General features: G+C 67.4%; 49 protein-coding genes and 1 tRNA gene (2 of these 50 running past the window's edge). 20 read left to right on the top strand and 30 right to left on the bottom strand.

The genetic code is table 11. The features are described from left to right. The 5 genes from FO470_RS08240 to FO470_RS08260 form a co-directional block, all read right to left on the bottom strand. Window positions 1-34: the 5' portion of a sugar phosphate isomerase/epimerase family protein gene (locus FO470_RS08240; RefSeq protein ID WP_144342464.1), read on the bottom strand. It extends 881 nt beyond the left edge of the window; only the first 34 of its 915 coding nucleotides appear in the window; its start codon is at window positions 32-34; the stop codon falls past the left edge of the window. Continuing rightward, window positions 31-840, bottom strand: a complete 810-nt coding sequence (locus tag FO470_RS08245) for a carbohydrate ABC transporter permease (protein ID WP_144342465.1) — start codon at window positions 838-840, stop codon at window positions 31-33. The genes FO470_RS08240 and FO470_RS08245 overlap by 4 nt, the downstream gene beginning before the upstream one ends. After that, a complete protein-coding gene (locus tag FO470_RS08250; RefSeq protein WP_246659517.1) occupies window positions 840-1,670 on the bottom strand; it encodes a carbohydrate ABC transporter permease in 831 nt (276 codons plus the stop codon). Before FO470_RS08250 ends, FO470_RS08245 begins: the two co-directional genes overlap by 1 nt. A gap of 152 nt (window positions 1,671-1,822) precedes the next feature. Continuing rightward, window positions 1,823-2,374, bottom strand: coding sequence for an SIS domain-containing protein (locus FO470_RS08255; RefSeq protein ID WP_144342467.1), 552 nt, complete (start codon window positions 2,372-2,374; stop codon window positions 1,823-1,825). A gap of 117 nt (window positions 2,375-2,491) precedes the next feature. Further along, entirely contained in the window at window positions 2,492-3,841 is a 1,350-nt protein-coding gene (locus FO470_RS08260; RefSeq protein ID WP_144342468.1) for an ABC transporter substrate-binding protein, read from the bottom strand. A gap of 298 nt (window positions 3,842-4,139) precedes the next feature. Here FO470_RS08260 and FO470_RS08265 point away from each other — a divergent pair, with 298 nt between their 5' ends. Beyond that, a complete protein-coding gene (locus tag FO470_RS08265) occupies window positions 4,140-4,940 on the top strand; it encodes an inositol monophosphatase family protein (protein ID WP_144342470.1) in 801 nt (266 codons plus the stop codon). A gap of 28 nt (window positions 4,941-4,968) precedes the next feature. Here FO470_RS08265 and FO470_RS08270 read toward each other — a convergent pair whose 3' ends face one another. The 4 genes from FO470_RS08270 to aptA form a co-directional block, all read right to left on the bottom strand. Further along, a complete protein-coding gene (locus tag FO470_RS08270) occupies window positions 4,969-5,571 on the bottom strand; it encodes a L,D-transpeptidase (RefSeq protein WP_144342471.1) in 603 nt (200 codons plus the stop codon). Between the two features lie 238 nt (window positions 5,572-5,809). Continuing rightward, window positions 5,810-6,616: a DeoR/GlpR family DNA-binding transcription regulator gene (locus FO470_RS08275; RefSeq protein WP_144342472.1), complete on the bottom strand. Its 807-nt coding sequence runs from the start codon at window positions 6,614-6,616 to the stop codon at window positions 5,810-5,812. 141 nt (window positions 6,617-6,757) lie between these two features. Next, the gene (locus tag FO470_RS08280; RefSeq protein ID WP_246659518.1) at window positions 6,758-10,165 is read right to left on the bottom strand and encodes an autotransporter domain-containing protein; all 3,408 of its coding nucleotides are present in this window, start codon (window positions 10,163-10,165) and stop codon (window positions 6,758-6,760) included. Window positions 10,166-10,779: 614 nt separating this feature from the next. Next, window positions 10,780-12,114, bottom strand: coding sequence for an omega-aminotransferase AptA (gene aptA, locus FO470_RS08285; protein ID WP_472771024.1), 1,335 nt, complete (start codon window positions 12,112-12,114; stop codon window positions 10,780-10,782). Between the two features lie 143 nt (window positions 12,115-12,257). On the opposite strand from aptA, the gene FO470_RS08290 reads away from it, so the two are divergent. After that, window positions 12,258-12,809 carry a cupin domain-containing protein gene (locus tag FO470_RS08290; RefSeq protein ID WP_144342473.1) on the top strand — a complete coding sequence of 184 codons (552 nt, stop codon included), beginning with the start codon at window positions 12,258-12,260 and terminating at the stop codon, window positions 12,807-12,809. Between the two features lie 48 nt (window positions 12,810-12,857). On the opposite strand, the gene FO470_RS08295 is transcribed toward FO470_RS08290, so the two are convergent. Next, on the bottom strand, window positions 12,858-13,745 hold the full coding sequence (locus FO470_RS08295) for a LysR family transcriptional regulator (protein ID WP_144342474.1): 888 nt from the start codon (window positions 13,743-13,745) through the stop codon (window positions 12,858-12,860). Between the two features lie 174 nt (window positions 13,746-13,919). On the opposite strand from FO470_RS08295, the gene FO470_RS08300 reads away from it, so the two are divergent. After that, window positions 13,920-14,342 carry a RidA family protein gene (locus tag FO470_RS08300; RefSeq protein ID WP_144342475.1) on the top strand — a complete coding sequence of 141 codons (423 nt, stop codon included), beginning with the start codon at window positions 13,920-13,922 and terminating at the stop codon, window positions 14,340-14,342. 412 nt (window positions 14,343-14,754) lie between these two features. Then, window positions 14,755-16,563: an ABC transporter ATP-binding protein gene (locus FO470_RS08305; RefSeq protein WP_144342476.1), complete on the top strand. Its 1,809-nt coding sequence runs from the start codon at window positions 14,755-14,757 to the stop codon at window positions 16,561-16,563. Window positions 16,564-16,680: 117 nt separating this feature from the next. Here FO470_RS08305 and FO470_RS08310 read toward each other — a convergent pair whose 3' ends face one another. From FO470_RS08310 to FO470_RS08320, 3 genes are all read right to left on the bottom strand, one after another. Next, entirely contained in the window at window positions 16,681-17,880 is a 1,200-nt protein-coding gene (locus tag FO470_RS08310; protein WP_210244918.1) for an MFS transporter, read from the bottom strand. An 82-nt stretch (window positions 17,881-17,962) separates the two neighbouring features. Beyond that, on the bottom strand, window positions 17,963-18,493 hold the full coding sequence (locus FO470_RS08315) for a DsbA family protein (protein WP_144342477.1): 531 nt from the start codon (window positions 18,491-18,493) through the stop codon (window positions 17,963-17,965). Beyond that, a complete protein-coding gene (locus FO470_RS08320; RefSeq protein WP_210244913.1) occupies window positions 18,490-19,002 on the bottom strand; it encodes a redoxin domain-containing protein in 513 nt (170 codons plus the stop codon). Before FO470_RS08320 ends, FO470_RS08315 begins: the two co-directional genes overlap by 4 nt. Window positions 19,003-19,510: 508 nt before the next feature. Here FO470_RS08320 and FO470_RS08325 point away from each other — a divergent pair. Genes FO470_RS08325 through FO470_RS08340 form a run of 4 tightly spaced genes read left to right on the top strand, consistent with a single transcriptional unit; the run spans window position 19,511 to window position 24,642 of the window. Further along, window positions 19,511-20,743: a c-type cytochrome gene (locus FO470_RS08325; RefSeq protein WP_246659519.1), complete on the top strand. Its 1,233-nt coding sequence runs from the start codon at window positions 19,511-19,513 to the stop codon at window positions 20,741-20,743. Then, on the top strand, window positions 20,740-21,237 hold the full coding sequence (locus FO470_RS08330; protein WP_144342480.1) for a (2Fe-2S)-binding protein: 498 nt from the start codon (window positions 20,740-20,742) through the stop codon (window positions 21,235-21,237). The genes FO470_RS08325 and FO470_RS08330 overlap by 4 nt, the downstream gene beginning before the upstream one ends. After that, complete coding sequence (locus FO470_RS08335; RefSeq protein WP_144342481.1) at window positions 21,234-23,489, top strand: xanthine dehydrogenase family protein molybdopterin-binding subunit; 2,256 nt, start codon at window positions 21,234-21,236, stop codon at window positions 23,487-23,489. The genes FO470_RS08330 and FO470_RS08335 overlap by 4 nt, the downstream gene beginning before the upstream one ends. Before the next feature lie 37 nt (window positions 23,490-23,526). Then, a complete protein-coding gene (locus FO470_RS08340) occupies window positions 23,527-24,642 on the top strand; it encodes an FAD binding domain-containing protein (protein WP_144342482.1) in 1,116 nt (371 codons plus the stop codon). A 245-nt stretch (window positions 24,643-24,887) separates the two neighbouring features. Here the strand turns inward: FO470_RS08340 and FO470_RS08345 are convergent, their stop codons facing one another. Then, window positions 24,888-30,545, bottom strand: coding sequence for an autotransporter outer membrane beta-barrel domain-containing protein (locus FO470_RS08345; protein ID WP_144342483.1), 5,658 nt, complete (start codon window positions 30,543-30,545; stop codon window positions 24,888-24,890). A gap of 668 nt (window positions 30,546-31,213) precedes the next feature. Between FO470_RS08345 and dusA the strand changes: the two genes are divergently transcribed. Both dusA and FO470_RS08355 read left to right on the top strand, forming a co-directional pair. Continuing rightward, window positions 31,214-32,242, top strand: a complete 1,029-nt coding sequence (gene dusA / locus FO470_RS08350) for a tRNA dihydrouridine(20/20a) synthase DusA (RefSeq protein WP_144342484.1) — start codon at window positions 31,214-31,216, stop codon at window positions 32,240-32,242. Continuing rightward, window positions 32,242-33,081, top strand: a complete 840-nt coding sequence (locus tag FO470_RS08355) for a sulfite exporter TauE/SafE family protein (RefSeq protein WP_144342485.1) — start codon at window positions 32,242-32,244, stop codon at window positions 33,079-33,081. Before dusA ends, FO470_RS08355 begins: the two co-directional genes overlap by 1 nt. Window positions 33,082-33,092: 11 nt before the next feature. Here FO470_RS08355 and FO470_RS08360 read toward each other — a convergent pair whose 3' ends face one another. The 4 genes from FO470_RS08360 to bluB are packed head-to-tail and all read right to left on the bottom strand — an operon-like array spanning window position 33,093 to window position 35,521. Then, window positions 33,093-33,821, bottom strand: a complete 729-nt coding sequence (locus tag FO470_RS08360) for a TIGR02281 family clan AA aspartic protease (RefSeq protein ID WP_144342486.1) — start codon at window positions 33,819-33,821, stop codon at window positions 33,093-33,095. Then, complete coding sequence (locus FO470_RS08365) at window positions 33,818-34,000, bottom strand: DUF1289 domain-containing protein (RefSeq protein ID WP_144342487.1); 183 nt, start codon at window positions 33,998-34,000, stop codon at window positions 33,818-33,820. The genes FO470_RS08360 and FO470_RS08365 overlap by 4 nt, the downstream gene beginning before the upstream one ends. Before the next feature lie 14 nt (window positions 34,001-34,014). Next, complete coding sequence (gene cobS / locus FO470_RS08370; RefSeq protein WP_144342488.1) at window positions 34,015-34,806, bottom strand: adenosylcobinamide-GDP ribazoletransferase; 792 nt, start codon at window positions 34,804-34,806, stop codon at window positions 34,015-34,017. A 13-nt stretch (window positions 34,807-34,819) separates the two neighbouring features. After that, window positions 34,820-35,521 carry a 5,6-dimethylbenzimidazole synthase gene (gene bluB, locus FO470_RS08375; protein ID WP_144342489.1) on the bottom strand — a complete coding sequence of 234 codons (702 nt, stop codon included), beginning with the start codon at window positions 35,519-35,521 and terminating at the stop codon, window positions 34,820-34,822. Window positions 35,522-35,599: 78 nt separating this feature from the next. Between bluB and cobT the strand changes: the two genes are divergently transcribed. The 3 genes from cobT to FO470_RS08390 are packed head-to-tail and all read left to right on the top strand — an operon-like array spanning window position 35,600 to window position 37,821. Further along, window positions 35,600-36,622 (top strand): nicotinate-nucleotide--dimethylbenzimidazole phosphoribosyltransferase, encoded by a 1,023-nt coding sequence (gene cobT / locus FO470_RS08380; protein WP_144342490.1) that lies wholly within the window; start codon window positions 35,600-35,602, stop codon window positions 36,620-36,622. After that, complete coding sequence (locus tag FO470_RS08385) at window positions 36,619-37,146, top strand: thermonuclease family protein (RefSeq protein WP_246659520.1); 528 nt, start codon at window positions 36,619-36,621, stop codon at window positions 37,144-37,146. The genes cobT and FO470_RS08385 overlap by 4 nt, the downstream gene beginning before the upstream one ends. Window positions 37,147-37,185: 39 nt before the next feature. Continuing rightward, window positions 37,186-37,821 (top strand): uracil-DNA glycosylase family protein, encoded by a 636-nt coding sequence (locus FO470_RS08390; protein WP_144342491.1) that lies wholly within the window; start codon window positions 37,186-37,188, stop codon window positions 37,819-37,821. Between the two features lie 11 nt (window positions 37,822-37,832). Here FO470_RS08390 and FO470_RS08395 read toward each other — a convergent pair whose 3' ends face one another. From FO470_RS08395 to FO470_RS08405, 3 genes are all read right to left on the bottom strand, one after another. Beyond that, window positions 37,833-38,582 carry an ABC transporter permease gene (locus FO470_RS08395; RefSeq protein WP_144342492.1) on the bottom strand — a complete coding sequence of 250 codons (750 nt, stop codon included), beginning with the start codon at window positions 38,580-38,582 and terminating at the stop codon, window positions 37,833-37,835. Beyond that, on the bottom strand, window positions 38,582-39,304 hold the full coding sequence (locus FO470_RS08400; RefSeq protein ID WP_144342493.1) for an ABC transporter permease: 723 nt from the start codon (window positions 39,302-39,304) through the stop codon (window positions 38,582-38,584). The genes FO470_RS08395 and FO470_RS08400 overlap by 1 nt, the downstream gene beginning before the upstream one ends. 79 nt (window positions 39,305-39,383) lie before the next feature. Then, window positions 39,384-40,160 (bottom strand): ABC transporter substrate-binding protein, encoded by a 777-nt coding sequence (locus tag FO470_RS08405; RefSeq protein ID WP_144342494.1) that lies wholly within the window; start codon window positions 40,158-40,160, stop codon window positions 39,384-39,386. A 241-nt stretch (window positions 40,161-40,401) separates the two neighbouring features. On the opposite strand from FO470_RS08405, the gene apbC reads away from it, so the two are divergent. Next, window positions 40,402-41,580, top strand: coding sequence for an iron-sulfur cluster carrier protein ApbC (gene apbC, locus FO470_RS08410; RefSeq protein ID WP_144342495.1), 1,179 nt, complete (start codon window positions 40,402-40,404; stop codon window positions 41,578-41,580). Window positions 41,581-41,587: 7 nt separating this feature from the next. Here apbC and FO470_RS08415 read toward each other — a convergent pair whose 3' ends face one another. Continuing rightward, on the bottom strand, window positions 41,588-42,415 hold the full coding sequence (locus FO470_RS08415; protein WP_144342496.1) for an isocitrate lyase/PEP mutase family protein: 828 nt from the start codon (window positions 42,413-42,415) through the stop codon (window positions 41,588-41,590). A 284-nt stretch (window positions 42,416-42,699) separates the two neighbouring features. On the opposite strand from FO470_RS08415, the gene FO470_RS08420 reads away from it, so the two are divergent. From FO470_RS08420 to FO470_RS08430, 3 genes are all read left to right on the top strand, one after another. Then, complete coding sequence (locus FO470_RS08420; protein WP_144342497.1) at window positions 42,700-43,791, top strand: TRAP transporter substrate-binding protein; 1,092 nt, start codon at window positions 42,700-42,702, stop codon at window positions 43,789-43,791. A 122-nt stretch (window positions 43,792-43,913) separates the two neighbouring features. After that, window positions 43,914-45,056, top strand: coding sequence for a TRAP transporter substrate-binding protein (locus FO470_RS08425; protein ID WP_210244914.1), 1,143 nt, complete (start codon window positions 43,914-43,916; stop codon window positions 45,054-45,056). 37 nt (window positions 45,057-45,093) lie between these two features. After that, window positions 45,094-46,206, top strand: a complete 1,113-nt coding sequence (locus FO470_RS08430) for a TRAP transporter substrate-binding protein (protein WP_144342498.1) — start codon at window positions 45,094-45,096, stop codon at window positions 46,204-46,206. Between the two features lie 22 nt (window positions 46,207-46,228). Here FO470_RS08430 and FO470_RS08435 read toward each other — a convergent pair whose 3' ends face one another. The 3 genes from FO470_RS08435 to moaA form a co-directional block, all read right to left on the bottom strand. Further along, window positions 46,229-47,140, bottom strand: coding sequence for a DMT family transporter (locus FO470_RS08435; RefSeq protein ID WP_144342499.1), 912 nt, complete (start codon window positions 47,138-47,140; stop codon window positions 46,229-46,231). Between the two features lie 114 nt (window positions 47,141-47,254). Continuing rightward, the gene (locus tag FO470_RS08440) at window positions 47,255-48,442 is read right to left on the bottom strand and encodes an MFS transporter (protein ID WP_144342500.1); all 1,188 of its coding nucleotides are present in this window, start codon (window positions 48,440-48,442) and stop codon (window positions 47,255-47,257) included. Between the two features lie 148 nt (window positions 48,443-48,590). Further along, on the bottom strand, window positions 48,591-49,634 hold the full coding sequence (gene moaA, locus FO470_RS08445; RefSeq protein WP_418655050.1) for a GTP 3',8-cyclase MoaA: 1,044 nt from the start codon (window positions 49,632-49,634) through the stop codon (window positions 48,591-48,593). Window positions 49,635-49,862: 228 nt separating this feature from the next. On the opposite strand from moaA, the gene FO470_RS08450 reads away from it, so the two are divergent. Further along, window positions 49,863-50,267 carry a gamma-butyrobetaine hydroxylase family protein gene (locus FO470_RS08450; protein ID WP_144342502.1) on the top strand — a complete coding sequence of 135 codons (405 nt, stop codon included), beginning with the start codon at window positions 49,863-49,865 and terminating at the stop codon, window positions 50,265-50,267. 54 nt (window positions 50,268-50,321) lie between these two features. Here FO470_RS08450 and FO470_RS08455 read toward each other — a convergent pair whose 3' ends face one another. The 5 genes from FO470_RS08455 to FO470_RS08475 form a co-directional block, all read right to left on the bottom strand. Continuing rightward, window positions 50,322-50,924: a L,D-transpeptidase gene (locus FO470_RS08455; RefSeq protein WP_418655046.1), complete on the bottom strand. Its 603-nt coding sequence runs from the start codon at window positions 50,922-50,924 to the stop codon at window positions 50,322-50,324. 217 nt (window positions 50,925-51,141) lie between these two features. Continuing rightward, complete coding sequence (locus tag FO470_RS08460) at window positions 51,142-53,082, bottom strand: acyltransferase family protein (protein WP_246659521.1); 1,941 nt, start codon at window positions 53,080-53,082, stop codon at window positions 51,142-51,144. A 54-nt stretch (window positions 53,083-53,136) separates the two neighbouring features. Further along, window positions 53,137-53,856, bottom strand: coding sequence for an SOS response-associated peptidase (locus tag FO470_RS08465; protein ID WP_144342504.1), 720 nt, complete (start codon window positions 53,854-53,856; stop codon window positions 53,137-53,139). A 133-nt stretch (window positions 53,857-53,989) separates the two neighbouring features. After that, a tRNA-Val gene (locus FO470_RS08470) sits at window positions 53,990-54,064 on the bottom strand. 87 nt (window positions 54,065-54,151) lie between these two features. After that, window positions 54,152-54,841, bottom strand: coding sequence for an HAD-IA family hydrolase (locus FO470_RS08475; protein ID WP_144342505.1), 690 nt, complete (start codon window positions 54,839-54,841; stop codon window positions 54,152-54,154). 186 nt (window positions 54,842-55,027) lie between these two features. Between FO470_RS08475 and FO470_RS08480 the strand changes: the two genes are divergently transcribed. Both FO470_RS08480 and rpiA read left to right on the top strand, forming a co-directional pair. Further along, complete coding sequence (locus tag FO470_RS08480) at window positions 55,028-55,570, top strand: hypothetical protein (RefSeq protein ID WP_144342506.1); 543 nt, start codon at window positions 55,028-55,030, stop codon at window positions 55,568-55,570. 149 nt (window positions 55,571-55,719) lie between these two features. Continuing rightward, window positions 55,720-56,015, top strand: the beginning of a protein-coding gene (gene rpiA, locus FO470_RS08485) for a ribose-5-phosphate isomerase RpiA (RefSeq protein WP_144342507.1). 406 nt of this gene lie beyond the right edge of the window; 296 of the gene's 702 nt are visible here — the first part of the coding sequence; its start codon is at window positions 55,720-55,722; its stop codon lies beyond the right edge, outside the window.

Genomic DNA, 56,015 nt, shown 5'->3' on the forward strand with positions numbered 1-56,015 from the left:
TGCCGAAGGGGATCGGCTCCCGCGCGCCCGTCACTTGGTCGCTCCCATGGTCAGGCCGCGCACCATGTGCCGCGAGACGATGAGGGCGAAGATGGTGACCGGCAGCACGATGACCGTACCGGTGGCCATGATCTTTCCCCAGGGCAGTTCGTAGCCCGACATGAAACTGGTGGCGACGACCGGCGCGGTCTGCACGTTGCGGCGCGTCAGCACGAGCGCATAGAGCAGCTCGTTCCACGAGAAGATGAAGGAGAAGATCGCCGAGACAGCGATGCCGGGCGCGCCGAGCGGCAGGTAGATCTTACGGAAGATGGTGAACTGGTCCGCGCCGTCGAGACGAGCGGCCTGTTCAAGATCCGCCGGAATCGACTTGAACTGGTCGGTGACGATCCACACCACGATCGGCAGCTGGAAGGTGAGATAGATGAGGATCAGCACCAGATGCGTGTCGAGCAGGTTGGCCTGCATCGCCAGCAGGTAGACCGGCAGCGCCAGTACGATGGGGCTGATCATGCGGTTCGAGATGAACCAGAACCACAGGTCCGACTTGCCGCGGAACTCGTAGCGGGCGAGCGCGAAGGCGGCCGGCGCGCCGAGCAGCACGGCGAGAATGGTGGAGCAGGTCGCCACGATCAGAGAGTTGATGATCGCCCCGCTGACCTTCGTGTCGGCGAAGATCTCGGTGTAGTTCTGCAGCGTCGGTGTGAAGAACCACACCGGCGGCGAGGCGAGGATGTCCGCCTGGGTCTTGAAGCTCGCCGCCACCATCCACAGGAAGGGGAACAGCGAGAAGACGACCACGGCTGTCAGGCCGACGGCGTGAAGGACCTTGCCGCGCATCAGTGGACCTCCCGGTAGAGCAGGCGGATGTACAGCCGGCTGATGATGATGGTGAGGATCAGCAGCAGGATCGCCTGCGCGGAGGCGGTGCCGAGATCGAAGATGCGGAAGCCCACGCGCTGGATGTAGATCGAGATGAGGTCCGTGGCCGAGCCGGGACCGCCGCGCGTCATCACGAACACCATGTCGAACAGCTTCAGCACGTCCGCCGAGCGCAGGATCATCACCGCGGTCAGGCCGGGTAGCAGATAGGGGAGCTGGACATGGCGCAGCAGCGCCAGCTTGGATGAGGTTTCCAGCCGCGCTGCCTCCTCGATCTCGCCGGGCACCATGGACAGGCCGGCGAGAAAGATCAGCGCGCAGAACGGCGTCCACTGCCACACATCCATGATAACGATGGCGGCGAAGGCGCCGTTTGGCGTGCTGAGCCAGTCGATCGGGCCGAAGCCGACAAAGCCGAGGAACTGGTTGGCGACGCCGAAGTCGCGGTTGAAGATCAGCCGGCCGATCAGGCCGACCACCGCATAGGTAGTGGCGAGCGGCACGACCAGCGTCACGCGGGCGAGCGACTTCAGCATGCCCATGCCGGGCTTGTGCAGCAGCAGGGCGACGACGAGGCCGAGCACGACCTGGATCGGCAGGACCGTGACATAGAACTTCGCGGTGAGCAGCAGCGAGGACCAGAAGGTGCTGTCCGTCAGCACGTTGACGTAGTTCTCGAAGCCGATGAAGGGAAAGCCGTCGCGCGGGCGGGTGATGTTGTAGCGCCGGAAGGAGGTCACCAGCGCGAAAAGGGTCGGATAGATGCCGATCAGGAGGAGCGTCAGCACGGCCGGCGCCAGAAACCACGCGGGCGTCCAGCGGCCGTAACCCCGATTGGGTTTCGCGGGGGCTGCTCGGGTTGTGGTGTCACTCATGGCGTCGTCCTCATGGCGGTGTCCGGGAATATGGCGCCCGCGCCGTGCGGCGGGGGCGGCCCGGTTCACTCCAGATTCGTATGGTTGGCGCGCATCTGCGCGGGCGACACGCCCAGCCGCTCGCGCAGGCTGAGAATGAGGATCTCGAACAGCACGTAGAGGGCACCCTCGTAGAGCGAGCCCATGGGCAGCACCGAGGTGGTCGCGCCCCGATCACTCGCCATCGTCTGCGCCGGCACGGTGAGCACTCGGTCGGCCAACGCGGCGGCGGCGCCGTTGGGTTCTGCGGTGACGAGCAGCGTGCGGGCGCCGTCACGGCGTGCCACGCCCATCAGGGCGGAAACGGTCGAGAAGTCGCCTGGCCCGGCGGAGACGATGAGCAGGTCTCCCTTGCCGACCGGCGGGGTCGTCATGTCGCCGACCATCGCGGCCTTCCGACCGAGGTGGAAGAGGCGCATGGCGAGGCCCTTGATCTGCAGGCCCTCGCGGCCGACGCCATAGAGCGCGATGCGGTCGGCATCGGCGATTTCGGCGACGGCGGCGTCGAATTCCTCGTCGCGCACCTTGTCGAGGCAGGCCCGGATCTCATCCAGCGCCCGGCCATGGAGAGTGGTCATGTCGTCGGATCCCGGCACGGTTCAGGACGAAAGGGGGCGGATGCCGGATCGCGGGTTCCGGCATCCGCCCGGAGAGGCCGGCGGCGGGGGAGAGAGCCCGACGCCACCGGCTTCAACTCACTGGAGAAGCTTCTTCTTCCCGTCGTAGTAGCCTTCCTTGCCGAGGATCTCCTCCATGCGGGTGCCGATCTCCTTGGCGCCGGCCTCGACGGAGACCTCGCCCAGCTCGATCTTGGAACCCCACTCGGCGACGATCTCGGAGATCGCGGGCCAGGCCGGGAAGCGCGGGCGATACTCCGGCACGCCAGCCTGCCACGAGGCGACCATCGGCTCGACGAACTTGTACTTCGCCTTCACTTCCGGGTCGTTGTAGACCGACATGCGGCCGGAGACGCCGCCGGCGTCGACATAGGCCTTGGCGATCTCCTCGGAGGTGGCCCACTGGATGAAGAGCCAGGTGGCCTTCTGCTGCTCGGGCGAAGCCTGGGAGGCCACGGCGAGCGAGAAGCCGCCCAGCGCCGGCAGACGGCCGGCCGGACCCGCCGGCTCGGGCGCCACGGCGAGGCAGTCGCCGAGCTTGGACGTCGCCGGGTCGGCGAGGGTGCTGTAGAAGGCCGACCACTCGGTGATCATCGCCACCTGACCCTGCGCCAGCGCGTTCACCGCCTCGGCATGATCGAAGGACACGACGCCCGGCGGCATGTACTTGAGCAGGTCCTGGCGGAAGGTCAGGCCGGCCTGGCTTTCCTTGCTGTTGAGGTTCGACTTGAAGTCCTTGTTCAGCAGCGAGCCGCCGAACGGCCACAGGAATCGCATGAAGCTGTCGGCCGACTGGGTTTCGCCGCGGCGCGACTGCAGGGCGTAGGCGTACTGGTTCTTCGAGGCGTCGGTCAGCTTGGGACCGTAGACGTCCTTGAACTCCGCCCAGGTCGCCGGCGGCTTGTCGAAGCCGGCCTCCTTGAGCTTGCAGGAGTTGTAGAACAGCAGGCCGGAATAGTTGTCGAAGGGCAGGCCGTAGACCGTGCCGCCCCACGAGCCGAAGGCTTCCAGCAGCAGCGGGAAGAAGCCGTCGAGCTTGAGGTTCGGGTCGGTGATCGCCTTGTCCTTGGCGAGATCCTCGACCGGCACCAGCCAGCCGTTCTCGGCGAACTCGCCGATCCATACGAGGTCGACCAGAGCCATGGTGAGATCGCCGCGCGAGGTGAAGTTCAGCACTTCCTTCTCACGGGCGTTCTCGTAGGGAACGATCTCGTAATTGACCTTGATGCCGGTCTTCTTCTCGAACTCGGGCAGCAGCTTGATGATGGCGCGGTAGCCCGGGCGATCGAGGAAGATGCCGTTGACCTCGGTGCCCTTCAGCGGCTTGGCGGCCTCTTCGAGCCAGTCGGCCATGGCAGCGACCGGCATGGCAGCGGTCGCGGCCGCGAGGGCGACGACGCTGGCGCAGATTCTCAATGCACGCTTCATCTTGTTTCCTCCTGAGATGGCGCAGCGCCGCGGTGCGGGCGAGGCCGACATTTGGACGGTTTGGCCCGTCTCTCGTGATTGGCGGCGAGTGCGGAAGCGGATGTCGTGCCGCTGCTTCCACCTTCCGCGAGATGCTCGCCGCACAGCGCACCAGCACCTTCCGGCTTCGGCGCCCGACCGTGCGGCAACCCCGTCGCTCAGTGTCGAAATCGATACATTTGTAATCTCAAATATGCAATAGCATCATCCAGAGGCAGAGCGGCAGCGAGCCGCCGGAAGGATCGGGAGACGGACGAGGATGGCATCGGGACTGAACGGCGAGGCCGATCCGCTTCGCGACCGGCTGGCGATCGCCGAGAAGCTGGCACGCCGGGCGGGCGGCAAGGCGAAGGCCTTCTTCCTCAATCGCGACACGCTGCATCCCGAGCTCAAATCGGCCTCCCAGGATCTCGTCAGCGAGGCGGATCGCGCCATCGAGGCGTGGTTGCGCGGGGCGATCCGCAAGCATTTCCCCGATGACGGGATCGTCGGCGAGGAGGAGGAGGCTTCGGAGGGTGGGTCGGGCTTCGTCTGGGTGATCGACCCGATCGACGGCACCATGCCGTTCCTCGTCGGCCAGCCGAACTGGACGGTCTCGCTGGGCATCGCGCGGGAGAAGCGGCCGGTGGCCGGGGTGATCTACGCACCGATGCTGAAGGAGCTTTATTCGGCGGCGGAGGGCGGCGGCGCCTGGCTCAACGGGCGCGTGCTCACGATGAATCCCGACTGGACCGTCGCCTCGACGACCATCGGTTTTGGCGCCACGCAGAAGGCGACGCCGGGTGAGGTGGGGGCCTTCGTGGAGGCACTCTATCGCGAGGGCGGCGTGTTGTTCCGCGTCGGCTCGGGCGCGCTCATGCTCGCCTATGTCGCCGCCAACCGCATCGCCGGCTATTTCGATCCGATGCTCTATTGCTGGGACTGCTGGGCCGGCATGATCCTCGTGCAGGAAGCCGGCGGGATCGCGACATTCGACGGCGATCTCGGGCGTCCCGGTCCGATCTGGGCGGGCAACCGGCACGTCCATGCCGATCTGCGCCGCCTGAGCGGGGCCGCCTGACGGCCCACGGCCTAGCGCGGCGATCCGTTCAGCGCACGATGACCCGCGTGCCGACAGGCGTCCGCTCGAAGAGGTCGATGACGTCCTCGTTGAACATGCGGATGCAGCCGGAGGAAGCCTGCGTGCCGATGGTCCATGGTTCCGAGGTGCCGTGGATGCGGTACAGCGTGTCCTTGCCGTTGGAGTAGAGGTAGAGCGCCCGCGCCCCGAGCGGGTTCTGCGGTCCCGGCTCGACGCGCTTCGGCAGGCCGGGGGTCTGGTTGTGCATGTCGTCCGTCGGGTGCCAGGCCGGCCACTTGGCCTTGCGCTGGATCGTGGCGCTGCCCTTCCACGCGTAGCCGCTGGCACCGACGGCGATGCCATAGCGCCGGGCCTTGCTCTCGCTTTCGACGAGATAGAGGTGGTTCGAAGCGGTATCGACCACGATGGTGCCGGGCGCCTCGCCCGTGGTGTTCGCTACCTCGACCGGCAGGAAGCGGCTGTCGAACTTGGACCGGTTCACCAGTCGTACCGGGTACGCCTCGTCCGCATAGGCCGCCGCCGACGCGGCCGGCGTCTGCTGGGGTGTCGCCGCGCAGCCCAGCAGGATGCTTGCGCCGAGGCCGAGCAGTAGCAGGTTCATCGGCTTCATGGTCGTATCTCGCTTGGCAGGTTCGGAAAAGCGCGCGCCTACGGAAGGAAGGACGGTCCCTTCGCTGCCGCCATGGGCTGTCGTCGTCGACGGTAGTCGCGTAGCGCGGTGGGCCGTGGAGATCAACCCGCCTGCCAGAGGGCGCACGCTGCATGACCCGAAAGAGGCCGTTCGACCTGTTCAAGCCCTGTCATGCGGCCTGGTTCGACTTCTCGGCAACGGAACCCGCTATTGCTGTTCAGGCGAGTTCGAGCCTTGCGAGTTCGAGTGCGACCCCGCTCTTGGCGGTCATGGCGGCGAGGCTGCCCGTCGGCGCGGTATCCGTGACGAGGATATCCACGTCGCGGAGCGAGCCCAGGCGGACCAGCCCGCGCCGGCCGAACTTGCTGCTGTCGAGCGCGAGGATCACGCTGCCGGCCTGCTGCATGGCCGCCCGGACGGCCGCGACTTCAGCATAGTCGTCATCGCCGATGTCACCGTCCTCGTCGATGCCGCTGACCGAAATGACGACGAAATCGAACTTGAAGGCCTGGATGAACTCGGCCGAATTCTGGCTGAACACGCCACCATCCACCTGACGGACGAAGCCGCCGGGTACCGCGACCGTGAAGTCGGTTCGCTCGCTCAGCGTCGTGGCGGCGCGCAGACTGTAGGTGACGACCCGCAGGCCCTTGTGATCGATGAGCGCGCGGGCGACCGCCTCGCATGTCGTGCCCGTGTCGATGAAAACGGACGCATGGTCGGGCACCATACGGGCGACGGCGCTGCCGATGGCGTCCTTGGCCTGCGCATTGGCGATGCGGCGCTGGCGGTAGACGGTGGGATCGATGGGCGTCGAGGCGACCGCGCCTCCGTGCAGGCGGCGGACCTTGCCTTCCAGTTCCAGCGCGACGATGTCGCGGCGAGCGGTCTGGGTGGTGACCGAGAAGCGGCTCGCGATCTCCTCGACCGAGATGTACCGGTTCTGCTCGAGATATTGGATCAGGAACGCGTGGCGCCGCGCCTTCTTTCCCTGGTCATCCCGCTCTTCGTCGCGAATCTGCATCTCGGATCTCGATAGCGCTCGTAAAAATAACGATCGATCCATGGGGCGTCCATCAGGTCGCCCCATGGATCGAAGCCGTTCGGGTCCTGCCGGGTGTGCGACCCCGGCAGGCGGCGTGGTGGAAACCGTCACGACGTCGCGTCAGAACTTCACGCTCAGCCGGCCGGTGACGCCGTTGTCGCCAAGGCCGGAGCCGAACTGGCCGGAGTAGCTGATGCCCAGCGTCGCGTTCGGCGTGGCGGCGAAGTCCACCCCGGCGCGGATGATGGCGACGTCTTCGGCGATCGGCGTCCCACGGATACCGAAATCGTCGCCGCCGGCGAATGCCAGCACAGCTTGCGGGACCACGTCGCCGGAGGCGTGCTGCCAGCCGAGCGTGCCGTGCAGTGTGGCCACCGTCGAGCCGATGTCGAAGCTGGTCGAGGCGCGGGCGCCGAGGGTGGTGAACAGCGTGTCGAGATCGCCGGACGTACCGGCAAGCGCGGCGGCGCCGCCCTTCTCGACGAAGCCGTCATTGCTGAAGCGGACATAGGCGAGGCTCAGGAACGGCTCGATCGCGCTCCGTGCCAGATCGAACCGGTAACCGAGTTCGCCGAAGACCTGCGTGGTCGACGCGTCGTAATCCGCCGAGAGGCTCTCGTTGAGCCCGGGAATGGCCACCTGGCGCGAGGTCTCGATGCTGTGCCAGGTGTGGCCGACGCCGAGGCGCAGGCCCAGCGGGCCGGAGCGCGAGCCGGCATAGAAGCCGATATGGTAGTTGTTGGCGTCGCCGCTGGAGACGAGATCGTCGAGTTCGACCGACGTCCGGCTGTAGCCGGCGAGCAGGCCGACCCGCCAGGCATCGCCGACCGCCGCGTCCGCGCCGGCCAGCAGGCCGCCCACATTGCTGGTCAGGGCTGAGGCATTGCCGTCGCCGTCGACGTCGCTCCACGACCCGAAGGACTGGCCCCACACCGCGAAGCGGTCCGTGTCGGCGGCCACCGGCGCCGGGCCGGCCTTGTCGTAGGCCAGAACCGACATGTCCTGACCCGCCAGTTCGCCGCTGGCGGCGCGCAGGCGTTCGTTCGCCGCATCGCGCAGGAAGCGGCTGTCGTCGATCAGGACGCCATAGGTCGAAGCGTGTACCTCGCCGCCGATCTGCGCGAAGGCGGAGCGGGCGCTCGCCTCGTCGAGCATGACGATGGCGTCGTAGAGCGGCGCGCCGTAGCCGAGGCTTTCGGCGCCGCGCGCGGCGGAGCGCTGGTTGAAGGTGGCGCCGAGCCGGTCGAAGGCAGTGTCGTTGCGCGCCAGCGTCAGCACCACGTCGGTGGCGCCATAGGCCAGCGTCGGGTCGAGGAAGGCGAAGCTGGAGGAGACCTCGCCGAAGGCGCCCTCGATGCCGCCGGCCGAGCGGATGATGGTGTAGCTCGTCTCCGGCTTGTATTCACCGGCGGTGCCGATGCTCATCAGCGTGCCGCCCTCGATGGTGGTCTTGCCGGTCACGGCGATCAGATCGCTCGCGCCCTCGGCGTTGAACTCGACCTCATAGGCGGAGCCGCTTTCGAAGGTAAGGTTGCCGGCGACGTTCAGCGTGCCGATCGAATTACCCGGCGCGACAACGCCGCCCGACGCGATCTTGAGATTGCCGACGGTGCCGGTGCCGGCGAGCGCGGCGCCATCGAGCACCGTGGTCAGCGCGGAGCTGGCGATCGAGCCGTTGACGACGAGCAGGCCGTTTCCGACGAACGTCTCGCCGGTATAGGTGTTGGTGCCGAACAGCCCGAGGGCGCCTTCGCCCAGCTTGGTCAGGCTGCCTTCGCCGGAAATCGCCCGGCCGATGGCGACGGCATTGGCGGCATCGGCGATCTCGATGCCACCGCCGCCGGCCTCCAGCACCACCGAGCGGTCGAGAACCGCCATGCCGGTGCCGGCGATGCGCAGCGTTCCGTTGTCGAGGTGCAGGCTTGCCGCCGAGGTGCCGAGCGCGGCGTCCTCGTCGACGATGAGCGTGCCGCCGTCGGTCACCAGCGTCTGGCCGATGAAGCTGTGGTCGTCGATGCAATAGTCGACGATCGCCTGTTGCAGGCGCGGATCCGTGCTCTTGCAGTCGAGCAGGTTCTTCTTCTCTTCCCCCGTCAGGTCGGTGAGGATCGGATTGCCGTTCTCGTCCGAGATCTGCCCGAGATAGACGTCGGCGCGCATGTTGTTGCGCGTCAGGTAGAATTCCTTGTTCTTCTCCTCGAAGGTCGTGGCGTCGGCGCCCCAGACCAGCCGGGTCTTCTCGACCGTCGCATCGTCGACCGTCTCCGTATAGCTCTCCAGCGCCGGGCCGATCCATTTCAGCGTGTGGGCGACCGGCTCATGGTCGGAAAGCGGACGGCCGTCATTGGTATAGCCGACCTCGTCGGCCACGCCGGTGTAGGGGTCGTTCGGATCGTCCGCCAGCACGTACCACTTGCCGAAGGGGCGCGAGACGAGGAAGTGGTCGATGGTCGCGCGGTCCCAACTCGTCCAGGTATTGGTGGAGTCCTGGCCGGCCGAGGGCCAAGTGGTGCTGCCGTCGCTGAGTTCATGCGGGGCGAACTGCTCGCGCTCATCCGGGTTCTGAAGCAGCATGTATTGCTTCTTCAGGATGTTCATCGTCACCGGCTGGTTGCTGGCGACAGGAAGGGTCTCGTCCTCGAAGGTGATCCCCTTTGCCACCATGTCCTTGGCGACGATCTTCTCCCACTGGCGCCAGCTCAACTGCGAGATGCTGGTCTTGCCGGGGAACTCGTCGCGATGGGCGTTGAAATAGTCCTGGATCACGTTGCGGTAGTGCGCCTGGCCATTCGGGTCGGTGGCCTTCATCGCGGTCGCATAGGCGGTGTATTCGTCTCCCTTGCCTTCCGGCGTGTATTCCTTGGCGAGTTGCTTCCACAGGGTGGAACTGCCGCCGTCGACGATGGTGCGGGCGAACAGATAGGACTGCTGCTCGGCGGAGTGGAGGCCGCGCTCCGAGACGTCGCCGGCGTTGAAGTCGCCGACCAGAATGATCGGCGTGTCGCTGTCGCCGGCCCATGTGTTGAGGGCCTTGGCTTCCTTGATGCGCCCGCCCGAGGTGTCGGCATAGTCGAGATGCACCGTGCCGATGAGAGTCTCCGGTCGCCCGGCCTTGCTGTCCGCGACGGTGAAGCTGACATAGCGGCCCTGCGTGGTGACGCCGGGGAGGGTGTAGGTGCCGAAGGTGCCCGGGAGCCGGGAGATGACGCCGACGTCGCCGACCAGCACGCCGCCATAGGTGCCGCGGCCGGCGTCCTTCAGGATGCCCGGAATGTCGCTCACGTAACGGCTGCCATTGGCCTCCTGGAAGGCCAGCACGTCGTAATTGCCGTTGATCATGAATTCGGAAGTGACGCCGGGATTCTGCTTGAACTGGTTCCAGATGTTCAAGGAGAGGATGCGCAGCGTGTCGTCGTCCGCCTGGCTGGCGGTTGTCCCGAGCACGGCCAGCGCGGCGCCGCAGAGCAGCCGCGAGGTGATGGTGACGAGGCTGAGGCCCCGTCGACGGCGGGTATTCCTGATAGTCATCGTGCCAAATCCCCAAAAAGCTCAGATTTCCCGCTGCCTGGTTCCCGGAGCGCGGATGGTGGCTGCGGATTCCGGTCGGCGTCGTTTTGAGGATTGCTGATCTGGCAGAATACGATGTCAGTTATGTAACATTATTTGTCCAGTGTGACCGATCTTCCTACATAGATGGCGTGTCGTGCGACACGGCTTGGTTGCCTCTGGTGACGATGGCGGTGGTATTCCACCTGTTGGCCGCGCCCGTGCCGTATCGAAGGGGCTGTGCGAGGGAGCATAGGACTCCGCCAGGCCCAGGGCTCTTGTAACGATATGATTTATCGATGTTCTTATAGATTTGGACGACTTTTGTGTCTCATGGCGGTGTGTGACGCCATCTAAGGCACGCGACATTTCGCTACGAGGTGAAGGGGACAAGGACGTCGGGTCTGATCTCTGGATGCTTTCTCTGCATCCCGCCGGGGTGTCGGCGGCGCGATCTAAAATGTTGTTAAAGCAACATATGGCTGATGCCGGATTCCTGTCGTCCTTCCCGTTCCCTGGTTGCCGGCGCGCGGTCCATGACGGCAGCCGGCGCCGCACCGCCGGCTGGGGCGGTGCGGCGGGAGGCGTCGCTGGCGTCAGGCAGCGCGCTTGAGCGCGTCGGCGAGAGTGGAGGCGAGGTCGTCTATCTGGCCCTTTTCGACGATCAGCGGCGGCGACAGGGCGATGATGTCGCCGGTGACGCGGATCAAAAGGCCCTTGTTGAAGCAATCGACGAAGACGTCATAGGCCCGGGCGCCAATGGCGTCCTTGCGCGAGGCGAGCTCGATGCCGGCGACGAGGCCGATGGTGCGGATGTCGACGACGTTCGGCAGGTCGCGCAGCGAATGCATCGCCTCCTCCCAATGCGGGGCGAGTTCCGCCGCGCGGGTGAGCAGGCCTTCTTCGGCATAGATGTCCAGCGTGGCGAGGCCGGCGGCGCAGGCGACCGGATGGCCGGAATAGGTGTAGCCGTGAAACAATTCGATGGCCGCTTCCGGGCCGGTCATCAGCGCGTCGTGCACCTTGCGGCTGGCGAAGACCGCGCCCATCGGGATGGTGCCGTTGGTGATGCCCTTGGCGGTGGTGACGAGGTCCGGCGTCACCCCGAAATAGTCGGTGGCGAAGGAGGCGCCGAGGCGGCCGAAGCCGGTGATCACCTCGTCGAAGATCAGGAGGATGCCGTGGCGGACGGCGATCTCGCGCAGCTTTTCCAGATAGCCCTTCGGCGGCAGCAACACGCCGGTGGAGCCCGCCATCGGCTCGACGATCACCGCGGCGATGGTCTCGGCGCCGTGCAGCGCGACGAGGCGCTCGAGGTCATCGGCGAGCTCGGCGCCGTGTTCCGGCAGGCCGCCTTTGGCGAAGGCGTTGCGCGCGGGATCGTGGGTGTGGCGCAGATGGTCGGCGCCGGGCAGCAGCGGGAAGACGCGCCGGTTGTTCACGAGGCCGCCCACGGTGATGCCGCCGAAGCCGACGCCGTGATAGCCACGCTCGCGGCCGATGACGCGGGTGCGGGTGCCCTGGCCGATGGCGCGCTGATAGGCGATGGCGATCTTCAGTGCCGTATCGACCGATTCCGAGCCGGAATTGGTGAAGAACACCCGGTCGAGTCCGGCCGCCTCGCCCCCCGGCGCGATGGCGGCGAGACGCTGGGCGAAGTCGAAGGCGACGGGATGGCCCATCTGGAAGGTGGGCGCGAAGTCGAGGGTGGAAAGCTGGCGCTCGACCGCCTCGGTGATCCGGCGACGGCCATGGCCGGCATTGACGCACCACAGGCCGGCGGTGCCGTCGAGCACGCGGCGGCCATCATCGCTCGTGTAGTACATGCCCTCGGCGGCGGCGAGCAGGCGCGGGGCCGCCTTGAACTGCCGGTTCGCCGTGAACGGCATCCAGAAGGCGTCGAGGGAAGGGGTGTTGGCGCGAATGTTCACGGCTGGTCTCCTCTTGCGGGAAGGGGGACCTTGGCCACGATGGGCGATGGGGAACAAGTCCTTTTCTTTCGTCCATCAAGTCATTGATATATATAGATAGAAAGATCAGAATTTTCGTTATTCGCAACGGATGAAACAGGCGCATGGTCGAGGACGATCTCGGAGGGCGGCTCCGCTACGTCCGCCAGTTGCACAAGCTCTCGCAGCGCGAGCTTGCCCGGCGCGCCGGCGTGACCAATTCGACGATCTCGCTGATCGAATCCAACACCAGCAATCCGTCGGTGGGCGCGCTCAAGCGTATCCTCGACGGCATACCGATCAGCATGGCGGACTTCTTCGGCCTGGCGCCCACCCTTCCGAAGAAGGCGTTCTATCGCGAGGACCAACTGACCGAGATCGGCAAGGGGCCGATCTCGTTCCGACAGGTCGGCGAGAGCGCTTTCGGCCGGGCGCTGCAGATCCTCAAGGAGTGCTACCAGCCCGGCGCCGACACCGGCGTCATCCCGCTGGTGCATGACGGGGAGGAGGGGGGCATCATCCTCAGCGGCCGGTTGGAGGTGACGGTGGACGGCGAGCGCAAGGTGCTCGGCGCCGGCGATGCCTATTACTTCGAGAGCCGGCGGCCGCACCGCTTCCGGTGTGTCGGCTCGGTGCCGTGCGAAGTGGTGAGCGCCTGCACGCCGCCGACTTTCTGACGGCGTCCCGCCGTTTCGTTCGGGGTTCCCTCCTTCACGGAGCTTTCTTCACACTTCCCTGGCGACATCGAGAAAGGCACGCAGGGCCGGCGGCACGGCACGATGCCCGGGATAGTAGATCCCGATCGCTTCCGGGGCGGGCGTCCAGGCTGCGAGCACCCGGCGGAGCCTGCCATCGGACAGGCCCGTCTGAGCGGCCCAGTCCGCGACATAGGCGATGCCCAGTCCCTTCATGGCGGCATCGACCATCAGTTCCTCGTCGTCGAGGATGACGGAGCCGTTTGTGTCGATGACGAGCTCCTGTCCGGCCCGCTCGAACTCCCATCGATAGAGCTTGCCGCTGGGTACGCGATGGCCGATGCAGCGGTGGCGGTGCAACTCCTCGGGGCTGCGCGGTTCGCCGAAGCGATCGAGATAGGCTGGCGCCGCGACGCAGACGAATGCCAGCGGTCGGGACAGCGGCAGCGCGATCATGTCCTTGGGGATCGATCCCATGAGGCGAACGCCGGCGTCGAACCCGCCGGACACGATATCGACCAGCCGCCCCTCGACGACGATGTCCACGCTCACATCGGGAAAGCGCTCCGCCATCGGCGGAAGCAGGTCGCGCACGAGAAAGCCGGCCGCCAGACGGGGAGCGTTGACGCGGACGGTGCCGGCGATGTTGCCCCGGAAGGGCGCTACGGCCTCCAGCGCCTCGTCCAGCAGGGCCAGTGCCGGCTGAAGACGGCCGAGAAGCTGGAAGCCGGCTTCCGTCGGCGAGACGCTCCGCGTGGTGCGGTTCAGAAGTCGCACGCCCATGCGTTCCTCCAGCGCGCGCATCGCGTGGCTCAAGGTGGAGGGAGCCGTGCCGATCTCGTCCGCCGCGCGACGAAAGCTGCGGTGAGTGGCGACCGCGACGAAGGCGGTGAGATCGTTGAGTGAGGGGCGGAACATTGATGGCGATCTTGCATCAGCTCATGCCGATTTCAACGGCTAATCGATGCAATCGGATTGCCCTATCTCCTACAGGCCGGCTGTCGGGGGCGGAAGGCCGCCGACGCGAAGATGCCGCGCCGGCGGACCGCTCGCCGTCCGCCGCACATCTCCACATCAGGCAAGGAATCCCACATGCCCAAGCGCGACGCCGTCTTTCCTGCCAACCGGCACTCTCTGTACGATGTCCACCAGTACTCCGCGGCCATTCGCTCCGGCGATCTTCTCTTCGTTTCGGGTCAGGTCGGCAGCCGCGAGGACGGCTCGCCCGAACCTGTCTTCGAGGCGCAGGTGCGTCGGGCATTCGCCAATCTGCGCGCCGTGCTGACGGCGGCCGGATGCAGCCTCGACGATGTGATCGACGTCACCACCTTCCACACCGATCCGCAGGCGCAGCTCGATACGGTGCTGGCCGTTCGCGCGGCGGAGATCGGCGAGCCGCCTTATCCGAACTGGACGGCGGTGGGCGTCACCTGGCTCGCCGGCTTCGATTTCGAGATCAAGGTCATCGCCCGCATCCCTTCGCACGATGAAAGCACGGATTACCGGGCACGCTGATTTCCATCATGACAGGCCCTCGTCATCGCCGTCGCCGATGAAGGAGCCGCTGCGGATCGCTGCCGGTGGCGCCGATGGCGACATCCAGCCGTGCTTCCAGCCGGCTGGACGGGATGACGAGGGCTGGGGACGTCCGCGTACGGAATCGCGGCGGCATCGGATGACCGCTCCGCCTCCCGACGAACAGCGTGACGGATTGCCGGCACAGCGCCTTTTGTGGTAGCAACGCGTCATTGATGCTGCGAACCAGGGAGGGGCGCGATGACGATTCTGTTCCGTTTGCCCGTCCCGGCCGGGATGGCGCACCGCTAGTTCGGCAGGCCGCGGAGCCGCGCTCCCCCGCCACCGTCTCCCGATTTCCGCTGATTTAGTCCTTCGCAGGAGAGGCGCGCCCTTTGCGCCTGTGCCCGTCATGTTTCCTACGTCCAAACGCGGCGCGGACGCGCTGCGCAATGTTCTCGCCTTCACCTTCCGCCACTGGGCCCGTCGCTGGCCGATCGCTGCCGGCATCGCTCTGACGATTACGCTTGCGACGCTGACGGAAATCTTCGTGCCGCTCTATGCCGGCCGGCTGATCGATGCCCTCACGGCGGGGAGCGGCGCGGCACCGGTGGCACTGGAAGCTTTCCTGATCATGGCCGGGCTGGGCCTTGCCATGGTCGTGCTGCGCCATCTCGCCTGGTGGGCCGTGGTGCCGCTCACGCTCGACATCATGGCCGATGTCGTGCGCGACTCCTTTCGCCGGGTGCAGCGCTTTTCCAGCGATTGGCACGCCAACAGCTTCGCCGGTTCCACTGTGCGCAAGATCACGCGCGGCATGTGGGCGCTCGACGTCATCAACGACGTGTTGCTGCTGTCGCTGCTGCCCTCCATGGTGGTGCTCGCCGGCACGGTCGGGCTGCTGATGCTGCACTGGCCGATCATGGGGCTGGTGATGGCGCTCGGTTCGCTCGCCTATGGCGGGCTGACCGTGACGCTGGCCACGCGGGTGGTCGCGCCGGCGGCGCGGGTCTCCAATGCCTGGGACACCCGCATCGGCGGCCTGCTCTCCGATACGCTCGGCGCCAACCAGGTGGTGAAGGCCTTCGGCGCGGAGGCCCGCGAGGACGAGCGGCTCGCCGCGGTGGTCACGCGCTGGCGCCGCCGGGTGCGGCGCACCTGGATGCTGGCGACCTGGAGCGCCAGCGGCGAGTTCGCCCTGCTCTGGGTGGTGCGCACCGCCGTCACCGGAACCGCGCTGTGGCTCTGGTGGCAGGGGCGCGCCACGCCCGGTGACGTCACCTATGTCCTCACCACCTATTTCGTGCTGCACGGCTATCTCCGCGAGATCGGCCAGCATGTTCACAACCTCCAGCGGGCGGTGAACGACATGGAGGAGATGGTCGAACTGCACGGGCTGACGGCCGGCGTCGCCGACGCGCGCGAGGCGCGGCCGCTGGCGGTGCAGGGCGGCGAGGTGCGTTTCGATCACGTCGACTTCCATTACGGGCGCCATGCGGCCCCGCTGTTCGCAGATCTCGACGTGCTCATTCCGGCCGGCCAACGCGTCGGCCTTGTCGGGCCGTCCGGTTCGGGCAAGACGACCTTCGTGAAGCTGTTGCAGCGGCTCTACGACGTCACCGGCGGCCGGGTGCTGATCGACGGGCACGATGTGCGCGAGGTGGCGCAGGCTTCGCTGCGCCAGCAGGTGGCCATCGTGCAACAGGAGCCGATCCTCTTCCATCGTACGCTGGCTGAGAACATCGCCTATGGGCGGCCGGGTGCGAGCGAGGCGGAGATCGAGCGCGCGGCGCGTCTCGCGAACGCGCACGACTTCATCCTGCGCTTGCCGAAGGGCTATCGCACGCTGGTCGGCGAGCGGGGCGTGAAGCTCTCCGGCGGCGAACGCCAGCGCGTCGCGATCGCGCGGGCCTTCCTGGCGGACGCGCCGATCCTCATTCTCGACGAGGCGACGTCCAGCCTCGATTCGGAATCGGAGGCGGCGATCCAGGAAGCGATGGAGCGGCTGATGCAGGGGCGGACGGCCATCGTCATTGCCCATCGCCTCTCCACGGTGCGGGCGATGGACCGCATCCTCGTCTTCGAGCACGGCCGGATTGTCGAGGATGGCCGGCACGAGACGCTGCTCGCCCGCCCTGGCGGCCGCTACCGGCGGCTGTTCGAGCGCCAGTCCGATGGCATGGCGCAGATCGAGGTGCCGGAAGGAGAGCCGGCGGGGTAGGGGCCTTGATGCAGCAAAGGTGGGCGCTCGTTGCTCCGTACGGGGCGGCGAGCGTCCATTCTCCGTATGGCCCGGGTCCGTGCTGCGAGCAGGGCTTCAGCGCAATAATTCCGCCGCCTATTGTTTTCGGTGCCAGGTCAGCAGTTGCAGCCCCGCCGCGCCGGCCGCGAAGGCGGTGCCCAGCACGCTGACCAGAAACCAGCCGCCGGCGCCCCAGGCGAGCGTCGCCGTGGCCGAGCCGATGGCGCCGCCGAGGAACATCGTTCCCATGAGCACGGTGTTGAGCCGTGCCCGGGCGGCCGGGCGGAGCGCGAACACGATATGCTGGTTCGAGACCAGGGCGCTCTGCATGCCGAAGTCGAGCAGCACCACGCCGACGATCAGGCCGGCCAGCGAGGTCCACAGGCCGAAGACGACCCACGAGACCAGCGTCACCACGGCGCCCAGCACCACGGCCTGTGTCGGCCCGCGCCGGTCGGCAAAGCGCCCGGCCAGTGGGGCGGCCAGAATGCCGACCGTGCCCACGAGGCCGAAAAGGCCAGCGATTTCCGCGCCAAGTCCGAATTGCGGTTCGGCGAGCCGGAAGGCAAGGACCGTCCAGAATACCGTGAAGGCCGCGAACAGCGCCGATTGCGTCAGCGCCGCGAGCCGCAGGGCGGGAAACTCCCGCCAGAGGTGCCAGATGGAGCGCAGCAGGCTCGGATATCCCATCGTGGAATCCGGTGCGCTGCGCGGCAGGACGATGGCCATGAGGGCGGCGGCGGCGAGTGCCATCGGCACCGCCAGCCAGAACATTTCGCGCCATCCAGCGTGGGAGGCGACAAAGCCGGCCAGCGTGCGGCTCAGCAGAATGCCGGTGAGCAGGCCGGCCATCACTGTTCCGACCGTCGCGCCGCGCTTTTCCGGCAAGGCGAGATGCGCCGCGAACGGCACGATCTGCTGGGCGACGGTGGAGAGGAGCCCGACGACCAGCGATGCCAGCACGAGCGTCAGCGCATTGGGCGCCATCGCCGCCGCAAGAAGCGCGGCCGACAGCAAGGCGAACTGCACGATGATCAGGCGTCGCCGTTCCATAAGGTCGCCGAGAGGGACCAGCAGGAACAGCCCGGCCGCGTAGCCGAGCTGGGTGGCGGTGGGAATGGCGCCCGCCAGCGGATCGGGCAATTCCTGCTCGATCAGCTCCAGCATGGGCTGGTTGTAGTAGATGTTGGCGACGGCGAGACCGGCGGCCGCCGCCATCGCGAAGGTGGTGCCATATCCAAGCGCGGATCGGGCAGCGGGGCTGTCGGCGGGACCTTCCGGGGCTGAATGCGGCATCGTCATGGGGAAACCGGCTCCGAGGAATGGAGAGCGGCGCCATCGGCGACGGCGCACGGTAAATGGGTGTGATGAGGAAGCGTCAGGCGCTGCGACGAGCGGCCTGCCGGAGGATATCGACGAGGGCGTCGATGTCGCGGGGGCCGTCGTAACGGACGCCGTCGACGAACAGGCAGGGCGTGCCGTTCACGCCGCCGCGCACGCCGCCGATGAAGTCGTGGCGGAGCTTGTCGTCATAACGGCCCTCGAACGCGGCAAGCAGAAGGGCGCGGCCGATGCCGAGGCGTTCGCCATAGACGAGGAGACTTTCGTCATCGAGCGCATCCTGGTTCTCGAACAGCATGTCGTGGGCGGCCCAGAACACGCCGGCCTGCGATGCCGCCTCGGCGAACTGCGCGGCGCGCCGGGCATGGGGATGGGCATCGACGAGGGGGAAGTTTCGGAACACGAACCGCAACTGTCGCCCCATTGCCTGCTGCACGGCCTTCAACACCGGATAGGCCTCGCCGCAATAGGGGCATTCATAGTCGCCGTACTCCACGAGCGTGACGGCGGCGTCATCGGGGCCGAGGATGTGATCGTCGGCGCCGACCGGGGGGATCGAGCGGGTCATGCCGCGGCTCCTGTGTTGTGGGCGCGCGCCGTCATGTCGTCGAGCGCATCGAGGATGCCATCGGCTCCGGGATTGAGGCCGAGCGGCGAGACATAGGACCAGCGGATCACGCCCTCAGAATCGATGACGAACAGCGCTCGCTCGGCGATGCCTTCCTGCGGGCGATAGACGCCGTAGCGGCGCGCCACCTCGCCCTTGGGCTCGAAATCCGCGAGCAGGGGGAAATGCAGCTTGCGCTCGCCCGCGAAGGCCGCGTGGCACCACACGCCGTCCGTCGAGATGCCGACGAGGCGGGCGCCGAAGCGGTGAAACTCCGGGAGCACCTCGTTGAATAGGGCGAGCTCGTCGCCGCAGACCGGGCTCCAGTCGGCGGGATAGAAGGCGAGGATAACCGGTGCGCCCCTCATCTCCGAGAGGGAGAGGTGCTGGTCCGGCGTCGCGGGAAGGCTGAAGTCCGGTGCGGCCTGACCAGGCTGCAGCGGAGTTCCGGGATGTGACTGATCGGCCATGTCGGGCCCCCCTTTCATCGGCGCCACGGAGGCGTACCCGCCGGACGGAACCGGCCGTTGCGGCCGCCGTGCGAACGCCTCCATTCGCGGTGCATAGTGAACCTTTCATTGGAAGGGGAAATTGGCCCTTCGCGTGCCGACGTAATACTTGAGTTTATTCTTGATCCTCCGCGGATCGTCTGGGCTCCCATCCGGCGGCGGGATGGCGTGCGATTGCGATAAGTCGACGGCTGACAATCTCGTATGACACGATTCCGGGTCGCGGGACTGGCGTCCCGTCATCCGGCATGCCCGCTGCGATCTAGGCGATAAGTCGAGAATATATCCTTCGTGTCATGCTTTATCTAAATATTATGTTGGTAATACTGTATATCATTTCCGGTATATGAGGTGTCTTATGCTATTGAAGCGAGTATTTTTATCAGGAATTATTCTGGTCGCCGCTGGCGGAGCCGCAGCACTGGCCTATGCCTGGCGCGGCGCGATTCCTCCCATAGCGCCGCCGGCTGTGACTTCATTCCAGCCCGACGAGGTGCTCCGCGGCGCCGACCTCGCGTTGATCGGCGATTGCCGTACCTGCCACACCACCGCCGGCGGCCGCACCTTCGCGGGCGGGCTGGCGATGCCGACGCCCTTCGGGACGATCTATTCGACCAACATCACGCCCGACCCTGAGACCGGAATCGGACGCTGGTCGCTGGCCGCCTTCACCCGTGCCATGCGGGAGGGGGTGGATCGCGAGGGGCGCCACCTCTACCCGGCCTTTCCCTACGACCATTTCAGCCTGACCGCCGACGCCGACCTGAAGGCGCTCTACGCCTTCCTGATGACGCGCGATCCGGTGGTTGCGGAAGCTCCCGCGAACGACCTGCCGTTTCCGATCAATCTTCGCCTCGTCCTGGCCGGCTGGAAGCTGCTGTTCTTTCATCCCGAGACCTACGTTCCCGACCCATCGCGCGACGCGCCGTGGAATCGTGGCCGCTACCTCGTGGAGGGCTTCGCCCATTGCGGCGCCTGTCACACGCCGCGCAACCTGATGGGCGCGGAGGTCAGTTCCCGGGCGTTTGCCGGCGGTGAGGCGGAAGGCTGGGCCGCGTTTCCGCTCGGCCCCCATTCGCCGAGCCGGATTCCGTGGACCGAGGCCGCCCTCGGCGATTATCTGCGGCAGGGCTGGCAGGCAGACCATGGCGTCGCCCTCGGCCCGATGCGGCCGGTGGTCGAGAATCTTGCCGAGGCGCCGGCCGAGGATGTCGCGGCGATGGCTCGCTATCTGGCCTCGCTCGGCGCGCCGGCCGCGACGTTCCCGCCGCTTCCGGCCGCCGCGCCGGATATGTCGGGGGCCCGTCCGCAATCCGCTGGCTGGCAGGCCGCGATTGCCGCGCCCGGCACCGGCCAGCCGGAAGGGCTTCGCCTCTTCGCCGCGGCCTGCGCCTCCTGCCACGAGGCGGGTCGGCCCCTGCCTCTGGGGGGAACCGACCTCGCGCTGTCGACGAGCCTGTCGGCCGACACGCCGCAGAACCTGCTGAACGTCGTCCTGCAGGGCGTGCCCGCCAGCGACGGGCAGGCGGCACCGATCATGCCGGGCTTCGTCTCCGCCATGAACGACGCGGCGCTGACGGCGCTCGTCGCCTATCTGCGCCAGACCGTCGCCGGCAAGCCGGGCTGGCCCGACCTACCGGCCGCCATAGCTGCGGCCCGCGATGCCGCCATTCCCTCGCCCCATGCGGGAGCCGCCCGATGATCACCTTCACCGTCAATGGCACGCAACGCTCCGTGACCTCCGACCCCGATACGCCGCTGCTCTATGTGCTGCGCGACGAACTGGCGCTGAACGGCGCCAAGTTCGGCTGTGGCCTCGGCCAGTGTGGCGCCTGCACGGTGCTGGTGGACGGGGAGGCGCTGTTCTCCTGCATCACGCCGGTGATGCTCCTGGAGGGGCGGAGCATCCGCACCGTCGAAGGGCTCGGCACGGTCGACGAGCCGGGGCCGCTGCAGGCCGCCTTCATCGCGGAGCAGGCGGCGCAGTGTGGCTACTGCATCGCCGGCATGATGATGCGGGCGCAGGAGCTGCTGGAACGCATTCCAGATCCCGATGACGACGACATTCTCGCCGCTCTCGAGCCCCAGCTCTGCCGTTGTGGAACCCACATGCGCGTTATCCGCGCCGTCAAGCGCGCCGCCCAAGCTCTGGCGCAGGCACAAGCCCTGGCGCAGGCATCGGAGGGAGCCCGATGACGCACGCGATCTCCCGCCGCGACGTGCTGCGCGGCACCGGCGCGCTGGTACTGGCCTTCAGCCTGTCGCGCCATGCCTTCGCGCTGACCGAGACCGGGGCGAGCGAGACACCGCTGCGGGGGCTGCCCGGCAGCCTCGATTCCACGCCGCTGCTCGACGCCTGGATCCGCATCGAGCCGAATGGAAACGCGACGGTGTTCACAGGCAAGGCCGAACTCGGCCAGGGCATTCGGACCGCGTTGATGCAGGTGGCGGCGGAGGAGCTCAAGCTGCCCATCGCGCGCCTTACCCTGATCACGGCCGATACGGGGCGCACCCCGAACGAGGGCTACACGGCGGCCAGCCATTCGGTGCAGGATTCGGGTACCGCTCTCCGCAACGCAGCGGCGCAGGTCCGTGAAATCCTCATCGGCGAGGCGGCCCGGCGTGTCGGCGCTAGCGCCAGCGAGCTCTCGGCGCGCGATGGCGTCGTGATCGGGCCCGGCGGGTTCCACTTCGGCTATGGCGATCTGGTCTCCGAGCAGCTGCTGCATGTCGATGCCCAGCCGACCTCGATCCTCACCGATCCCAGGGATTTCACGGTGATGGACCGTCCGGTGCCGCGGGTCGACATCCCCGCCAAGGTCACCGGCGGGGCGGCCTATGTGCAGGACATGCGGCTGCCGGGCATGGTGCATGGGCGCATCGTGCGTCCGCCGAGCTACGGCGCCCGGCTCGCCGCCCTCGACGCCGGGCCGGTCGAGACGATGCCCGGCGTGCTCAAGGTCGTGCGCGACGGCGCGTTCCTCGGCGTGATCGCCGAGAAGGAATGGACGGCGATCCAGGCGATGCGCCGCCTCGCGGCGCTTGCCAGGTGGGACGAAACCGCCGAACTGCCCGACGAGGCCCGCCTGCCCGATGCGCTGATGGCGCTGCCCTCCAGGGACACGACGATCCTCGACGTCGGCCAGCCGGTGGCGCCGTCCTACGCCGTCGACGGGTTGTTCAGCCGTCCCTATCTCGCCCATGGCTCGATCGGTCCGTCCTGCGCCATCGCGCGCATGGAGGGCGACGCGCTGACCGTCTGGACCCATACGCAGGGTGTCTATCCCCTGCGCAACGCGCTGGCGACGCTGCTCGCCATGCCGCAGGACAAGGTTCGCTGCATCCATGCGGAGGGAGCCGGCTGCTACGGCCAGAACGGTGCGGACGATGTCGGCGCGGACGCGGCGCTCCTCGCGCGGGCGGTGCCGGGCCGGCCGGTACGCGTGCAGTGGATGCGCGAGCAGGAACACGCCTGGGAGCCCTTCGGGCCGGGGATGGTCGCGCATCTGCGCGCGGCGTTGGGGCCGGACGGTTCGATAGCGGCCTGGCAGCATGATGTCTGGAGCCAGTCGCACATGATGCGTCCGGGCCCGCCCGGCACGCTGCTGGCCGCGCGCGATATCGCCGATCCGTTTCCTCCCGCGCCGCCGGTCGACCTGCCGATGCCGGAAGGTGGCGGCGATCGCAATGCGGTGCCGCTCTATGTGCTGCCCAACGCCCGTGCCGTGAACCACTTCCTGCCGGAGATGCCGCTGCGCGGCTCGTCCATGCGATCGCTGGGGGGCTATCTCAATATCTTCGCCATCGAGAGCACGATGGACGATCTCGCCGGGCTTTCCGGACAGGACCCGGTCGATTTCCGCCTGCACCATCTCGCGGATGAGCGCGCGAGGACCGTCGTCACCGAGGCCGCCGAGCGCTTCGGCTGGAAGAGCCGCCCGAAGGCTCCTGCCGGCAGTGGTTACGGTTTCGCCTTCGCCCGCTACAAGAATCTCGAGGCCTACTGCGCCATTGCCCTCGAAATCGCCATCGATCAGGACACCGGCCGCACCGTGATCCAGCGGGCGGTCGCCGCCGTCGATACGGGGCAGGTCGTCAATCCGGACGGGGTGCGCAACCAGATCGAGGGAGGCATCGTGCAGGCGACGAGCTGGACGCTGTTCGAGAGCGTGCGGTTCGACCGTCGCCGCATCACCTCGATCGACTGGGCGTCCTATCCGATCCTGCGCTTCGCCCATGTGCCGCGCCACATCGAGGTGCATATCGTCGGCCGACCGGGGCTGCCCTTCCTCGGAGCGGGCGAAGCGGCACAGGGACCGACGGGGGCGGCGATCGCCAATGCCGTTCGTGACGTCACGGGACGGCGCCTGCGGACGCTTCCGCTCGACGCCGCCACGGTTCGTGCTGCGATGACAGCTTCTTCCCTGCCGACGCACTCCCCGTCCTGACCGTCATCGTCCGGCTCTCTCGCGGATAGGTAATCACATGTCTCCTCGTATCCTCATCGTCGGCGGCTCGATCGGCGGCCTGTTCGCCGCCGTGCTGCTGGAGCGCGCCGGCTTCGACGTGACCGTCACCGAACGCTCGGTGCACGGGCTGGAAGGGCGCGGCGCCGGACTTGTCGCCCAGCGCGAGGTGTTCGCGATGCTGCGCGAAGTCGGCATCGAGCATGTCGCGCGCGTCGGCGTGACGGCACAGGAGCGGATCTATCTCGATCGCGAGGGCGGCATCATCCATCGGCAGCACATGCCGCAGACGCAGTTGTCATGGGATGTGCTGTTCCGAACCTTCCGCGACCTCGTTCCCGACGATCGCTACCGGAAAGGGCTGCGGGCGGTGAACGTCGCGCGGGAGTCCGACGGGGTACGTGTGCGCTTCGCGGACGGCAGCGAGGAACGCGCCGATCTGGTGATCGGTGCCGACGGCGTCGGCTCGACGATCCGGGGGGCGGTCGTGGGACCGGATTCGGTCCCAGAATATGTGGGCTATGCCACATGGCGCGGCCTCGTCCCGGAGGCGCAGGTGCCGCCAGAGGCGGCGCGGCAGCTCTTCGAGCGCTTTGCCTTCTACGAAATGCCCGGTTCGCACATTCTTGGCTATCTCGTGCCGGGACCGGACGGGTCCACCGCCGTCGGCCAGCGGCGCTATAACTGGGTGTGGTACCGCCGCTACGCGCCGGATGCTCTCGACGCGGTGCTCACGGATGTGGATGGCGGGCGGCGGCCCTTTTCGCTGGCTCCTGGCCGGGTGCGCCCCGAGACGGCGGACGTGATGCGGGCGGACGCCGCCCGGTTGCTGCCGCCGGCCTTCGCGGCCGTCGTGAAAGCCGAACCGAAGCCCTTCATCCACGCGATCTTCGACTACGCGCCCGTTCACATTGTAGCGGACCGCATCGCCCTGCTGGGCGACGCGGCCTTCGTGGCGCGACCGCACACGGCGATGGGTGTCGCCAAGGCCGCCGGGGATGCCTTTGCGCTGCGGGATGCCCTGCGCGACGTCTCCGGTCTCGATGCGGCGCTGGCTACCTATGAGGCCGAAAGGTTGCCGGCGGGACGCGCCATCGTCACCTACGGCCAGCAACTCGGGCGCTCGCTTGGCTGACGCCGTGTCTGTCCTTTGAAGCCGTCGCCAGCGCTTCCGTCAGTGCCTCGAACGATGGACTGCCGGAGCAAAGACGGATGCCGCTGGCCGGAACTCTAATCTTACGACGCGGAACCTGCTTCTGCCCGTTCGCAGTGTCATTGGCTGCGCGGAGTTCTTGACCTCCGCTGGAGCCGAGCCCGAACGCGAACGGGCCGCCCGGTGTTTTGCCGGGCGGCCCGTTTTCATTGGGGGAGGCGGACGGCCTACCAGGAGAAGCGCAGGCCGATATTGCCGCCATAGACGTTGTTGTCGCCGGCGTTCTCAAGGCTGGTCGCGTAGCGCGCCTCGCCATAGAGGTCGAGACGCTCGGTCAGCGCCACCGTGCCGCCGAGGCCGATCTCGCCCCAGAAGTCGTCGCCGCCGCTCACGAAGGTCGTGCCCGCCACATCGACCGGCGAGGTGCCGTCCAGGAACTCGTAATAGAGGTTCCCGATGCCGTAGACCGAGGCATGGCGCTTCTGCCCGTTGGCCGCCGTCCAGCTGGTCTGGCGCTCCACAGCGAGGCCGAGGCGGCCCCGCAGGCTGTCCGCGTCGCCGGGCGACACCCGGGCATCGAAGCGGTCATAGAAGCTGTCGACGCTCACATTCGAGTAGACCAGCTGGGCCTGCGGGATCAGGTACCAGGACGGGCTGACCTCGTAGCGCCGGCCCGCCTCCACCGAGAAGGCGTAGCCGAGGCCGTCGAGATTCTTGGCGAGGGTACCCGCCAGATCGGACTTCAGGTCGCTCTCGTACCACGTCACCGAGGCCTGGCCGTCGACGTAGAAGCCGTTATTGCCGTACCAGGTCAGGGTCCCGCCGACGCCGTAGCCGGTGGTGTCGATCTTGCCGGTGCCGTAGATCGAGGACACGTCGGTGTCGAGCGTGCCGTAGAAGCCGTTGACGCCGGCGATGAGCGAGCCGCTCTCGAACTCCCTCAACATGCCGTCGACGCCGGCCTGCAGCTTCCACAGGTCCTGGTCATAGTCGGTGCCGCTGGTCGAGCGGGTCGGGTCGAAGCTGGCATGGGCCGCCTCGATCCGCCCCCAGACGCCGTTCTGGCCGGTGATGACGCTGCCGTCCTGGTAGTAGCCGGACTGCTCAGGGGTGGGGGTGCACTGGAAGTTCTTCTTCGGGTCCTTGCAGAACACGGTCTGCGCGGGCTGCGGCTGGTTCCAGTAGCGGTTGCCCACCCGCTGCTGCAGCGTCGGCAGGCCGTTGAAGGCCAGCAGAGACCGCGCATACACCTCGTAAAGCGGAACGCCAGGCTGGTAGAGCGGGGTGCTCGGGAGCGGCGGTGTCGGGGTCGGATCGGTGGGATCGACCGGCACCGGGTTGATCAGCGTCGAACGCAGATACCAGTCGCCATCGGTCGGCGTGGTGATGCCGTCCTGGTAGAGCCGGTACGCATAGGCGCCGCCCACCACGGCCGGAGAGCCCTGGAACAGATAGTCGCCCTGCAGAGTGAATACGGCGTTCGAGTTGGCGTCGTCATCGACCTGCACAACCTTGATGCCGTTATAGGTCAAGGCGCCGGGGCTGCCGGGGTTCACCACCACCTTGATCGAGGTGGTGCCTTCCGAGCCGCCATTGATGATCAGGCGATCGGTCGGCGAGGTGTCGCCGGCGAGATGGGTGTTGATCCACAACTCGCTGCCGGGGGCGCCGACATAGGTGCCGGAGATGGTCGCCCTGTCAGCCAGCGAATAGGCGCCATTGGTCAGGTCGAGAATGCCGGAGTTCGTATAGATCGATCCCGGCAGGCCCATCCGCGCGTTCACGTTGTTGCCGGCGCGGATCACGCTGGTGTCGTCGACATTGAGCGTGTTGCCGTAGAGCAGGTCGCCGGTCAGCGTGAAGTCGGTGCCGTCGACGAGATTGATGGTCTCCCAGCCCTGGCCGAGATTGATGCCCTTGGCGCGGTTCTGGAAGGCGTCGTCGGTGGCGAAGGAGCCGCCATAGTACTGGATGTCGGAGAAGGTCAGCGTATCGCCGACGCCCGTGCCGCCATCGAGGTGGTAGACGGTGGAGAGGTTGCGGCCGACGATAGCGAGTTGTTCGTTGTCGCCGTCGCCCATCTCGATGCTGCCGACCAGCGTGCCGGCGTTCCACAGCACCGTGTCGGTGCCGGCGCCCGCCTGGATGATGCCGGTGACGGCGCTGGTGGAGCCGCTGCCTTCGCCCAGCACGATGCTGTCCGCGCCGCCGCTGCCGAGAACGGCCACCGCGTCGTAGGCCCGGGCCTGAATGGTCCCGAGATTGGTGAAGGCGGTCCCCGCCGACGGCGACAGATCGACGACCGGCGCGCCGCTCAGCGAGGTGAGAGCGGCGAGGTTGAAGGCCTCGGTGGCGACGCGTTCGATGACGAGCGCGGAGCCGCCCGCCGCTCCAACGTTCACCGTGCCATCGACGATCGCCGTCTCGGCGTTCTCGATGTAGATGCCGGTACCACCGGAGCCGCTGGTGGTGTTGACGGCGATGTCGCTGTCGATGTTCGCCTGGCCGGCATTGGTGATGTAGACGGCGGTGTTACGGGTGCCGAGATCCTCCAGCGGTGTGGTGATCAGGACATCGCCGGTCGTGTTGGCGTTCACGCCGATGCCGCGGCGGCTCGTGGCCGCGAGATTGATGGCGTACTTGTCGGTCAGCACGAAGTCGTTGGTGGTCGGCTGCCCGTTCGCGAGCTGGAACAGGAAGCCCGTTCCGTCGTTGCCGTTCACGTTGATCGTCGCGGTGGACGCGGCGGTGAAGTTGACGCCAGTGCGGACGCCGGCGCCGTTGCCGTCGACATTGATCGTCGTGTTGCGCAGCTCGACATTGGCGAGCTCGGCCTCGTTCTCGACGCCGTTGCCCGAGCCCTGCGTGGTGATGACGCTGTTGCCGAGGATCAGGCCGGAGGCGGCCTGGCCAATGAGCACGCCATCCGCCGCGCCGCGGACCGTGACGGTGCCGGACAAGCCCGAACCGTCGAGGGCCGCGCCGTTGCGGACGTGGATGCCGGCGATGCCGTCCTCGACCACGATGGCTGCGACGTTGGTGACCTTCGAGATGGACTGGGTGCCGTCGGTGTTCTCGACGAGAATGCCGGTGCCGTTCTGGACGGTGATGTCGCCGCCGGCCCGGTTGTCGAAGACGCCGTTGTCCTGGACGATCACGCCTTCGCCGGTGGTCACGCCGATGGTGGCGGCGTTGATCGCCTGTCCGGTCTTGCGCACGAGGATGCCGGTGCCGTCGGCGATGCCGATCGCGCCGGTGTTGTTCGCCTTGCCGCCGGTCTCGGCGATGATGCCGGTGGCATCGGTGCCGGTGAAGTCGATCGCAGCGTCGTTGGTCAGGTTGCCGGCATAGCGCGTGATGAGACCCGTCACGCCGTCGCTGCCGGAGGTGAGTTCGGCGTGGTTGTCGAGAACGGAGTTGCGCCCCGTCGCCGTCACGACGCCGGCGAGGTCGTATTTCCGACCGTCGACGATGCCGCCGATGGTGTCCTCGGCGTTGAGGTTGATCTGTGTCGCGTCGTCGATGGTGACGGTGGCGCCGCCTTCGGACTTGACGGCGACCGAGCCGACGCCGGTGAGGTTGTAGATGCCGGTGCCCGTGGCGGCCGTGGTGCTGGTGCCGGTCACGTGCAGGATGGTCGAATTGGCGCCGGAAGCCGTCAGCACGCGTGCGTCGCCGCCGCCCAGACCACCATAGCTGGCGCCGTCCTCGATGCGGAACAGCGTCGAGTTGTCGGTGCTGACGTCGAGCACGTTGGCGATGTTGCGGATTTCCGAACCCGCGCCGTGGATGAAGTAACCGATCTGGTCCGAACCGGCGACGAAGTTGATCTGCGCGTCGCTATCGAGATCGATCTTCGCACCCTGGCGCGCATGCACGGCGATGCCGCCCACGCCGTCGAGATTGACGACGCCGTCGACATCCGCGGTCGCGACCGAGCCCTGGACCCACACGCCGTAATTACGGGTGTTGGTGCCCGGATTGAAGCCGCCGCCGACCAGAATGGTCGAATTCTCGGTGACTTCGGCATGGGTGGCGACGCGGGTGCCGAAGACGTACACGCCGCGGGCGTTGACGCCGTTCAGTTCGATCTCGCCATTCTGGACGATGTTGCCGACCACGTTCTCGGCGGCAATGCCGTAATTGGCGTTGGGCGTGCCGGCACGATTGCCGTCGATAATGATCGCGCCGTTATTGACGAGTTCGAGTGCGCCGCTTCCGATCGCCTCGCCGCCCGTGCCCGAGCTCGCATACATGGCGGCCGCACGCCCGGTGTTGGCGCCGATGGTGATCGTCGCGCCGGCGGCGTTCTCGACCTTCGCGTCGCCGAGGGCGCGGATGCCGGTCAGGATGGCGGAATTATTGCTGACGTCGGTCTGGGCGTCCGCCTTGTCGACCTGGGCGGTCTTGCCGATGTTGATGCCGCCCCGGTTGACGAAGGACGCGGTGCCCTGAAGATACACGCCGTCGATGAGGCTCACATTGCCGCCGGCATTGTTGACGCCGACATTGATGATGCCGTCCGTCTTGTTGGCCGCGGTGGCGTCGCCGGAGAGAACGACGCCGGCGTTCCAGAAGCCGGCATTCTGATCCTGCCGCTGGCTGTCCGGGTTGTTCACGGGAGCCGACAGCCAATAGGGCAGGCTGGTCGAGCCCGCGACGTTGACGATGCCGTCATTGTCGAAATTCGCCTGGCCGTCGAGCACGACGCCGCGCGAGAAGGCGCCGGTCTCACCGAACGCGCCGCCAGCGGTGGGAATGAAGTTGGAGATGACGCCGGTGGCGGTGTTCTGCACATCGGCATTATCGTGCCCGACGATGGCGTGCGCGCTGTAGCGGCTCGACATCATGCCGTCGTTCACGAGCGTCGCACTGTCTTCGAGATAGACCATCGAATGCGAGCCGCCCGAGGTCACGTCCTCCAGCTTCTCGCCGGCCTTCACGGTGATGGCGGCCGTGTTCGTCCCGTGGATGAAAGTCCGCTCGCCGAGCGGCATGTCCTGGACATATTTGGGCATCTCGGCCTGTCGATATTCGACCGAGACGTTGTTGGTGCTGTAGGCGCCGGCCAGCGTGTTCCGGTAGTGCTGCTCAAGTGAAACGCCGCCAGGGACAACGAACTCGCCCTTCTGGATCTGGCCGATCAGGTAATTGTTATAGTTCTGATAGGAGACGACGTCCGTCACGGTTCCGGCCGGAATATTTTCCACCGTATTGGTCGCCGGATTAAGCCAGGTCGCGCCGGCGGGAATGACGACGCCCTTGTCGAAATTGACGCCCGTGACATTGACCGTGTTCGTTTCCTGACCGGGCGTCAGATACTCGCCGAGATCGAAACGGGTCGTCGTGTCGTAGGAGAGCGATGACGTGTCGTTCACCTCATAGGCGCTGATGATGTTCGAACCCGTGTTCGGGCTGGCCTTCATCGGCATGGTGAGGACGTTCTCGGGCGCCGTGGTGCTGCCGCCCGGCGTACCGACGACGACCGACAGGCTCGAGCCACTGGAGACCGTCGCCAGGCGCGGGTCGAGATACGCTTCCTGGTCGTTCACGTCGTCCCAGATCGTGAACCCCCGGCTATCCGGCGCGACGTTGAAATTGTTCGAGTTGTAGACGTTGACGGTCACGTTCTCCTGGGTGGTCGTGTCGAAATACGTAACCGTCTGGTTTTGCTGGCCGATCGCGAGAACGCCGTCCGGGAGCACGGCGCCGTTGATGATCCGACCGGCTGCGCCGATCTGGGCCAGTGTCTGCGTGGTCCAGTTCGGCACGCCGTTCTGGACCGTCGTGTAGCTGCCGTCGAGGGTGTTCGTGGCGCCGTTGTTGACGATGCTCTGGCCGACGTGATCGTCGTTCGGCCCCGGTACCGTGGTCGGCGGCGGCACGTAATTGCCGACCGGATAGTGTCCCGGCGCGTAGTTCCCGAGCGTAAAACTGTCGGCGAACGCGCATGTGGAGAAGACGGAAACGGCTACGCTTGAAAGAAGAATCGCAGCATGCCTGCAAATTACGTGATTATTACGCAAGGAAAACGCCTTCTTTCCAGCCGTCATTGCATCCCCCAAGGCGGCGATCGGTCTTGTATCCAACCGCCCACTGGCATAGCGCCGAATGATGTCACAAACGGCGCAAATTAGTCGTATTTTCCAAATAACTTACAGTGGAAAGAATCACAAGCGGATTGTATGTGTACGTAAATACTTATATTTTTCCAAAAAAATCGAATATCAGATTGAAGTTATCAATATCAAAATCCGATCATTAGCTGATTTATGCTTGTATTCGCTTTATGTATTTTTCTATCTAAAAATTGTATTCAATTCTATTTTACGCTAATACCTCGGGTGGGTTGATATAAATCAATCGATAATAGTCTTATTTTTGAAATAAATTTACTTTCAACTTTTGCGGTCTTCTGTGCCGAAAGGGGGCGACTCGTAGGCGCCCTGAGCGCGCGCAGGCGGCGGGCGTTGGGTCTTTTCGCGAACGGGGGATGGCGGCGGCAGAAACGGGAGGCCTTGCCGCCGGCGTCCATGTCGTCGATATGAGGAAAATGAGCCAGCCGAACGCCGCCGCGCGCCCCGCGCCCCTTTCTGCGCACCGCTTCTCCGTTGCGCCCATGATGGACTGGACCGACCGGAACTGCCGGGCGTTCCATCGCGTCCTGTCGCGCCGGGCGCTGCTCTATACCGAGATGGTCACGGCCAATGCGGTGATCTTCGGCGACCGCGACCGGCTGATCGGTTTCTCGGAAGAGGAGCATCCGGTGGCGGTGCAGCTCGGCGGGGCGGATCCGGCGGCGCTGGCCAAGGCCGCGCACATCTGCGCCGAGCGCGGCTATGACGAGGTGAACCTCAATATCGGCTGCCCGTCCGACCGTGTGCAGGGCGGCAATTTCGGCGCCTGCCTGATGCGCGATCCGGCGCTGGTGGCCGACGGCGTGGCGGCGATGAAGGCCGAGGTCGCCATTCCCGTCACGGTGAAGTGCCGCATCGGCGTCGACGAGCAGGACCCGGAACTTGCCCTCGATGCGCTTGCCGACGCCGTTCTCGCGGCGGGAGCCGATGCGCTGATCGTGCATGCCCGCAAGGCCTGGCTGGAAGGGCTCTCCCCGAAGGAGAACCGCGACATTCCCCCGCTCGACTACGGCCGCGTCTACCGCCTCAAGCAGCGTTTGCCCGACGTGCCGATTAGCATCAATGGCGGCATCGGCACGCTGGAGGAGGCTCAGGCGCATCTTGCCCATGTGGATGGCGCGATGCTGGGACGGGCGGCCTATCAGCAGCCCGAATTGCTGATGCGCGTCGACAGCCAGTTCTTCGGCGAGGCCGATCCGCATGCCGACGCCTTTGAGGCCGTCGCGGCGTTCGAGCCTTACGTAGCGGCGCACCTTTCCCACGGCGGACGTTTGCACGATATTACCCGCCACATGCTCGGCCTGTTCACGGGACGACCCGGCGCGCGCGCCTTCCGGCGCCGCCTCGCGATCGACGGGGTGAAGGCAGAGGCCGGGCTCGACGTGCTGCGCGCCGCCGTCGACGAGGTGCGGAAGGCGGAGGAGCGGCGCGCCATGGTGGCGTGATGTTGCAGGCAATCCCCCTCGAACACCTTCTATGGCTGGCCGGCGCCCTGCTGCTGGCGGGCCTCGCGACCGGCATCCTCGCCGGGCTTTTCGGCATCGGGGGCGGGGCGATCATCGTCCCCGTGCTCTACGAGGTGTTCGGGGCGGTCGGCGTGAGCGATGCCGAGCGCATGCATCTTTCGGTCGGCACGGCCCTCGCCATCATCGTGCCGACGGCGCTGCGTTCCTTCCTCGCGCATCGCCGGCGCACCAAGGTGGACGACAGCGTTCTGAGGCGATGGGCGGTGCCGGTGGTCGCTGGCGTGGTCGTCGGCACGGTGCTGGCGGCGGTCTCGCCGGATGTGGTGCTGAAGATCGCCTTCGTGCTGTTCTCGGCGCTGATGGCCTCGAAGCTGCTGTTCGGCCGTGACAGCTGGGTGCTGGCGGACGAACTGCCGGGGCGTGTGGCGATGACGCTCTACGGCTTTGGCATCGGCGCCTCCGCACCGCTCATCGGCATCAGCGGCGGGGGCATCGCGACGGTGGTGCTCACCCTCTACCGCGTGCCGATCCACACGGCGATCGCCACTTCGGCCGGGCTCGGGGCGCTGATCGCGGTGCCCGGTGCCATCGGCTACATCCTCAGCGGCCTGTCGCATCTCGACGTGCTGCCGCCGTTCTCGCTGGGCTATGTCTCGTTGCCGGGCCTGCTGCTGGTCGGCGGCGTGGCCACACTGACGGCACCGCTCGGGGCACGACTCGCGCACGCCTTCACCAAGCGGCAGCTGGAAGTCGGCTTCGGGCTCTACCTGCTGATCGTCGGCTTGCGCTTCGTCGTGGCCCTGTTCGCCAATCTCTGAACGCTCTCGCGCTACGGATCGACGGCTTTCGCGCGCATCACCAGCTTCTCGCCGCGGATCTCGAAGCTGGCGAGGCGGGAGAGGAAGCTCATGCCGAGCAGGCTGTGTTTCAGCGTGCCGGGGCTGGCCACGAGGGCAGGCACGTCGCGCTCGTCGATGCTGCCGGCGATGGCGATGCGCTCCAGCACCACGGCGGCCGCGCGGCCACGCCCATTGGCGGTGTCGATGGGGATGTCGTAGCTCAGGAATTCGAGCGGCAGGCCGACCGCCACCGCATCCTCCGGTGTCAGCACGACGCTGGAGGCGCCGGTGTCCACCAGCATGGGAATGCGATTGCCGTTGATTTCCACGCGCACGTTGAAGTCGCCGTCGCGGGCGCGGGCGACCTCGACCGCCGGGCCACTGTCATGGGCGAGCGGCACGGCGTAGCCCGGTGCCAGCTCGGCCAGCACGCGATAGGCGACGGCGTGCAGCTCGAAACGGTAGGTGTAGCCGGTGGCCAGCACACCGAAGATGACCAGCCAGAGAACGGCAGCGCGAAGCGCCTCGCCCAGCCGGCCTGTGAAGGTGGCGAAGACGCCGGCGCCGAGAACCAGCGCGATGGTGCCGTAGGCGACGAGCTGTGCAAGCTCCCCGGCGCCCAGGCCGGCGACGCTGCCGAAACGCGAGGCCCAGAAGATCAGCCCGATGCCGGTGGCGAGGCCCAGCACCACGGTCCACATCAGCCGGTCGGCGTTCATCGCGCGCCCTCCGGGCTGCGGCGGGCGGCGAGGCGGGACATGATGGCACGCCGCTCCCGCTCGCTCATCGTGCTCCACGCGCCGATCTCCTCCACTGTGCGGCCGCAGCCGAGGCAGGTCCGGCCGGTGGCATCCAGCGTGCAGATGGAAACGCAGGGAGTGGAGAGGGCAATCGGCATCGGATTCGGAACGCTCAGGGCTGCCGCGCGAAGATAAGCAGACCCATCAGGAAGGCAATCTCAACTGTCAGGGTCGCGGCCCCGGCGACGTCTCCGGTCTGCCCGCCGAATTGGGCGCGGGCAAGGCGGGCGATGCCAAAAAACGCAGCGATTCCAAGGATGACGCCGCCGAGCAACGCCATCGGGCCGAGCGTGGGCACGACCAGAAGCGCCGCGATCAAAAGCGCGACGGCAAACGCGGTGCGCCGGCTCGCGAGCCCCGGCACGCCGGCGCTGCGGGCGAGCCCATCGGCGCGGGCGAAGGGAAGGGCGGAAAGCATCCACAGGCCGGCGAGCCGCGAGACCGCGACGGCGGCCATGAGCGCGGCCGCGGCGGCGAGGGCGCCCTCCGCCGCCAGCGCCGCGAGCGTTCCGAGGCGCAGGGCGAAGGCGAGGACGAGCGCGCAGACGCCGAAGCTGCCGATGCGGCTGTCCTTCATGATCTCCAGTCTTCGCTCGACACTCCATCCACCGAGTGCGTCGGCGACATCGGCGAGACCGTCCTCGTGCAACGCGCCGGTGATGGCGACGAGCGTGCCGACCGCGAGCGTGGCGGCGAGGAAACCGCCGAGCCCGAGGCCGTGAGCGGCGAGGAATACGGCGGCGGCGATCAGCCCGAGAACCGCACCGGCCGCCGGCAGCGCTGGCCCGAGCCGGTCAAGGTCCGGCGGGCCGCCCGGGGCCGCCTCAAAGGGCAGGCGCGGCACTGGCAGGCGGGAGAGGAAGCGCAGGGCTTCCGGTACATCGGACAGCACGGGAAGGGGCATGGCGGCGCTCCTCTCACCGCTCGACGAGGAACGCACCGGTCGGGCGGCGATGTTCCCAGCCGGCGCGTTCGAGCTCCGGTGTGTCGGAAAGCTCAGCCGGGTAGCCGATGCAGAGGTAGCCGACCAGCCGCCAGCGCTCCGGCACGTCGAGCGCGCGGGCGACGGATACGGGGTCGAGGATGGAGACCCAGCCGAGCCCGATACCTCGCGCGGCGGCGGCGAGCCAGAGGGTGTGGATGGCCAGCACGGCGGAATAGGCGATCGTCTCAGGCATGGTGGCACGGCCGAGGCCGTGGCCCGCCTCGGGCTCGGGATCGACGAAGACGGCGATCTGCTCGGGCGCGTCGTCGAGGCCGGCGAGCTTGAGCCGGGCATAGAGGCCGGCGCGCTCGGTCGGCTGAAGTGCCAGCGCCTCGGCGTTGCAGGTCTCGAAGATGGTTCGAACTGCAGCCCGCCGGCCGGGCTCGCGCACCCGCACCAGCCGCCAGGGCTGGCTCAGCCCGACGCTCGGCGCCTGTGCCGCGCGGGCGAGGAGATCGGCGAAGGCGGCTTCTTCCAGCGGACGCGTCGCGAAGTGGCGCACGTCCCGCCGCCAGGCGAAGAGCGTGTCGAGCGCGCCGAGAAAGCCGGCGTCGAAGACCGGCGGGACCGCTATTCGGGCGCCGTCGTCTGCGCCATAAGGCGAAGCCGGGGGATTTAAGGGTTGCGCGCTCATAAGGGAGGGTCTACCCCGCCGCCGCGCCCGATGCGACCCTTTCCACGCAGGCTCCGGGCATCACGGACGGGATTTCCCATGCTGCGCTCCGCCACCGGCCTTCCCTTTGACGACATCCGCAACCTCGTCGCCCAGATGCCCGACCCGGACGAGGCGGCGCGCGCCGCCGCTGCCGAGCGCCAGCGCCAGCTCGTCAAGCCGCCCGGCGCGCTGGGGCGGCTGGAGGAGATCGCCATCCGGATCGCCGGCTGGCAGGGGCGGGAGATCCCCGTGATCAACCGGCCGACCGTCGCGGTGTTCGCGGCGACGCATGGCGTCGCGGGGCGGGGCGTTTCGCCCTATCCGCCGGAGGTGACCAAGCAGATGGTCGCCACCTTCACCAACGGCAAGGCGGCGGTAAACCAGATCTGCGGTGTGTTCGGCGCGGGCCTGCGGGTGTTCGACCTCGCGCTCGACCTGCCGACGCCGGACATCGTCGAGCAGGACGCGCTGACCGAGGCCGAGTGTGCCGCGACCATGGCCTTCGGCATGGAAGCGCTGGCCGGCGAGCCGGACCTGCTCTGCCTCGGCGAGATGGGCATCGGCAACACCACCGTCGCCGCCGCCATCTTCCACGGTCTTTATGGCGGTGAGGCCGAGGAATGGGTTGGCCCCGGCACCGGCTCCACCGGCGAGGTGCTGGCCCGCAAGATCGCGGCGGTGCGTGCGGCGGTGGCCCGCTCGAAGGCGCATCTCGACGATCCGCTGGAAGTGCTGCGCAAGCTCGGCGGGCGCGAGGTGGCGGCGATGGCCGGCGCCATTCTCGCCGCGCGGTTGCAGCGCGTACCGGTCGTGCTGGACGGCTATGTGGTGACCGCCGCCGCCGCCGTGCTCAAGGCGCTCGATCCGACCGCGCTCGATCACTGTTTCGCCGGCCATGTCTCGGCCGAGCCGGCGCACCGGGTGGTGCTGGAGCGCCTCGGTCTGCGGCCGCTGCTCGATCTCGACATGCGGCTGGGCGAGGGCTCGGGTGCGGCGCTGGCGATCGGCGTCGTCAAGGCGGCGCTCGCCTGCCATGCCGGCATGTCGACCTTCGCCGAAGCTGGCGTGGCCGACGCGTGAGGCGGCCCCGGCGGTTCGAGGGACGCCGCGGCTGGCGGCCGAGCACCTACCAGTCGATCCTGGTCGCGGTGGTGCTGGTCGCGGGCGCGCTCGTCGTCGAGCGCTTCGTGCCGGCGCTCACCGGCTCCGTTCGGGTCGCGGACGGCGACAGCCTGGAGATCGGCGGCGAACGGGTGCGGCTGGAAGGCATCGACGCGCCCGAGCTGCATCAGCAATGCGGGTCGCCGGACAAGCTCTGGCCGTGTGGCGAGCGGGCGCGGGCCGCCTTGCGGATGCTCGTCGCCAAGGGCGACGTGAAGTGTCGGCCGGTCGACGAGGACCGCTATGCCCGCGCGGTCTCTGTCTGCACGGTCGACGGGCGCGACATCGGCGCGGCGCTGGTGAGCGACGGCTGGGCGGTGGCTCTGGGCCTTTCCTATGGGAGCGAGGAGCGCGCCGCGCGCCAGGCCGGACGCGGCATCTGGGCCGGGCCCTTCGAGCGGCCGGGGGAATGGCGCGCGCGCAATCCGCGTTCCGGCTCCTGAGCGCTTCCGAAAGCGGCGGGTGCCGCCTATCTAAAGGCCATGCCGCCGGAAAGCCTTGACGCCGTCCTTGCCGAAATCCGTGCCTGCCGCGCCTGCGTGGAGCATCCGCGCGGCAAGCCGCTGCCGCACGCGCCGCGCCCGGTGCTGCATGTCGGGCCAAAGGCGCGCATCCTCGTCGCCGGACAGGCGCCGGGCACGAAGGTGCATGCCTCCGGCCAGTCCTTCAACGATGCCTCCGGCGACCGGCTGCGGTCCTGGCTCGGCATCGACCGAGACACCTTCTATGACGAGGACCGGATCGCGGTCGCGGCCATGGGCTTCTGCTTTCCGGGGCAGGACGCCAAGGGCGGGGACCTGCCGCCACGCAAGGAATGCGCCGCGCTGTGGCACGACCGGCTGTTCGCGGCGCGCGCGCCCTTCGATCTCGTCGTCGCGGTGGGCGCGACCTCGCAAGCCTATCATCTCAAGCGGCTCGGGCTGGAACGCTTCGCCGGCGGAGGATTGACCGAGCGGGTGATGCGCTGGCGGGAGATCTGGGAGGCGCGCGAGAGCCCACGCATCCTCCCGCTGCCGCATCCCTCCTGGCGCAACACCGGCTGGCTGAAGCGCCATCCGTGGTTCGAGGCGGAGCTTCTGCCGGTGCTTAAGGCCGAGGTGGCGCGGCTGCTGGGATAGGGGCGCCGGCCTCAGCGCGAGACCAGCATGTGCCGGTTCAGCCGCCGCTCCAGCACGTCCCACACCCGCCGCACGATCTCGACCATGATGAGGTAGAGCGCCGCCGCCCAGAGATAGACCTCCATGTCGTAGGAGCGGGAGAAGGCGAGGCGGGTGACGCCCATCAGGTCGTAGACGGTGATGACCGAGGCGATGGCGCTCGACTTGATCATCAGTACCAGCTCGTTGCCGAGCGGGCGCAGCCCGACCGCGAAAGCCTGCGGCAGAACCACCTTGCGATAGGCGAGGACGCGCGAGAGGCCGAGCGATTGCGCCGCCTCCATCTGCCCGGCGGGCAGGCTCTGTATGCCGCCGCGCAGGATCTCCGACTGGTAGGCGGCGGTGTTCAGCGTGAAGGTGAAGAGCGCGCAGTTGAAGGCGTCGCGGAAGAACCACCACAGGCCGATGTCGGTGAGCTGCTCGCGGAACTGGCCGGCGCCGTAATAGATGAGGAAGGTCTGCGCCAGCAGCGGCGTGCCGCGGAAGAAATAGGAATAGACGAAGGAGGCGCGCGCGAGGAACTTGCCGCCTTCCACCCGCGCCACGGCGAGCGGCAGGGCGAGCAGCGCGCCGAGGAACACCGACAGCACGACCAGCTTCAGCGTCACCCACACGCCGTCGAGAAAGCGCAGGCCGTAGCGGTCCATGAGGTCTGCGTTGAGACCGATGAAGCCCATCACCGAGAGGAAGCCGGAACCGATGGCGTCGAGGATCGCCTGCATCAGTGGCCTCCCACGCGCTTGAAGCCGCGCGCCGCCCGATTCTCCAGCTTGGTGAAGATGGCGCTCGAGACGCCGGAGAACACCAGATAGATCAGGCAGGCCACGAGGTAGAAGAAGAAGGGCTGCTTGGTCACGCCGACGGCGATGGCGGTCTGGCGCATCAGGTCGCTGATGGCGATGACCGAGACCAGCGACGTGTCCTTCAGGAGCACCATCCAGTTGTTGGACAGGCCCGGCAGGGCGACGCGCCAGAGCTGCGGGAAGGTGACGAGGCGGAAGGTGCTCCAGCCCGACAGTCCGAGCGCGGATGCCGCTTCCTTCTGTCCTCTCGGCACGGCGCGGATGGCGGCGAGCAGCACCTCGCTGGAGAAGGCGCCGAGCACGAGCCCCAGCGCCACCACGCCGGCGACGAACTGGTTCACCTCGATATTGGCGTCGGGCACCAGGTAGTTGGCGATGCGGGTGAGCAGCATCTGCCCGCCGTAATAGACGATGAACAGCGTCAGCAGTTCGGGCAGGCCGCGGAACACGGTGGTGTAGAGATTGCCCAGCCCCCTCAGCACCGGCGAGTGCGAATCCTTCGCCAGCGCGATGAGCAGCCCGATGGTGATGCCCACGGGCAAGGTGGCCAGCGCGAGCTCGATGGTGAGCAGCGCGCCTCGGGCGATTTCGTCTCCCCAGCCGTCAGGGCCGAAGGAGAGCAGGCTGAGCAGATCCAGCATGATGAGCGGGACGCTCCACATCGGCAGGAAAACGGCGCCGTTCCGGCAGACTCACCGGAACGGCGTTGCGGAGCGTGCGTCAATAGACGCTGAACGGGAAGTACTTGTCGTTGATCTTCTTGTAGGTACCGTCGGCGAGGATCTCCTCGATGGCCTTGTTGAAGAGCGCGACGAGGTCCGGATCGTCCTTGCGGATGCCGACGCCGACACCCTCGCCGAAATATTTCGGATCCTTGTATTCGGCGCCGGTGAACTTGCAGCACTCGCCGCCCTTCGACTTCAGCCAGTCCAGCTCGACCACCTTATCGGACAGCAGGGCGTCGATGCGGCCATTGGCGAGGTCGAGATGGGTGTCGTCGATGGTGGCGTAGAGCTTCACCTGCGCGCCGGCCTTGCCGTAGACGTCCTCGAGATAGTTCGAGTGGATGGTCGAGCTCTGCGCGCCGAGCGCCTTGCCCTTGAGCGATTCCGGCGAGGTGTCGGTGATGGTCGAGCCCTTCTGGACCACGAAGGTCGCCGGCGTGTTGTAATATTTGTTCGAGAAGCTGATCTGCTTCTTGCGTTCCTCGGTGATCGACATCGAGGCGACGATGGCGTCGTATTTGCCGGCGAGGAGTGCGGGAATGATGCCGTCCCAGTCCTGCGCGACGAAGGTGCAGGTGACCTTGGCCTTCTCGCAGAGCGCCTTGGCGATGTCGATGTCGAAGCCCTTGAGCTCGCCGTTCTCCAGATAGTTGAAGGGTGGGTAGGCGCCTTCGGTGCCGATGCGGACGGTCTTCCACTCCTTTGCGGAAGCGCCGCCCAGCGTGGCCGCGACGAGAATGGCCGCGGTGGCCAGGCGAGTGACAAGGCTCATTCTGTTCCCCTCTGGAAGGTTGTCATGCCGGGTGATGTTTTTGTTCCGGCAACCCATGCTGGCACTATTTCGAAACGTTGCGCAACGGGGGGTGCCGCAATCGTGGTCAGGATGTCGATCTGATTTATTTATGGGCAGAGCATCATCATCAGTACCGCCGATCGGGCCACGGCGCGGGACGGGTTGACGCTGTGGCCGAGCTGGTGTCTCACCTGCCCACGTCATTCAGGAGGAGCGTGACATGGCGACCGCAGACGATGTGAAGGCAAGGCTGGCGCAGGTCTCCGCGCCGGACGGGCGACCGGTCACGCAGACCGGGGCCCTCTCCGAAATCCTCGTCTCGGACGGCAAGGTCTATATGTCGATCACCGTCGACGCGGCGGAAGCGCAGGCCTGGGAGCCGGTGCGCGCGGCGGTGGAGCGCACCGTGCGTGGCACACCGGGCGTGACCTCGGCGCTGGTGGCGCTGACCGCCGAGCGCAAGGCGGGTTCCGCCCCCGCCGGAGGCGCGCAGCCGGTGCGTGTCTCGGGGCAGGGGGGACATTCCCATGCCGGGCACTCTCATGCCGGCCACGGCCATCCCCAGCCCCCCGCCGATCCGCAGAAGGAATCGCCGGGCCTGCCGGGCGTCGGAGCGATCATCGCCGTGGCTTCCGGCAAGGGTGGCGTCGGCAAGTCGACGCTGGCGGCCAATCTTGCACTGGGCCTCGCCTCCTTCGGCCTCAAGGTCGGCCTGCTCGACGCCGACATCTACGGCCCGTCCGTGCCGCGCCTGATGGGCCTGAAGGGGCGGCCCGAGGTGCAGGGCCGGATGATCACGCCCATGCAGGCTTTCGGGCTCAAGGTGATGTCCATCGGGTTCCTCGTGGAGGAGGAGACGCCGATGATCTGGCGCGGGCCGATGGTGATGTCGGCGATCAGCCAGATGCTCAAGGAGGTCAACTGGGCGCCGCTCGACATCCTCGTCGTCGACATGCCGCCCGGTACCGGCGACGCACAGCTCACCATGGCGCAGCAGGTGCCGCTGGCCGGCGCGGTCATCGTCTCGACGCCGCAGGACCTCGCGCTCATCGACGCGCGGCGCGGCATCGCCATGTTCGAGAAGGTCAACGTGCCGGTGCTCGGCATCGTCGAGAACATGAGCTACTTCCTGTGCCCGCACTGCGGTGGCCGCTCCGACATCTTCGGCCATGGCGGCGCGCGGCACGAAGCCCAGCGCTTCAATGTGCCCTTCCTCGGCGAGGTGCCGCTGCACCTGTCGATCCGCGAGACCTCCGACGCCGGCCTGCCGATCGTTGCGACGCGCCCGGACAGCCACGAGGCGCAGATCTACCGCGACATCGCCAATTCGGTGCGCGAGGCGCTCGCCGGTCGCCGTGGTACGGCGCGGCCGGCTCCCCGCATCGTGATGGAGGGGTGAGGGGCGTTCAGTCCCGTTCCTCGGCGGGAGGAAAGAAAGCCCCGATCTCCGCGAAGCCCATGACGTCGCCGGTGAAGTCGAAGCGTCCCTCCCGCTGCATGGTCTGCGCCGCGCGAGCGACGCTACCATAGGCGAGGCGGGCGAGGCTGGAGCCGATGCTGATGCGCCGGACCCCGGCGGCGGCGAGTTCGTCCCGGGTGAAGCGCACCCCGCCGATGCCGATGACGACGTTCACCGGCCGGGACACCGACGAACAGACGGTCCGCACGGCGTCGAGATCGGGCAGGCCGGGAGCGTAGAGCACATCGGCTCCGGCCGCTTCGAAGCTCTGGAGCCGCCGGATCGTGTCGTCGAGATCGGCCCGGCCCCACAGAAAGTTCTCGGCACGCGCCGTGAGGACGAAATCGCCCGGCAGGCCGCGGCGGGCTTCCACGGCGGCGTGAATGCGCTCCAATGCAAGGAACGGATCGTAGATCGGCGCATCGGCGCGTCCGGTGTGATCCTCGATCGAGCCGCCCGCCAACCCTATGGCGGCCGCGGCGCGAATGGTCTCGGCAACCGCCTCGGGGCTGTCGCCGAAGCCGTTTTCGAGATCGGCCGAGACGGGCAGCGGGGTCGCCCCGACGATGAGCGCGCAATGGGCGAGCACGTCCGCCCGGGTAGCGCCGCCATCGCGCACGCCGCGTGAGAAAGCCATGCCGGCGCTGGTGGTGGCGAGCGCCGGGAAGCCCGAGCCGGCGAGGATGCGGGCCGTGCCGACGTCCCATGGATTAGGCAGAATGAATGCGCCGGGCCCTTCATGCAGTGCCCGAAAACGGGCGGTCTTGTCGTTCATTCGGGGAGCCTCCGCAACGATGTGGGCAGGTTAACCGCGAAAGAGAACAAATCAAGAACATATGGGGCGGCCGCACAACCGAAAGTGGTTCCCGCGCCGTCTGTGGTCCGTTGCCGCCTGACCATTGCCGGCAAGGCTCCCAGCCTTGGCCAAAAGACGCACCCGGGCGGCAGTTGCGCGGTTCCAAAGCCTGACGTACGTCTAGGAAAACAAGCAATTCGTGTGCGGAGCGCGCAAATGCGCCAACCGCGCCGTGAGGAAATTCCCTTCAGGAGAGACCACCTATGAAGCGTCGTCAGTTTCTTGCCGCCGCCGGTGCCGGCGTCGCGGCCTCCAGTGCCGTTGCGATGCCCGCCATCGCCCAGTCCGCCCCGGAAATCCGCTGGCGCCTCGCCTCCAGCTTCCCGAAGTCGCTCGACACCATCTATGGCGGTGCCGAGGTGATGTCGAAGATGGTTTCGGAGCTGACCGACGGGAAGTTCCAGATCCAGGTCTTCGCGGCGGGCGAAATCGTGCCCGGCCTTCAGGTGCTCGACGCCGTGCAGAACAACACGGTCGAGATGTGCCACACCGTCTCGTACTATTTCGTCGGCAAGGATCCAACCTTCGCGGTGGCGGCCTCGGTGCCGTTCGGCCTCAATGCCCGCCAGCAGAACGCCTGGCTCTACCAGAACGGCGGCAACGAGCTCTTCAACGAGTTCTACAAGAAGTACAACGTCTACGGCCTGCCCTGCGGCAACACCGGTGCCCAGATGGGCGGCTGGTTCGCCAAGGAGATCAAGACCGTCGCCGACATGAACGGCCTCAAGATGCGCATCGGCGGCATCGCCGGGCAGGTCATGGCCAAGCTCGGCGTGGTGCCGCAGCAGATCGCCGGCGGCGACATCTATCCGGCGCTGGAGAAGGGCACCATCGACGGCGCCGAGTGGATCGGCCCCTATGACGACGAGAAGCTCGGCTTCTACAAGGTGGCGAAGTTCTACTACTACCCCGGCTGGTGGGAAGGCGGGCCGACCATCCACGCCTTCGCCAACCTCGCCAAGTTCGAGGAACTGCCGAAGACCTACAAGGCGGCGCTGATCGCCGGCACGACCTACGCCAACACCATCATGCAGGCGCGCTACGACGTGCAGAACCCGCCGGCCATCAAGCGGCTGGTGGCGAACGGCACGCAGCTGCGCCCCTATCCCACGGAAGTCATGGAAGCCTGCCTGAAGGCGACCAACGAGCTCTGGGCGGAAATCTCCGCCAAGAACCCGGATTTCAAGAAGGCCATCGACACCATGCAGGCCTTCCGCAACGAGGAGAACCTGTGGTGGCAGGTGGCGGAATACACCTTCGACAGCTTCCAGATCCGTACCCGTCCGCGCGGGTGAGGCGGAGCGCCTTCTGATCGAACACGATGCCCGGGCCGGTCCCGGGCATCGTCGTTTCGGGACGGCCGCATGACCTTCGGCGAGGTTGCATCGGCCAGTGCGAAGTGACAGGAAGTGCCGCTATGAAACGCATTCCGGCCTCAGGCCATTCCGCCGATGCGACGCCCGGGCGTCGCGACATTCTCCGTACCGCCGGCGCCGGGCTTGCCGCCGGTGTGGCGAGCGTCGGGCTCGCCGCGCCGGCCATCGCGCAGAACGCGCCGCAGGTGCGCTGGCGCCTCACCTCCAGCGTGCCGAAGGTGCTGGACGCGATCTTCGGTGCCAACGAGCTGGTGTCGAAATATGTGAGCGAGGCGACCGAGGGCCGCTTCGTGATCCAGAACTACGCGGCCGGCGAGATCGTGCCGGGCCTGCAGGCGCTCGACGCGGTGCAGAACGGCACGGTCGAGGTCGCTCAGACGCCGCTCTACTACTATCTCGGCAAGGATCCGTCCTTCGCCTGCTTCACCACCATGCCGTTCGGGCTCAACGCCCGCCAGCAGAACGCCTGGTTCTACCATGGCGGCGGTCGCGAGCTGCAGGACGAGTTCCTCGCCAAGTACAACCTCGTAGGCTTCCTCGGCGGCAATACCGGCACGCAGATGGGCGGCTGGTTCCGCAAGGAGGTGAAGGACCTCGCCGACTTCAAGGGGCTGAAGTTCCGCATCGGCGGCATCGCCGGGCAGGTGGTGGCGAAGCTCGGCGTGGTGCCGCAGCAGATCGCGCCGGGCGACATCTACGCCGCGCTGGAGAAGGGCACCATCGACGCCTGCGAGTGGGTGGGCCCCTATGACGACGAGAAGCTCGGCTTCGTGCGGGTGGCGCCCTATTACTACTATCCCGGCTGGTGGGACGGCGGGCCGACCATGAACGTCGTGGTCAACCGCTCCAAGTGGAACGACCTGCCGAAAGCCTATCAGGCGATCTTCGAGGCGGCTGTCGCCTATGCCAATGCGGACATGCTGGCGAAGTACGACGCCTACAATCCGGCGGCGCTGCGCCGGCTGGTGGCGGCGGGCGCGCAGCTCAAGCCCTTCCCGCAGAGCTTCCTCGACGCCGCCTGGACCGCCTCGAACGAGCTGGTGGCCGAGATCGGCGCGAAGAATGCCGGCTTCAAGAAGATCATGGATTCGCTGATCGCCTTCCGCAACGAGGAGTACCTGTGGTGGCAGGTCGGCGAATACCCCTATGACGGCTACATGATCCGTGCCCGCTCCCGTGGCTGAGAACGCGGCGACCGAACCAATGCAAAGGGAAATGCCTATGTCGACGCCGGTCTCGGCCCCGACCTCCCGCCGCCGGCTGCTGAAGGGCGCCGGCCTCGCCGCCGCCGCGAGCGCCATCGCCGCGCCAGCCGTCGCCCAGACCGCCCCGCAGACACGCTGGCGGCTGACGTCGAGCTACCCGAAGTCGCTCGACACCATCTACGGCTCCTCGCTGCTGCTGGCGAAATATGTGGGCGAGGCGACCGACGGGCGCTTCACCATCGATGTCTTCGCGCCGGGCGAGATCGTGCCGGGCCTTCAGGCCTTCGACGCGGTGCAGAACCGCACCGTCGAGCTCGCCCAGACCGCGCTCTACTACTACATCGGCAAGAACCCGGCCTTCGCGCCCTTCACCACCATGCCGTTCGGGCTCAACGCCCGCCAGCAGACCGCGTGGCTTTATCACGGTGGCGGACTGGAATTGCAGAACGCCTTCCTCGCCAAGAGCGGCGTCATCGGCTTTGCCGGTGGCAATACGGGCGCGCAGATGGGCGGCTGGTTCCGCAAGGAAATCAAGGGCATCGCCGACATCAAGGGGCTGAAGATGCGCCTGCCGGGCATCGCCGGTCAGGTGCTGGCGCGCCTCGGGCTGGTGCCGCAGAACCTCGCCGGCGGCGACATCTATCCGGCGCTGGAGAAGGGCACCATCGACGCCGCCGAGTTCGTCGGCCCGGTCGACGACGAGAAGCTCGGCTTCAACCGGGTGGCGCCCTATTACTACTATCCCGGCTGGTGGGAAGGTGGGCCGACCATCCATTTCGTCGCCAATCTTCAGGCATGGAACGAGCTGCCCAAGCCCTACAAGGCGGCCTTCGAGGCGGCGGCGGCCTATGCCAATGCGGACATGCTGGCCAAGTATGATGCCCGCAATCCGGGCGCGCTGCGCCGGCTGGTGGCAGGCGGCGCGCAACTCCGCGCCTTCCCGCAGGAGGTGATGGACGCCGCCTATGCCGAGAACTCCGCGCTGATGGCCGAGATCTCCGCCAAGAACGCGGACTTCAAGACGATCTACGATTCGATGCTCGCCTTCCGCAACGAGGAGTACCTGTGGTGGCAAGTCGGCGAGTATCCCTATGACGGCTACATGATCCGCGCCCGCACGCGCGGCTGAGTCCGGGGGCGTGGCGAGGCCGCTAGGCGGCCTTGCGCGGCTCGTCCCGGGACGCCAGCGGCGCCGGCTTCGGCGCGCTCATGTGGTGGTGCATGGTGTAGAGCCCGGCGGCCATGATCAGCGCCATGCCGGCGATCGAGACGAGGTCCGGCATGTTGTGGAACACCACGGCGCTCAGCCCGACCGAGCACACCACGGCGGCGTAGCGGAACGGCGCGATGGTCGATGGATCGGTGCCACGGAACGCCGCGATGGTCAGCAGGTGGCCACCGATCAGCGACAGGCTGCCGCCGAACAGATAGGCGAGGGTGGTGAGGTCCAGCGGGTTCCACTGTTCCACGGTGCTGCCCGCGAAGCCGAATCCCATGCCGACCATCGCCGTGGCGAAGGTGACGACGAGGGTCGGCACATGCGCGCCGATGCGGCCGGTGATGAAATCGCGGAAGGCGATGAGGAAAGCGACCGCGAGGGGCAGCAGTGCCATCGAGTCGAAGGCCGAGGTGCCTGGCTTCACGATCATGCCCACGCCGACGAAGCCGACGATCACCGCCGTCCAGTAACGCCAGCTGATATGGGCACGGAAGAAGAGCACGGCGGCCGCCATGGTGGCGAGCGGGGCCACTTGCAGGATGGCGGTGGCATCGGCGATCGACATGACGGTGATCGCGGTGATGAACAGCATCGCCACGCAGGCCTCGGCGCCGGCGCGCATCAGGACCCGGCCGTCGATGGCATGGCGTATTGCCGCGAGATGGCCCTTCCAGCCGAGCAGGGCGAGCAGCAGCAGCGCCGCCATGATGCCGCGCACGGCGAGGATCTCGGAGGGCGGGATGTGCTGGAGCGCAAGCTTGGAGAAGGCGTCGTTGGTCGCGAAGATCGACGAGCCGGCGATCATCAGCAGGATGCCGCGACGATTGGCGTTGGGGGCATGCATGGAAGGGGCGTCCGCAGGAGAGAGCGCTCTTAAGCCACTGAATAAAGACGGAATAACGACCGTTGCGGCCGCAGGACGCCTAATCCGGTATGCAGCAGGCGGGAAGACGGAGACCTAGCATTCCTCGCAGGCGCCGCCCGTCGCCTCGACGAGGCCGCCGGCCCGCCGCTCGAGCGACTGCGAGACGACGCAGAGGCCCAGCGCGCCCACGGCCAGCGCCGCGCCGACCCAGGGCAGCTCGGCATAGCCGATACCGACGGTGATCGCCGCGCCTCCGATCCAGGCGCCCGCCGCGTTGCCGAGGTTGAAGGCGCCCTGGTTGAGCGTCGAAGCGAGGTTGGGCGCGCCCACGGCGGCATCCACCACGCGCATCTGGATCGGCGGCACGACGGCGAAGACCAGGATGCCCCAGATGAAGACGGTGGCGACGGCCGCCGCCGCGAACGGGCTGAGGAAGACGAAGGCCACCAGCACGACGGTGAGGCCGACGAAGCTCGCCATGAGCGAGGGCATCAGCCGCCAGTCGGCCAGCCGGCCGCCTAGCAGGTTGCCGATGGTGATGCCGACGCCGAACAGCAGCAGCACATAGGTGACGGTGTGCGGCGTGAAGCCGGTCACGTCGCGCAGCAGCGGCGCGATGTAGGTGAAGACCGAGAACAGGCTCGCCGAGGCGAGCACGCTCATCATCATGGTGAGCAGCACCTGCGGGCGCTTCAGCACCGCGAATTCGCGGATGATGTTGCCGGCCGCATGCGGGATGTCACGCGGCACCCAGATCGCGATGGCGCTCACCGCGAGGATGCCGATCAGCACCACCGCCCAGAAGGTCGAGCGCCAGCCCAGCGCCTGGCCGAGCGCGGTTCCGAGCGGCACGCCCAGCACATTGGCGAGGGTCAGCCCGGCGAACATTAGCGCGATGGCGCTGGCGCGCTGGTTCGGCGGCACGAGATTGGCCGCCACCACGGCGCCGATGCCGAAGAAGGCGCCATGGCAGAAGGCGGTGACGACGCGCGCGCCCATCAAGAACCAGTAGTCCGGGGCGACGGCGCAGAGGAAATTGCCGACCACGAACATGCTCGACAGGCCGATCAGCGTCGCCTTGCGGGGCAGGGAGTTGGTGATGATGGCGACGATGGGCGCACCGATGACCACCCCGAGCGCGTAGCCGGTGACCAGCAGGCCGGCGGCGGGAATCGTGACGGAGAGATCGGCGGCGACCTCCGGCAGGAGGCCCATGATCACGAACTCGGTGGTGCCAATGCCGAAGGAGGCCATGGCAAGGGCCAACAGCGGAAGCTGCATCGGTGGACTCGTGTTTTCGAAGAGGCTCTGGAGCGACTCGGGACACTGCTGATTAGCAGCTGGAATCACTACAGCATATGCACGTTATGTTGCGTTGCAGCAACACGAGCAGGCGCTGGCCAGCCATGCGTCCCGAAAGGGGGATCGATCAGCCGCCGGTGACGCTCATATGGCGGCGGAGGGCGGGCGCGCGGCCCGGACGGTCGATGACGAAGTCATGCCCCTTCGGCTTGCGGAAAATGGCGTCGTCGAGCGCGGCATGCAGCTTCTCGTCGCTCTCGGAGGCGCGCAGGGGCGCGCGCAGGTCCGCCGCATCCTCCTGGCCCAGGCACATGTAGAGCGTACCGGTGCAGGTGACGCGCACGCGATTGCAGCCTTCGCAGAAATTATGCGTCAGCGGGGTGATGAAGCCGAGCCGGCCGCCGGTCTCGCGGATCGAGACGTAGCGGGCGGGGCCGCCGGTGCGGAACGGGATGTCCTCGAGCGTCCAATGCTGTTCGAGCCGGGAGCGGACGGTCGAGAGCGGCAGGTACTGGTCGACCCGCTCCGAGCCGGTCTCGCCCAGCGGCATGACCTCGATGAGCGAGACATCCATGCCGCGCCCGTGCGCCCATTCGATGAGCGAGGGAATCTCGTCCTCATTCTCGCCGCGCAGGGCGACGGCGTTGAGCTTGACGTGCAGCCCGGCCGCCTGGGCGGCGTCGATGCCGGCGAGCACCTTGCCAAGATCGCCCCAGCGGGTCAGCGCCCGGAAGCGCTGCGGGTCGAGCGTGTCGAGCGAGACGTTGATGCGCTTCACACCACAATCGGCCAGCTCGCGCGCGAAGCGGGCGAGCTGCGAGCCGTTGGTGGTCAGCGTCAGTTCCTCCAGAGCACCGGAATCGAGATGCCGGCCGAGGGAGCGGAACAGGGTCATCACGTCGCGGCGCACCAGCGGCTCGCCGCCGGTGAGGCGCAGCTTCTTCACGCCGCGGGCGACGAAGGCCGAGCACAGCCGGTCGAGCTCTTCCAGCGTCAGCAGCTCCGGCTTCGGCAGGAAGGTCATGTGCTCCGCCATGCAGTAGACGCAGCGGAAATCACAGCGGTCGGTGACGGAGACGCGCAGATAGGTGACCGCGCGGCCGAACGTGTCGACGAGCGGCGCCCGCGGGGTTTCCCGCTGTATCCGGTCGATGACGGTTTCGTCGCTGATCACGTCCGCGCTCCCGAGACGCCGATGGATCCGGCGCTACCTATTCAGGATATTTCTAATGATTGGGCATCCCCATGCCAAGGCGCAGACGCCTATCGGGCGATTGCCTAAACCATTCGTGACGTGCGTTCCGACAAATGCGCGCCGGCGGATCAGACCTCCGGCGAACGGCTTGGCGAACGTCCGCCGCATCTCTATGTGGAGTGCCGACGAGAGAAGGGGAAGACCGTGACCGACGCCTCGACCCACAGCCCGAGCAATGCCTGGCCGACCGAGATCCGGATCCACAAGGACCGGCGCGCCCTCACCATCGCTTTCGACGACGGCACCAGCTTCATCCTGCCGGCGGAGTATCTGCGGGTCGAGAGTCCCTCCGCCGAGGTGCAGGGCCATTCGCCGGCCGACCGTCAGCTCGTCGCCGGCAAGCGAGAGGTGCGGATCGATGAGGCCATTCCCGTCGGCAATTATGCCGTGCGCCTGATATTCGACGACCAGCATTCGACGGGTATCTACACGTGGGAGATCCTGCACCGGCTCGGCCGCGAGCAGGACGAGCTGTGGACGCGCTATCTGCAGGAGCTGGCGTCCAAGAATCTCTCGCGCGACGCGGCCGGCACCGTGCGCCGGCACTGACGCGAGAAGACCCCGGGCGGCGCACAGGCCGCTCCGGGGCGATATCGGGCGCGCTCAGTTCAGCACGACGACCTTGGTGCCGACGCGCACGCGATCATAGAGATCGGCAACGTCGTCATTGGTCATGCGGAAGCAGCCGGAGGAGACCGCCTGACCGATGGTCTCCGGCTCGTTGGAGCCGTGGATGCGGTAGAGCGACGAGCCGAGATAGAGCGCGCGGGCGCCGAGCGGGTTGTCGATGCCGCCGGGCATGTAGCGCGGCAGGTCGGGGCGGCGCTTCAGCATCTGCGGCGGCGGGGTCCAGCCCGGCCACTCGGCCTTGCGGGTCACGGTCTTCACGCCCGACCAGCGGAAGCCGTCGCGGCCGACGCCGATGCCGTATTTCAGCGCGGTGCCGCCGCCCTGGACCAGATAGAGGCGGCGCTCACCCGTGTTCACGATAATGGTGCCCGGCGCGTATTTGCCGTTATAGGACACGACCTGCCGGCGGAGCGCCGAGTTGCCGCCCTTGACCGGTCCGTTGCCGAGATTCGACGGGCGCGCAAAGAGGTTGAAAAAGGAAGGCGCGGCATTCGTCGCGCTCTGTGCCATGGCCGGCGCCGTCGCCGCCAGGGTCACTCCGGCGAGCACCATGGCCGCCATCGTCTTCAGTCGCATCGCAAGCCCCATACGATCGATGATACGCCCCCGGCGTTTCCCGACGGGCCGCCGCGAGACCCGCCAGCACCACCACCGACACCCGCAGGCGCCTAAATATGCGCCGTATTTGACGAATGGCAGCCTGACGATGCCGTGAGTTCGCCGATTGTGGCGTCTCTATGGCATGACGGCAACAGCCATGTGCGGGCAGCCGCTGGGAAGGCGCGGGACGCTCTCAGGGCGCGGCGGTCTCGGCCGCTGTAGTGGCGTGCTGCGAGCCGAAGATGAGGTTGCCGAGCCGCGTGCCGTAATACGCCACGCCCTTGCTGGTGAAGTGTGTGGCGTCGAATTCCAGCGGCTCGCCGTCGATGGAGAGCTGGCAGTTCATCTCGGGGCACATGTTCTGCAGGATCGAGACGTAGAGCACCGAGGGATTGTTGGCGAAGTGCTCGGTCAGCAGGCGGTCCGAGCGGTAGGTCACCTCGTCCATGTCGTCGGCGGTCCCAGTATCGGCGTTCTGCCGGTGCAGGCGCAGCGCGAGGATTTCCGGCACCGGCCGCTTGTACTTCGGCACCGGGCCGAGCACGACCACCTTGATGCCGGCCGCGTTGAGGCGGGCGATGGCGCGGTCGAGGTCGGCCAGATGCTCGGGCGAGACGAAGGCATCGCCGCCCAGGACCACGATCTCGGGCTTGTGGGTCAGCAGCCATTCGAAGGCGAACTTGTTCAGGCTGTCGCAGACCGGCGAGTGCGGGTTGGTGAAGTCGAGCAGCGGCAGGCAGGCCGCGCCAGTGATCTGCCCCAGCGCGTAGCCGTGCTCCTTGGCCATCGGCAGCAGGGCGCCGCTGAACTGGGCGACATGGCTGCTGCCCCAGAGCACGATGCGCGGTGAACCGGTGGGCAGGCATTCCGGCTTGATGTCGGCCGGGCTCTGCCCCTGCCGGACGAAGCACAGGCCGTCCCGCACCACCGGCTTGAAGGCGTAGTTGGTGTAGGCCAGCACGCGCTGGATCTCGGGATCCATGCGGCCGGGGAAGCCCCTCGTGCTGGTGGTGAGCGTGCCGAACCCCAGCAGCACCGCGATCCCGGCCGCCGTGGCGCCGAAGACGATGCGACGCGGAAAGGCGACCCGGTTCAGCCGCACCGGCTGCTCGACGAAGCGCCAGGACAGCCAGCCGAGCAGCGTGGAGAGCGCGACGCCGCCGATCAGGAACAGGCGCGTATCCATGTCCGGCCAGAGCTGGCGGGCGAAGACCACGATGGGCCAATGGACCAGATAGAGCGAGTAGGAGATGGCGCCGAAGAAGCGCATCGGTGCCACGCCGAGCAGCCGCGCCGGCAGGCTCTCGGTGCGTTCGCCGCCCCACAGCACGAGCGTCGCGCCGAGGCAGGGAATCAACGCCAGCCGCCCGGGGAAGGGCGAGGCCGAGGTGATCGTCAGCATGCCGTAGAGGATGAGCCCCGCGCCGGCGAGGATAGCCGCCCCGCCAATGTGCCGGTTGCCGGAAAAGCGCATGCCGGGCAGGGCGAGTGCCGCGCCGATCAGCAGTTCGAAGGCGCGGAAGGGCAACAGGTAGAACGCCGCCGCCGGGTTGGTCTGGCGCACCATCTCGCAGGCGACGAGCGAGGCGACGAGGATCGCCAGCACGGCCCAGGGCAGCGCCTTCGGCCAGAAGCGCCGGCAGACGAGGATGAGCGCGGGGAAGAGGAAATAGAACTGTTCCTCCACGCCCAGCGACCAGTAGTGCAGCAGCGGCATCTCCTCCGCCGATGAGCCGAAATAGTCCGCTCGCCGGTAGAAGTAGACATTGCCGAAGGCGAGCACCGACCAGATCAGCGAGCGCGCATAGGACAGGAGCTGGTTCGGTAGCAGGACGAACAGCGCGATGACGCTGGTCACCGCCGAGACCGCGACGAAGGCCGGCACGATGCGTCGCATGCGCCGCTCGTAGAAGCCGAAGATCGAGAAGCTGCCGTCGGCGGTGTCGGCGTAGATCGACTTGGAGATCAGGAAGCCGGAGATGACGAAGAACACGTCGACGCCGACGAACCCGCCCGGCAGCCAGTTCGCCCCGAAATGGAACAGCACGACGCCGAGGACGGCGACGGCGCGCAGTCCGTCGATATGGGCGCGGTAACGCAGATGGTGATGCACGGCGGCGGCTGGCTCTTTCACGCGAAAAGGTCGGTCATTATCGCCGATGGAGGCCGCGCACGGCATGCCGGATGGCTAGAACAGGCTTCCCTGCGTCCAGTTTGCGCCGGGGTGTTGCTCGCCGGCCATAGGAAGCGGCGGCGGGTCCTCCTTCGCGCCGCCCCGCGAAATGACCGTCAGAAGCGCCTCCGGCAAGGGGCGCTGGAGGGCGCCGGCCTCGCTCCACGGCGCGTGCAGCCAGACCTCCCGCTCCTCCCTTGTGGTCAGGATGACCGGCATCGCCTTGGGATGGATCGGCGCGACGACGGCGTTGGGCTCGCAGGTCAGAAAGCCGAACAGCTCGTGCTCACCGTCCACCGGATCGGCCTTCGTGCCGCGCCGGCCGGTCCAGCGTGTCCAAAGGCCGGCGAAGAAGGCGAGCGGGCGTTCGTCCGACAGGGCGAACCAGACCACGTCCTTGCGTCCGGTGTGTGGATTCGGCTCCGGCGCGTATTCGCTGAAGCTGGTGAAGGGCACGAGACAGCGATGCGCCGGTCCGCTCCACGTCCGCCAATGCGGGGAGGCGAGGTTGCGGATGTTCGTTACCGGCGGGCCGGCCAGATGCGGCGGCGAGGGCATGCCCCAGCGGGCCAGCGCCAGTTCGCGCGTCCCGTCCGGCGCCGTGCGGACGATGGGGGCCGGCTGGTCCGGGAAGATGCCGGTCTGCGCCGGCAGGTTGCCGGCGAGATTGTTCAGCGTGCCGACCAGGTCGGCGATTCCCTGGACGTTCGAAGTGTGGCTGTAGAGATTGCACATGCGTGCCGAGCATGGGGCGCCCGGCCGGGCGCGTGAAGGCACGCCGGCACGGATGCGGACAGCCGTCCACACAATCGCACGCTGCAAAAGGGCACGCGCCGGCGAAGTCGTCCGGTATCGTGGGGAGCGATGATGGTGGGCGATGCAGGGATTGAACCTGCGACCCCTCCCGTGTGAAGGGAGTGCTCTCCCGCTGAGCTAATCGCCCGTCGGACGCCGCGTTGACGCGGCGCCGTCGTCCATCGCGGCGGGATTTAGTGTGCCGGGGTCGCAGGTGTCAAGCGCGCTCGCGCCGTCACCCACGGCCGAGAAGCCGTTCCACCGTTCCCGGCAGCAGATCGTAGTGGTCGATCAGCACGTCGCCGCCCAGTTCCTCCGCCGGAGTATCGGTGTAGCCGAAGGGCACGACGATGACGGGAACGCGGGCGTTCTTGCCGGTCAGCACGTCGGTCATGCTGTCGCCGACCATGATGGCGCGGTGGGCGGAGCCGCCGGCCCGCTCGATGGTGCCTATGAGATGGCCGGCATCGGGCTTGGAGACCGGGAAGGTGTCCGAGCCGGCGATGACGGCGAAGCGGTCGGTGAGGCCGAGCTGGTCGAGGAGCAAGCGCGAGAGATATTCCAGCTTGTTCGTGCACACCGCGAGCACGTGGCCGCGCTCCGCCAGCACGTCGAGCGCCTCGACGAGGCCCGGGAAGGGGCGCGAGGAATCAGCGATATGGTCGGCATAGTGCTGGAGGAAGCGCTCGTAGAGCCGGTCGAAGGCCGGCGGATCGACGTTGATTCCGGCGGCGGTGAGCCCGCGATTGACCAGCGCCTTGGCGCCGGCGCCGATCATCTTGCGGGTTTCCTCGCGCGGCAGGCGCGGCGCGCCGGCTTCGTCGAGCACGATGTCGAGCGTGTCGAGCAGGTCGGGGGCCGTGTCGACGAGGGTGCCGTCGAGGTCGAAGGCGATCACGGCGGGCTGGGATGAAAGCGCAGACATGACGATTTCCGTGGATGGTGACGGGAAACGGTGGCTGCCCGCCGCCGCGAGACGGGTCAGGATTGCTAGGCCTACAATCCCGCCGCTTTTCGTGTCCAGCGTGGCGCGTCCATCGGGCGCATGCGGAAGGCATCGGGGGGTGGTAACAGGGCAATGTTTCGGGAATTCGTTTGGATGAGGCTGAACATGCGAAGCTGGTTTGGAACGGCCGCCGGTGCCGTGGCGGTGCTGGGACTCGTGGCGATGGCCGCTCCGGCCGGAGCACAGGAGACGGCGCCTTCCGCGACGCCTGCCGCGCCTTCGGGGGCCGCTCCCGCCGGTACCACGCCTGCGCCCGCGGCGGCCGCGCCGGCCCCCGCCGCGCCGGCCGGCAACGCTGCTGTCGGTGCTCCCTCGTCGTCCGGCCCCTTCGTCTTCGGCTCTCCGCCCTCGGCTCAGGCGAACCGCGTCTATTCGGTGAACGTGCGTACCGGCGAAGTGAGCGCCTGCCAGTTCGAGCGGCCGGAAGGCAGCCTTGTCGGCGTCACCCGCTGCTTCCGTCGCGATACGAGCGCCGGCCCGGGCGCGTCCGGCACCTACGACATGGTGACCACCCGCTATTCCGGCGAAACCGGCATCTTCCGGGTGAACGTGCAGACCGGGCAGATGAGCATCTGCTATGTGCGCGACATGCCCAAGGACGGCGGCGGTGTCGAGCCGGCGGTGGTCTGCACCGAGGCGTCGCACTAGGCGGATCGCCGCGGCGAGTCGTCCGTCGCGGTGGGTTGCGACGGGAAGTTGTGTCTCCGGGTGCTGCCGTGGGCTTGTCCCGGCGCCGTAACGGCGCTAGGCAGCGCTTGGAGACTGGAAATCCTCCAGCCTGAGCCCTTGCGAGCACCATGTCCGACGCTGACGCCCTCAAACGTGAAGCCGCGGCCCGCGCCCTGGAATATGTCCGCTCGGGCATGAAGCTCGGGCTTGGCACCGGCTCGACCGCCAAGCATTTCGTCGACCTTCTGGCCAAGCGAGTCGAGGAAGGGCTGGAGGTGGTCGGCGTGCCGACCTCCGAGGCGACGCGGGTGCAGGCGGAGAGCCTCGGCGTGCCGCTCGGCACGCTCGACGAGCATCCCGTGCTCGACCTGTGCATCGACGGGGCCGACGAGGTGGGGCCGGACCTCTCCCTCATCAAGGGCGG

Source organism: Ancylobacter moscoviensis (genome assembly GCF_007559435.1).
Lineage (GTDB): Bacteria > Pseudomonadota > Alphaproteobacteria > Rhizobiales > Xanthobacteraceae > Ancylobacter > Ancylobacter moscoviensis.

What these genes read in the sequence shown, in the direction of transcription:
- FO470_RS08245 (WP_144342465.1), bottom strand. Translation starts at nt 840, where the DNA reads ATGCGCGGCAAGGTCCTTCACGCCGTCGGCCTGACAGCCGTGGTCGTC.
- FO470_RS08255 (WP_144342467.1), bottom strand. Translation starts at nt 2,374, where the DNA reads ATGACCACTCTCCATGGCCGGGCGCTGGATGAGATCCGGGCCTGCCTC.
- FO470_RS08260 (WP_144342468.1), bottom strand. Translation starts at nt 3,841, where the DNA reads ATGAAGCGTGCATTGAGAATCTGCGCCAGCGTCGTCGCCCTCGCGGCC.
- FO470_RS08265 (WP_144342470.1), top strand. Translation starts at nt 4,140, where the DNA reads ATGGCATCGGGACTGAACGGCGAGGCCGATCCGCTTCGCGACCGGCTG.
- FO470_RS08270 (WP_144342471.1), bottom strand. Translation starts at nt 5,571, where the DNA reads ATGAAGCCGATGAACCTGCTACTGCTCGGCCTCGGCGCAAGCATCCTG.
- FO470_RS08275 (WP_144342472.1), bottom strand. Translation starts at nt 6,616, where the DNA reads ATGCAGATTCGCGACGAAGAGCGGGATGACCAGGGAAAGAAGGCGCGG.
- FO470_RS08280 (WP_246659518.1), bottom strand. Translation starts at nt 10,165, where the DNA reads ATGACTATCAGGAATACCCGCCGTCGACGGGGCCTCAGCCTCGTCACC.
- FO470_RS08290 (WP_144342473.1), top strand. Translation starts at nt 12,258, where the DNA reads ATGGTCGAGGACGATCTCGGAGGGCGGCTCCGCTACGTCCGCCAGTTG.
- FO470_RS08295 (WP_144342474.1), bottom strand. Translation starts at nt 13,745, where the DNA reads ATGTTCCGCCCCTCACTCAACGATCTCACCGCCTTCGTCGCGGTCGCC.
- FO470_RS08300 (WP_144342475.1), top strand. Translation starts at nt 13,920, where the DNA reads ATGCCCAAGCGCGACGCCGTCTTTCCTGCCAACCGGCACTCTCTGTAC.
- FO470_RS08305 (WP_144342476.1), top strand. Translation starts at nt 14,755, where the DNA reads ATGTTTCCTACGTCCAAACGCGGCGCGGACGCGCTGCGCAATGTTCTC.
- FO470_RS08310 (WP_210244918.1), bottom strand. Translation starts at nt 17,880, where the DNA reads ATGCCGCATTCAGCCCCGGAAGGTCCCGCCGACAGCCCCGCTGCCCGA.
- FO470_RS08315 (WP_144342477.1), bottom strand. Translation starts at nt 18,493, where the DNA reads ATGACCCGCTCGATCCCCCCGGTCGGCGCCGACGATCACATCCTCGGC.
- FO470_RS08320 (WP_210244913.1), bottom strand. Translation starts at nt 19,002, where the DNA reads ATGGCCGATCAGTCACATCCCGGAACTCCGCTGCAGCCTGGTCAGGCC.
- FO470_RS08330 (WP_144342480.1), top strand. Translation starts at nt 20,740, where the DNA reads ATGATCACCTTCACCGTCAATGGCACGCAACGCTCCGTGACCTCCGAC.
- FO470_RS08335 (WP_144342481.1), top strand. Translation starts at nt 21,234, where the DNA reads ATGACGCACGCGATCTCCCGCCGCGACGTGCTGCGCGGCACCGGCGCG.
- FO470_RS08340 (WP_144342482.1), top strand. Translation starts at nt 23,527, where the DNA reads ATGTCTCCTCGTATCCTCATCGTCGGCGGCTCGATCGGCGGCCTGTTC.
- dusA (WP_144342484.1), top strand. Translation starts at nt 31,214, where the DNA reads ATGAGCCAGCCGAACGCCGCCGCGCGCCCCGCGCCCCTTTCTGCGCAC.
- FO470_RS08355 (WP_144342485.1), top strand. Translation starts at nt 32,242, where the DNA reads ATGTTGCAGGCAATCCCCCTCGAACACCTTCTATGGCTGGCCGGCGCC.
- FO470_RS08360 (WP_144342486.1), bottom strand. Translation starts at nt 33,821, where the DNA reads ATGAACGCCGACCGGCTGATGTGGACCGTGGTGCTGGGCCTCGCCACC.
- FO470_RS08365 (WP_144342487.1), bottom strand. Translation starts at nt 34,000, where the DNA reads ATGCCGATTGCCCTCTCCACTCCCTGCGTTTCCATCTGCACGCTGGAT.
- cobS (WP_144342488.1), bottom strand. Translation starts at nt 34,806, where the DNA reads ATGCCCCTTCCCGTGCTGTCCGATGTACCGGAAGCCCTGCGCTTCCTC.
- bluB (WP_144342489.1), bottom strand. Translation starts at nt 35,521, where the DNA reads ATGAGCGCGCAACCCTTAAATCCCCCGGCTTCGCCTTATGGCGCAGAC.
- cobT (WP_144342490.1), top strand. Translation starts at nt 35,600, where the DNA reads ATGCTGCGCTCCGCCACCGGCCTTCCCTTTGACGACATCCGCAACCTC.
- FO470_RS08390 (WP_144342491.1), top strand. Translation starts at nt 37,186, where the DNA reads ATGCCGCCGGAAAGCCTTGACGCCGTCCTTGCCGAAATCCGTGCCTGC.
- FO470_RS08395 (WP_144342492.1), bottom strand. Translation starts at nt 38,582, where the DNA reads ATGCAGGCGATCCTCGACGCCATCGGTTCCGGCTTCCTCTCGGTGATG.
- FO470_RS08400 (WP_144342493.1), bottom strand. Translation starts at nt 39,304, where the DNA reads ATGCTGGATCTGCTCAGCCTGCTCTCCTTCGGCCCTGACGGCTGGGGA.
- FO470_RS08405 (WP_144342494.1), bottom strand. Translation starts at nt 40,160, where the DNA reads ATGAGCCTTGTCACTCGCCTGGCCACCGCGGCCATTCTCGTCGCGGCC.
- apbC (WP_144342495.1), top strand. Translation starts at nt 40,402, where the DNA reads ATGGCGACCGCAGACGATGTGAAGGCAAGGCTGGCGCAGGTCTCCGCG.
- FO470_RS08415 (WP_144342496.1), bottom strand. Translation starts at nt 42,415, where the DNA reads ATGAACGACAAGACCGCCCGTTTTCGGGCACTGCATGAAGGGCCCGGC.
- FO470_RS08420 (WP_144342497.1), top strand. Translation starts at nt 42,700, where the DNA reads ATGAAGCGTCGTCAGTTTCTTGCCGCCGCCGGTGCCGGCGTCGCGGCC.
- FO470_RS08425 (WP_210244914.1), top strand. Translation starts at nt 43,914, where the DNA reads ATGAAACGCATTCCGGCCTCAGGCCATTCCGCCGATGCGACGCCCGGG.
- FO470_RS08430 (WP_144342498.1), top strand. Translation starts at nt 45,094, where the DNA reads ATGTCGACGCCGGTCTCGGCCCCGACCTCCCGCCGCCGGCTGCTGAAG.
- FO470_RS08435 (WP_144342499.1), bottom strand. Translation starts at nt 47,140, where the DNA reads ATGCATGCCCCCAACGCCAATCGTCGCGGCATCCTGCTGATGATCGCC.
- FO470_RS08440 (WP_144342500.1), bottom strand. Translation starts at nt 48,442, where the DNA reads ATGCAGCTTCCGCTGTTGGCCCTTGCCATGGCCTCCTTCGGCATTGGC.
- FO470_RS08455 (WP_418655046.1), bottom strand. Translation starts at nt 50,924, where the DNA reads ATGCGACTGAAGACGATGGCGGCCATGGTGCTCGCCGGAGTGACCCTG.
- FO470_RS08465 (WP_144342504.1), bottom strand. Translation starts at nt 53,856, where the DNA reads ATGTGCAATCTCTACAGCCACACTTCGAACGTCCAGGGAATCGCCGAC.
- FO470_RS08475 (WP_144342505.1), bottom strand. Translation starts at nt 54,841, where the DNA reads ATGTCTGCGCTTTCATCCCAGCCCGCCGTGATCGCCTTCGACCTCGAC.
- FO470_RS08480 (WP_144342506.1), top strand. Translation starts at nt 55,028, where the DNA reads ATGCGAAGCTGGTTTGGAACGGCCGCCGGTGCCGTGGCGGTGCTGGGA.